Origin of the sequence: Parvibaculum sp. (assembly GCF_030694575.1) — a bacterium.
Lineage (GTDB): Bacteria > Pseudomonadota > Alphaproteobacteria > Parvibaculales > Parvibaculaceae > Parvibaculum.
Genome location: NZ_JAUYUS010000024.1, coordinates 1 through 57671 on the forward strand (window position 1 = coordinate 1; position 57671 = coordinate 57671).

The following is a 57671-nucleotide window of genomic DNA, read 5'->3' on the forward strand; positions in this document are numbered from 1 at the left end:
CAAGACAGAAGTCATAAAACAGCTGCGCCGGCGCCACCTGCGTTCCCATCATCGCTCTGCCCTCCGATAAGCACAGCACGATGGAATCACGCACCGAAGGCCCGTTCAACCGCCGACTTAATCAACACAATCCGCCAGAAGGGGACACTCAACGCTGATCGAAGAGCGGCACCCACACAGCGCACGCGGCAGCCTGCCACCCGCCACCCCTGCCCTTACTCGACGCTTCCGTGATGCGACGGGGCGGGAAGCTGAGCGTTCTCGATCTCCACGCCCACCCTGGTGCATCACCGAGCCCAACAGGCTCAAATGTTCAACAGACTCCGCTTTCCGCTGGGCAAAAGCTGGGACTCAGGGCGACGCTTCCGAGTCCGGTTCCGCGCTCCCTTGAATGGCTCTTTACCTCTCAGATCGGGCATGATACCCAATCTCGAAAAGTTCGGGTATGAGACTCAAACTTGGGCTCGAAGATGCGTCTGGTCACGACACGGGAAGCGTCCCGCCTTACGGGCCTCTCGACGAACAAGCTTCGCGAGTGGACCAGCAGACGCGCGCTCATTCCCGCCGACGTTCCCCCGAAGAGCCAAGGTTCGCCGGCCCGGTATTCTTGGCAAACGATTCTGCTGCTTCGGATTGCCGTCACGTTGCGCGACCGCTTCCACCTCGAACTGCAAGCCCATCGCCAGGTTCTTACCAGTCTGCACACGAGTCTGCGAACCACGTCCTTCGTGTCTCTCTGGGGTAAGTCGCTCGCCATCGATCCCGATCAATGCTGGTCGTGGATTGACGATGCGGATTTCGGCGCGGTTACGGGCGATGCGATCGTCGTTCGTCTATCGCCTCATCTCGACGCGCTCTCGCAGGATTTCGCCCTGCCCCGACCTTCGAGAATGCCGGGTCAACTCGATCTCTTCCCGGCACGGCCCGTTGCCGGACCGCCACCGCCTACGGCTGCTCCCGCCCCGCATCGGTCGCAAGCAACGCAAAAGCGCCGGAGGTCGGCGTGAGCAGCCCAGCATTTAAAAAGGTACTGGAGGCGACGGGCTATCTGACCCCAGCCGGAAAGTCGGTGCCGGGATTGGTCACCGCTGGCGACCCAGCGTCGGCGAACCTGAAGAAGGTCTTCGCCGATGACCGGGTCGGCTTGAACGCCGACGCCGTGTTCACCGCGCAGAGCTCCGCCACGAGCATCTTCAAGGATGCCGGAACGAACGAGCCGAGCGCCACCGATCTGAAGCGATGGCACGAAGCGGCATGGAATGTGGGAGTCGCACCGCTTCTGTGGATCATTACGCCCACGGAAGTGCGACTCTACGATTGCTACGCATCGCGCGCGGAGCGTCCGGACGACACCGCGCCGAGTCCCCTCGACAACTTCCCGCTCCAGTCCGAGGACCGACTGCGTCTCCTCGATTCGATGTGTGGCCGTTTGGCGACCGAGACCGGCGCTTTCTGGTCGAGTGCTATCGGGGCCAAGATCAATCGCCAGCATCGCGTGGATCGCGACCTGTTGGAGGAGATCAGCGCCCTTGAGGATCTGCTCACCGGCTCTGCATCGCCATCACGGCCCGGGGGGACCACGGGCGACATGCCGAGGGAGATCGCCCAGCGCTTCATCGGCCGGTGCATCTTTACGTGGTATCTGCTCGACCGCGGAATCGCGCAGCCGTTCCTGCCGAAATCGCTTCCTCCGGATTTGAGCAAGATCTTCGACTCCACGACCACCGCCTTTTCACTGTTCAAATGGCTGCGTAAGACGTTCAACGGCGATCTGTTCCCGATGGACGATCCGGGCGCCGAGCGCGAACATCTCACAGACCAACATCTCGCGCTGTTTCAGGATTTCATCGAAGGGCGCAGCCTCGTCGCCTCACGCCGAGGCCAGGGACGCCTCTTCAGGTTCCGGTTCGATGCAATCCCGGTCGACCTCATCAGCTCGATCTACCAGCAGTTTGCACGATCGGCGGCAGAGGACGAGGCCGCTTCCCAAGGACTGCACTATACGCCGATCGAACTCGTCCACCTGACCCTCGACCCCGTTTTCGAGCAGCTGCCGGCGAAAGCACGCATCATTGATCCCACCTGCGGCTCCGGCGCCTTTTTGGTGGAAGCGTTTCGCCGACTCGTTTGGCGTACGACGCAGGGACGCCCGGCCAGTCGAGAAGTCGTCCGGAATATTCTCTATACGCAGCTATTCGGAATCGACATCAATCGGTCGGCGCTCGGCATTGCCGCGTTCAGCCTCTATCTCGCCGCGCTCGAACTCGACGAGCAGCCGATCAACGATGTTCGCGATCTAAAGTTTGACCATCTCATCGACACGACCCTGTTCGAGGCGGACACGATCGGTGAGACGCTCCCGGCGAAGCTGACCGATAGCGCATTCGACGCCGTCGTCGGCAATCCGCCCTGGACCTTCGTTCGGCGCGCCGACGGATCCCGGCCGCGGCAGTCGGGTCAAACCAAGACGCTGCGTCCGCGGCGCAGCCCCGACCAAGCGTTCCTGAGCGTCGCCGCCGATCTGGCGGGTGAGAGCGGACGCATCGGCATGGTGATGAAGGCCACGCCGTTTTTTTCCAAAGACGTCCATGCCGTGGCGGCGCGCTCCGCTCTTCTAGAGCGCCTGGCGCCTGTCGCCCTGGTCAATCTCTCTTTTCTGCGAAAGGAGGGTCTCTTCCCCGATGCGACCGGGCCGGCACTGCTCTTCTTCGCACGCTGTGCCTTGGCATCGACACCCGATCAGATGCTCGTCGGCTCGATACCCTGGACGCCCGACTTCAAGCGCACTGGCGTTTTCCATTTCGGGCCGGCGGAAATACGGGCCGTGCCGTTGGCGCGCGTCCTCAGAACACCAACCGTTCTGAAAGCCGCAACCTTCGGCACCGTTCGCGATGGATGGTTGATCGACAAACTTGAGCAAGCCCTGCCGACGCTTGCAACCGTTTTGGACCATCTCGGTCGAACCGATGGCGAATTTCGGGGACAAGGTTTTCAGGTCCACGGCGACGCCAATGAGCCACCAAAGCACTATCGCTCGCTCAAGGTAATCTCACCTGACGTCTTTACGCCATTCAGGATTGCAGAGGCCACCCTTCCGACTTTCATTCACAAGGTGCTGCACCGGCCTCGCCGCGAATCCATCTTCCGCGGTCCGTTGCTACTCTGTCCAAAGGGGGGAAACAAATCTGGTGCGGAACGGGGGCGATACATTGCCGCCGTTCATCCAGAAGATGTCCTCTACACGGAGAGTTTCTTCGGTGTGTCCTTCCGGGGTGCTGACACCACCTTTGCCTATGTTCTTTCCGGCATCCTAAACTCGAGTATCACGGCCTTCCAGTTCGCCTTTGGCGGCCCGACTTGGGGATTAGAACGTCCCACGGTCGAACCACACGATCTGCTGTCACTGCGTATTCCCCCCCTGTCCTCCACTGACGGACGACTCCTCAATGCGGTAGTCGATGCCGAGAAACAAGCCGCGACCAATCCCGAGGACAAGGACAATCTCCACAAGCTAGATGAGGCTGTGTTCGATCTTTACGACCTTGAAGCCGACGAGCGCATCCTGGTCCGCGACAGCGTTGCGCGAGCGCGATACCTCATCTTCGAGAATCGGGCCGAGCGGATCGGCGTGATCAAACCGCCGACGTCCGATCTGTTGAAGGCATATGCCAAACAGGTCGCGTGTTCCGTAGATGCCTATCTGCGTACGCGGGGCGAACGTCACCTGGAAGCCATCGTTTACACGAAAGGGCTCACAAAAGGAGACCTGTCCACAGGCGTTCCCGGCATCACCGCCGTACGTTTCGTCATGGCCCCTGGAGCCCCGAAGCGAGGCGCCGTCGTTCGCGAGGGCGATCCGGCCGATCTTGAGAGGCTCGCTGGACTGTTGCGCGGCCGCTTCGATGCCGACGTTCCGCCTTATCTGAACGAAAGACGGCAACTGCGCCTATACGGTCCGGACGATCTGTTCATCCTGAAGCCGACGGAAGCCCGCTATTGGACCACCACCGTCGGGCTCAACGACGCCGACGTCATTCTCGCCGACCATTGGCTCAGAGGGCGAGATGCCGCTTCTTACGCCTGATATTCCTTTCGGCCAGCCCGCCTTCTCGCTTTCGTCGGATCAGATCGCCACGGTCATCGATCTCGTTTGCCGCGGCGCACAGGAAGCCCAGGAGGACATCACGTCTGGAATGCTCGAAGTCCCGACGACGATGATCGTCCGCAAAGCGATCCGGCGCGTGAAGAAGAGCCTGTCGCTCACCAACCTCGAAATCCGGGGCGAGCACGAACTGGAGGATATGGCGACCACGGATGCGTCCATTCTCGGGCGGATCGATATCACCCTCAAGTTCCTGCATCAGTTCGGAAACGAGGACGCCTATGTCGCCGTCGAATGCAAGCGGGTCGGCGCCGGGCTGTCAGCCCTCAATTCGAGCTACGTCTCCAACGGTGTGGACCGCTTCGTCACGGGTCAATATGCCGCCGGCCACGAATGGGGGTTCATGCTCGGATACGTGTTGGCCTTGCCCGTTGAGTCCGTGGTCCAAACGATCGACGATCACCTGAAAAAATCCTATGGCGCCCCCGCCAAGCTGACGCCGGAAACCGCCCACGCCTTGTCGCTCGCTATCCTCGAAGGTGTACTTATCCAGAAGGGCGGTCATGTAATTAGGATGAAGCACATCTTTGTGAACATGACGGTAGCCGCGTAGATGTTCTTCCCCAAGATTGGGAGCGGACACTTTGGAGCATTGCCGGTTGTCGATATGCAGATTTGAAGCGTTTGATTGAACTCTTAAGTGGTTGACCAGTCCCGGGAAACTGGACCGTTTTGAAGCTGCAAAATTCCAGTTTCGCATCGTCGTCTTGGCAGAGGACAAAACAATCAACCCATCAGTTCTGCTCTACTAAGGAGCCTGCGGGAACATGAAGATATCAACCCAGGGATAGCGGTCTGTTTCCCTCCCTATGACCGCTTCTGGCGCTTATGCGCCAAAAGCGAATGTGGAACTTGCTTCAAGTCCGAAAAGGTGAGCGGGCTTTAGATTATCGATCATGTGATGTCAGCGACGAGTTCCCAGAATTCGGCGCGCGACAACCCATTTGTGGACTTCCGTCGGGCCGTCATAGATCCGCATTGTGCGCAGTTTTGCGGCCATTAGATGCAAGGGTAGCTCTTTGGTAACGCCCATTGCGCCGAACGTCTGTATGGCGTGGTCGACAATGGTCCATGCGATCTCCGTCGCATATGCCTTGATCATGGATATTTCCACCCTCACATCACGGCCCGCATCAAGCTTCCAGGCGCAGTCATAGGTCATCAGCCGTGCGGCATGGATTTGCGTGGCCGCATCTGCGACCCACCATTGAATCGCTTGGCGCTCGGAGAGAGGCAGGCCAAACGTTTTCCGCTGCGGCGCATATTCAATAATCATGTCAAGCGCCCGCTGAGCCATGCCGATCGACCACGCCGCCATCTCGATGCGTCGTGTCCCCAGCCGCAATTGCATAGGCGCGAAGCCGTTGCCCTCGCGTCCCAGCAGTTTCCAGGACGGCACACGACAGTCATCCAAAGCGATCTCGTAGGTCGCCGCGCCGCCGATCATTGGAATCTTGCGGATCACGTTGAAGCCCGGTGAGTCATTGTCTACGAGGAAGGCGGAAATGCCGCCATGCGCACGCTTTTCTTTGTCGGTGACCGCCATCAGGATCGTGAAGTCTGCCTCGGCCGCGCGGCTGATCCAAATTTTCCGGCCATTGATGATCCAGTCGTCTCCGTCGCGCACTGCCGTCGTTGACATGGCTGCGGGATCTGCTCCGGCCCCCGGTTCGGAAATGCCTATGGCTGAAATGGTTTCACCTCGTACGTAGGGCTCGAGATAAGTCGTACGCTGACGGTCATTCACTGTGGCCATCATCATGCGCAGATTTGGGGAGTCGGGCGGGAGCGTATAAGGGGTTATAGTCCGCCCCAGTTCTTCGTTGACACCGACCATCGCGACGGCGGGAAGGTCGGAGCCTCCTATGTCGGTTGGAGCGTCCAGCCCCCAGAGCCCGAGCTCCCTCGAGACCTCATCCACCTCCTTCAGAACGGCCGGTTCGATGCCGAGACCTCGGCCCTCGGCTTCGCATTGCAACGTATTGCCCTCCAGCGGGATCAGTTGGTCGTCAACAAACCGGCGTACGAGATCCTTCAGCATCCGGTGCTCTTCGGCGAGTTCGAACTGCATATCCCTCCTCATGCGCTGCTGAAACCTTGCCGGATAGCGCCCGCATTGTGACGGCTGGAGCCTGAGACCGGCGCGTTGGCGAGACCAAGTGAAGCAAAATGAACATCAAGTCAATGACTGTTGACTCAGAAATCATTAGCACATAACATCCGCATCATTGAGGGAGATGGCGTAACGGTTTGGCCCCGATTTACCCGCTCGGAAGATCGGGAGATTCCGCGAGGTGGGTATGGCCCGATTCCACGGGCTGAATGAAATGACGGGCTGCCGCCAAGGCCGCTCAGTCAGGCATCCCGGGTAACCAGCCGCGATGCCGAGAGATGGCAGGCGCGAATCGCTGCAAAGGACGGAGCCATTCTGGGGCTGCGCAAAACAATGCGCCCCACGAAGGGCGCGACTGAGAAAGCGGCGTCGCCGCTCAAAAAGAAACGACGTGGAAGCGCGAAGGGGAGGGTAAAGACAATGGCGGCAGAGAACGCCACTCTGAGAGGGCGTGCGCAGGGATCGAAAGTCGGACTTCTCCGGCGAGGATTATCTGCCGTAAGCATCGTCTTTCCTGTTCTCGTTATCTCGGGACTCTTTTACGCGGCCTTCTTCGTGAAGCCCGTCGCGCGAATTGTCGTGACGCCGACGCCCGTCATCGAGACGCGCGACCTCTTCTACAGCACGGTCGCGGCGGGAGATGGTGTGCTCTGGGCGGCAGGCAGCCACGGCAAAATCATTCGCAGTGAAGATGCTGGCGCGTCGTGGCGGGCGCAGGCAAGCAATGTGAATGTTCATCTAAAGGGATTGGCCGCATGGGATGAGAAAATGGCCATCGCGGTCGGCAACGAATACACGATCGTACGCACAGTTGACGGAGGGCATACATGGGAGAAGGTGGCCCTTCCTGACAACATGCTCGACGTTAAACTCCTCAAGGCGCGGACGGGAAATAAGCCGGGCAATGGCGTCGCCATCGGCGAGTTCGGCACCGTTCTCGCGACGTCGGACTTCGGGCAGACATGGACCCTGGCGTCCACTGGCGCCGACGTCTCGTGGAACGACGCGGCGATGCTATCCGAAAGCAAATGGGTTCTCGTCGGAGAGTTCGGTCAAATTCTTCGTACGGAAAACGCGGGTGAAAGCTGGGAAAAGCTGGAAAGCCCCGTCGAGTCGAGCCTGAACGCGGTTTATTTCCGCGACACCGAAAACGGCGTCACTGTTGGAACCGAAGGCGTAATCCTCGTCACGAACGACAGTGGAAGAACATGGCGCGCTACGACAGGCGTAAACCGCACGCACATCTATGACGTGGCTTGGGACGGACGGCGATGGATCGCCGTCGGAGACAGGGGCCTGTTGCTGACCGCGGAAACGAGTGGTCTGCGCTGGAACGACAAGTCCATGGCGACTAGCGCCGGCTGGCGAAGCCACATCGCATTCGACGGTGGGCGCTACGTCCTTTCCGGGCGCGGCATCGAGCTCGCCGATATCCCCTCTGAAACGACGAATGTCGGAGCCAAGCGATAATGGATTCACTTCTTGAATGGAGCATCCGCCGCCGCAAGACGATCCTCGCCTTTCTGGCGCTCATAACTCTTGTGATGCTCTTCTTCGCACTGCGCGTCGAAGTCAAAACGGTGTTTGAGGATCTGTTGCCTACGGACCACGCCTATGTCCAGGTGAACGACAAGTTCAAGCAGGATTATGGCGGCTCGAACGTTGTCAGCATCATGGTCGAGGTGGATGAGGGCGACATTCTTCGTCCGGAAATCCTGAAGAAGATTAAATCGATCACCGAGCAGGCGGCCCTGATTCCGGGTGCCGACCCCTTCCAGGTGACATCGCTCGCCACCAAGAAGCTGAAATCCATTACAGCCTCAACATCCGGCATCGAAACCAAGCCGCTGATGTGGCCCGATCTTCCGGCCAATCAAAAAGAGATCGACGAGCTGCGGCAGAACATCGTCAACAGCCCGCTGACCTACGGCGCCTATGTGGCGCATGACTTCAAGTCAGCGCTCATCACCGTGGACTTCTTCGACAATCTTCTGGATTATCGCGTCTTCTTTGACCATATCACGAAGATCATAAATGAGCATAAGGAGCCGGGCTTCACAATCCGCGTGGTTGGCGAGCCAATGCTCTACGGCTGGGTGAGTTACCATCTCGCCGAAACAGGACTTCTATTCCTTGGCACCATCTTCGGACTTTTCGTTGCCCTGCTGCTCATTGCGCGCACATGGCACGGCACTATCATTCCGTTGATTTCGGCCGGTGTGAGCGCCATATGGGCGATGGGCTTCGCCGGAATGCTGGGTCTGACTCTTGATCCACTGGTCGTTGTCATTGCGTTGTTGATCTCGGCCGTCGCGGTCTCGAATTCGGTGCAGGTCATCCAGAAGTTCGACCGTGAGCAGATGACCGATCCCATCGGTCGCGACGGCAAGAACGCTGCCCTCCTTGCCCTGAAAGACCTTCTTCGTCCGGCGAGCCTTGGCATACTCATCGGTGGCGGCTGCATTCTGGTCGTCGCCAGGACGCCCATACCGCTTCTTGAAATGATCGCAATTGTTGGCGGTTTCTGGATCTTTTCCCAGATTGTGTGTGCCTTCCTTCTCCCCGGCCTTCTCGCCTCATGGACGAGGGGTGGTGTCAAGGCAGTGCACCCGCTCAATTTACATCCTGTTCTTCTCAGTGTGCTGGGTGTCTTCAGCTACCTCGCTATTTCAAAATGGCGCTATGGCGTCATTGGCATGGCTGCCGTCATTCTGATCGTGTCGGGATACTACGCCTTCGGACTTAAAGTCGGCGATGCAAATCCCGGGTCGCCGATCCTTCATGCCGAATCGTCCTTCAATCGCGACGCCGCACGCCTCAACGCCGTTTTCCAGGGTGCGGACCGCATGTTCGTCGTAATTGACGGAAAAGAGCGCGATGCGATCAAGCAACCCGAAATGCTCGACACCATGGAACGCTTCATGCGCTACATGGAGGCGCAGCCGGAAATAGGTGGCAGCACGTCCATTGTCGACATTCTGCCGAGCATCAATCGCGTGCTCCATGAGGGGAACCCGCGCTACGAGGAACTTGGCGCCGACGCCGTGGTGAATGGCGAATTGGCCTACCTCTTCATATCGGGCTCCGATCCCGGAGATCTGCAACGCTACGTCGCACCGGACTTCTCCAACGCATCCATCACGTTGTTCTTCCGCGACCATCAGGGAGACACGATTCGAAATGCCCTGGAGCGTGTGGAGCGCTTCATCGCGGAAAACCCGCTGCCAAACGGAGGCGAATACCTTCTGGCGGGTGGCTTGATCGGAGTGCTTGCGGCGGTGAACGACGTGATCCTTGCCGGCCAAATCCAGGCAATAGCGCTTGCGCTCCTCGTCGTTACCCTGCTCGGAACGGTCATCTATCGGTCATTCGTGGCTGGGACATTCCTGATGATCCCGATCATCATCTCGAACACCCTGACCTTCAGCTACATGGCCTATAACGACATCGGAATGACGATCAACACGCTGCCCATCGTCGCGCTCGGCATCGGTTGCGGCATTGACTACACGATCTTTGTGCTCGACGCGATTCGCCAGCAGATGCGCAAGTATGGCGATTTGAAACAGGCGATTGCCTATGCACTTGAGACCGCCGGTATGGCCGTTCTCATTACAGTGTTCACGCTGGTCGTGAGCGTCAGCCTGTGGTCGATTTCATCGTTGCGCCTTCAGTCCGAGATGGCGTTGCTGATCTCGATCTGGCTTTCAATATCTGCCTTCGCCGCATTGATCGTGATACCGGCGCTGGTCTACGTCATCAAACCAGCATTCATCGTTGGAAAGAAAGAGGAACCGGCAGCGGGCACGGTATTCGCCGCTGCCGAATGAGAGTGCTCGCGTGAGGAAAAGTTGAAGCTTGCGCCGTCCTAACTAATGTGGCGGCACTGGAAAAGGGGAGGTTTACAGAGTGATTTATCGCAGAAAGAAACTCGGGCGGCGCCTTGTGGCAGGTGCCATGATGACGGCGATGTCGATGCCGATCGCGGGGGCCGCGTTCGCCGACGACATCATCGATAATTTTCGAATGGGCGGCTATCTACGCACCTGGGCGTCCTTCAACCTGAATGATATTCCCGACACGCCGGAGAACGACAGGGGCGATCTTTCGATGCTCCGTGCGTCGCTGCTTGTCGACACGGATTTTTCTACGGGTCCGGTCGGCTGGAAGATGATTTTCCGCGCTGATCGCGAATACAAAACCGATTATGTGAAGCGTCTCGAGAACCTGACGCGTAATAAGTTCGGCGGCGCATTCGCAGGCGGCCCCGGCAGCGACGTCATGGAACAGTATGACCAGACGGAATTGCGTGAGTTCTACGCGGACTTCGACGTCGGCGGGCGCACAAAGCTGCGTCTCGGCAAGCAGCAAGTTGTCTGGGGTGAAACCGACTTCTTCCGCGCAATGGACGTGGTGCATGGTTACGACATGCGCTGGCGCTCGTTCCTTGAGCCTGAAAATGAGGAACTGCGGAAACCGCTTATCCTGGCCAACGCCACTATCCAGGTGCCCGAAGCGCAGGGCGCGCTACAGATCATTCTGCGTCCGGGCTGGGACAGAAAGCGCGATATAGGTAACTCATACGACATGTACGGCGGACGCTGGACGCCGCAAACATTTACCGGCGCCGACTTCCTCGCCGGCGGTATGACCATGGCCTACGACTACAATCATCCGGATGGCGACGAGAACGACGTAACCGGCGGTATCCGTTGGAAGGCGCAGGCAGGACCCATCACCTACTCACTTGCCTACCTAAAGACCTTCAACCCAGATCCAATCGTTAACTCCGCCTTTGCGCCCTACATGAAAGCGCCAAGCAATCCTTTCGGCGACTGGATTTATCCGGAGATCGATCTGGTCGGCGTCACGGCGAGCGGCTTTGTGGAGCCCATCGATTCAATTCTGAGTACGGAAATCGTGCTGTTTATGGATGCGCCATACAACGTTGGCCTTGATGTGCCGGGCAGCAAATTCAGCACCTGTCCAGGGGGCTGCCCGCTCGGAAGCCCGAATACGCTTCCCGGCTTCGGCGGTGTCATCAAGAAAGACACACTGCTGACTATGTTCCGTGTGGATAAGCCACTCAACCTGAGGTCGATGCTGAATACCAGCAGCGATTCGTTCCTGTCGTTTCAGGTCTTCGACAAGTGGATTCTTGACTACAAGAAGTCTGACGAGATCGTAGACTTGGCGGGATACAACGCGGCGAGAGACGAGCACACGACTGTCATTACAGGCATCCTCGCTATGAACTTCAAGAGTGACACGATCAATCCGACGCTCGCAGTCGGCGTTGATCCATGGAACGCCGGGGGCTTCGTCATTCCTTCCGTCGATGTCGTGCTTGGCGACAACTGGCGCCTGAGGGTCGAGGCCGACCTGTTCTTCTCCAAGGACAAGAGAACGCCGTCGGCTGCCTCTGTGAACGGTCTGTCCGAAGGCGACACCAGGCTTTTCGGCTACTTCAACAACCGCGACCAACTTCTGTTCCGCGTCACGAGACAGTTCTGATGCAGGGCGTCATGGTTAAACTTGGGAGGAAAAAAGTGAAGTATATCAAGAGAAAAGTGCCGGCAGTCTTGCTCGCATGTGCTTCGGTGCTAATGTTTTCACCGTCGCAGGCAGCCGAGCTCAATGCGGGTGACATCATCAGCGCCGCCAATATCGACCAGGTGATGAACGACACTTTCGAAGGCCACACCATCCGTGAACTCGTGACGGACAAGGTCGAGTACATGATCCGCAATCACGGATTGAAAATTCCGCTGAAGAACTCGGAAGTGATTGAGTTTCCGGAAATCGACCGTGAGAACACGCAGAAGTACGCCGGTGACGTGAAAATCGACCCCAACACGTTGGAGGTGACCGGCTACAAGTCGGGTACGCCTTTCCCGGAAATCGATGTGAACGATCCGCTCGGTGGTCACAAGGCGCTCTGGAACTATTATTACCAGAACACCTACGGCAACATGTTCGAGGGGAACTATACGTTCCTTTTCATAAACACGAACCGTGGCGTGGAACGCACCCAGCGCTGGTACACGCTTTCTCTGAAGATGAAGGGACGGCGTACCGGCGAGCCGGTTCTTGGCGATGGGAGCCTTGTGAAGAAGCAGCTTCTATATGCAACCGAACCCTACGATATCCGTGGCATCGGCATTTATACGCAGCGCTACGACAGCCCAAAGCTGGAAGACAATTGGGCCTATGTGAAATCGGTTCGCCGTACGCGTCAGCTTTCCGGCAGTTCCTGGATGGACAATCTCGCCGGTGGTGTGCAGCTCAACGACGAGTATGACGGGTTCAGCGGTCGTCCGAGCTGGTATCCGGAGTCGAAGATCGTGCGTAAGCGTTGGGTGCTTGCCGTTGCGCATCTCCCGGCTCCGCTTGTGGTGGAAGGCGCGTCGAACATTGACGAGCGTTATCCAACATTGGACCTTCAGAACGCGCCGTACGCCATGCCGACCACCAATGTGAAGTGGGAGCCGCGCGAGGTCTATGAGATCGAGCTGAAGATGCCGCCCGAGCATCCCTACAGCAAGCGCGTGATGTACATGGAAACGCAATTCCCGCGGATCTACAATGTGGAGCACTACGGCAAAGGCGGCGATTTCGCGAAGATCTCCTTCGTGTTTTCCAGGCCCATCATCGGCGGCGAGGGAACGCTTGGCATGTTGCCCGACCAGGGCATCTGCTTCGACATCAACCGCCAGGAAGCATTTGTCTATCTGGTTGAGGACGGTGTGACGGATCGTCCCAACGTCGGTCCTCAGGATGTGACGCTAGGCCAGCTCGAGGCCGCTGCACAATAAGTCTGACACGTCAAGACCTGTAACAGAGCAGGTGGGGGCGGACGTTGCACATATGCTGTCCCCACCAGTTTTCCCCAAGAACCCGGATACTGGCGAACCCGAAATGCAGATCGATATGACCGGTTGGAAAACAAGGCTGGATGCAGAAACCATCGCCCGTTTCACGCAAAGCGGTGAGTGGAGCAACATAACGCTTGCTCACAATGCGGCGGACAAGGCAATCCGTAAGGATAGGGACGTTGCGGTTGTCGATGGCGACCGAACACACACATTCGCCGAGATGGCCGAGGAAGCTTTCGCGCTCACAAACTGGCTCCGTTCTGAAGGGCTGAAGCCGGGCGATGTCATCAGCTTCCAGCTCCCTAACTGGTATGAAACAGCCACAATAAACTTGGCGGCCTGTATTGGGCGTTTCGTGGTAAACCCCATTATCCCGATCTATCGAGACGCGGAAGTTGGCTACATCCTGAAGAATTCAAAGAGCCGCGTCTTCTTCATTCCCGAGTCCTTCCGCAGCATCGACTATGTGGAAATGGTCGAGAAGCTGCGTCCCTCCCTTCCCAATCTGCAGCATGTGGTGACTGTGCGCGGCGAGAAGGTGAGAGAAGGATTCACGCGCTTCGGTGATTGGGATACGCCGAAGGCGCCTTCATCGGCGGATGAACTCGCCAAAGAGATCGATCAGATCGATCCGAACACCGTGAAAATGCTGCTCTACACTTCGGGCACGACGGGCAATCCGAAGGGCGTACTCCATAGTCACAACACGATTCAATCCGAAATTGACGCGGTGAAGAAGCTCTGGGGCCTGTCGCAGGACGACATCATTCTGATGCCCTCCCCGGTCACGCATATCACAGGCTACATTTACGGCATCGAGATGATGTTCGATCTCGGCAACAAGCTTGTCTATATGGACAAGTGGGATGCGGACCAGGCGGTCGATCTCGTTGCGAAGCATGGCGTCACATTCAGCATCGGTGCCACGCCGTTTCTTGTGGAGCTTGTGTCAGCGCTGGAAAAGCGCGGCGAGACGCTCCCCTCTCTCCGTCTTTTTGCCTGTGGTGGTGCGCCGGTTCCGCCCGAAATCATTCGCCGCGCGAAGACCGTGCTGCCGAACTGCCTTGCCTTCCGCGTCTATGGAAGCAGCGAGGCGCCCACCATCACGGCAGGCGTTGCGCCCGGCGACCCGGATGAACTCGGCGCCACCACGGATGGCTGCATCCTGAACCACGAGGTGAAGATCGTCGATCCGGAGACGGGCGCGGTGCTGCCGGACGGGCAAGAAGGCGAAATCCTGACGCGTGGCCCTGAACTCATGCTCGGATATACGGAATGGAAAGACACGCTCGACGCGTTTGACGATGAGGGTTACTTCCGCACCGGCGATCTCGGCTTCATCAGCCACGAACGCTACATAACGATCAGTGGACGGAAGAAAGACCTCATCATCCGTGGTGGCGAAAATATCAGCGCCAAGGAAGTCGAGGATATTCTCCACGCCCATCCCGCCATCGCCGAAGCCGCCGTCGTGGCCATGCCGCATGAACGAATGGGCGAAACGCCCGTCGCCTATGTGGTGTTCAAGGAAGGCAAGGCCGTCGATTTCGAAGGCATGAAGAGCTTCCTCGAGGAAGCGCGACTTGCACGGCAGAAGTTCCCGGAGCGGCTGTTCGTGCTCGAGCAAATGCCGAGAACGGCGTCGGGCAAGGTGCTGAAGCATGTGCTGAGAGCGCGTTGCCGCAGCGGATCAGACAATCCGGAGATTGCAGCATGAGGAACGCTGCCGTGATTTCCGTTTATGAGATTAGGCCGAACAAAGGCCTGATAGTGAACGCCGTAGTCCCCCCGACTTACACGGCGTCGCTGCCCTGAAAGGGCGTCCCCTCCCAACTCCCCGCTGATGCTCCCTTCGCATCAGCGGGGCTCTTTTGGGAAACAGAAATCGGGATCGCGCGGGAATTTCCCGACGCGGCCGGCGAAAACGGAGAGAAAAAATGACCGCCTATATCATATTTACGCGTGAACGAACGATCGATGAGAATGAGTTGGAGGTCTATCGTCCGAAAGCCCGCGCTTCAATGGAAGGCAGGCCTGTCACGAAGCTTGTCGCATATGGAAAACAGGAAATGCTGGAGGGCAAGCCGGTAGAGGGCGTTGTAGTCCTGTCGTTCCCGAGCTTCGAAGAAGCAAAGGACTGGTATCACAGCAAGGCCTACCAGGATGCTTGCGCACACCGGTTCAAGGGCGCTGAATATCGTGTTGTGATCGTCGAGGGTGCGTGACGGTCAAAGGTTTGCCGGATGGAGACATCCGGCGAAGCGGCGGTGCTGAGCAGTGCGGAAAAGCGCATAGCTGTATCCGCATGTGAACGTTCAGTCAGTGAGCAATTAGTCACAAATGAGGATGCGGACGGTGATCCGCATCAGAAATGGGAGGAAACAGAACATGGCCAGCATTCAGTCCGATGACATCATCGCCCTCTACAAGGGCTGGGTTAGTGAGATGACGAAGAACCCGGGGATGTCGGTGGAGGATCTTCGCAGGCTCTTCGATCATTGGGGAGACGTCACTCACGAGCCTGGCGAAGTCGACTACCTTGAAGTGGACGCCGGCGGTATTCCCGCCATGTGGGCCAATCCGAAGGGTGCGGCACAGGATCGCGTGCTTCTCTGCGCACACGGAGGTGGCTATGTGGTCGGCTCGATGTACAGCCATCGCAAGATGTTTGGGCATATCGCAAAGGCGACCGGCGTACGCGCGCTCATTGTGAACTACAAACGATCGCCGGAAAATCCACACCCCGGCCCCGTCAATGACATGGTTACGGCATATCAGTGGCTGCTCAAAAGCGAAAAGGTCAAGCCCGAACACATCGTCTTCACCGGAGACTCGGCCGGCGGTGCACTTGCCCTGACGGCGATAGCGGCCGCAAAGGAGAAGGGCCTGCCTCTCCCCGTGGCATCGATGCCCATGTCCCCGTGGGCCGGGATGGATACCAGCGGCACCACTTACGACACGAACAAGGACAAGGACGCGCTTGTGTCGCGAGAAACGACGACGGCGCTCGCTTCCTTATTTATCGGCGAGTGCGATCCGAAGCACCCGCTCGCGAACCCTCTTTACACTGACTACAGCGGATTTCCGCCTATCTACATCCAAGTGGGCGGTGACGAAAGCCTTCTCGATGACAGCCGGCGCATCGCTGACAGCGCCAAAGCAGCCGGATGCGAAGTGCGCATCGATATTTTTCCGGAAATGCAGCACGTCTTTCAGGCTCTGGCGGGTAATGCGCCCGAAGCGGATGATGCTGTTCAACGCATGGCGGAGTGGGCGCGTCCAAAGATCGGCCTCTAGAACGACGCAGCGTGCCTGGAAGCGATGCGACGTGGATCGCTTCCGTGGCAACGACCGAAGAGCACGCCTCCAGCTTGACGGAAACGAACAGAGGAAATGGATCGAAGCCTGTCGGCAGGGCAGGGGAGGAGGAGACCGATCCACCACATTCGAGCAGTCCGTTTCAACTGTTCCGGATGTGGGAAATGACAGACAAGGATAGCTGAAATGAAGCCGAAAAATGAAAGTAACGCCGATCTCGATGTCATAGTGGTGGGCGCCGGTTTCTCCGGAATGCACATCCTGCACGAGTTTCTGAAACGCGACTACAATGTGCACCTTTTCGACGATGGAGAAGGGGTTGGGGGCACATGGGATAAAAACAATTACCCCGGTGCGCGAGTGGATTCCGAAGTATGGATCTACCAGTTCACGGATCCGCAGATCTGGCAGAACTATACGTTCACAGAGAAGTTCCCGACCTGGCGCGAATTGAAGCCCTATTTCAATTTCGTGGCGGACCAATGGGGCTTGCGCCCGCATATGACGTTCAAGACCCGCCTCGAAGGGGCGTCCTTCGACGAGAACGAGTGCGTGTGGCACGCCAAATTCAATGACGGCGTGACCCGGCGCGCGCGCCATCTTGTCTTGGCTATGGGGTCGACAACGACGCCGGTCATGCCGAAGTTTGCCGGTATCGAAAGCTTCAAGGGCGAATCCTATCATAGCGCTCGCTGGCCAAAGCAGGAGGTCTCGTTCAGCGGCAAACGTGTGGCCGTGATTGGCACCGGTGCCTCGGGCGTTCAGGTCATTCAAGAAGCCTCCAAGACGGCAGACCATCTAACGGTTTATCAGCGTACCCCCAATCTAGCTCTGCCTATGGGGCAGGAGAGATATACTAGGGACGAATACGCCAAGATGAAGCCGCTGATCTACCCCGCAATGGCATATAGCCGGCAAACCTTTGGTGGCTTTCCCTACGATCTGATCAATCGCCGATGGAACGATCTGAACGAAAGCGAGAGAAACCAGATGATGCGTCAGAACTGGGAGCAGAAGGGCTTCCGTTTCTGGTTGGGAGCGCCGGCCGATCTCTTCTTCGACGAGGAATGCAATCGAGCGCACTACAATTTCTGGCGTGATGAGACCCGCAAGCGGATCAAGAAGGAGCACTTGATCGAAATCCTCGCGCCGACGGAACCACCGCACCCCTTTGGTGCAAAGCGCCCCTGCCTTGAGCAGTGGTATTTCGATCTCTACAACCAGGACAATGTGGATTTGATCGATACGAATACGAGCCAGATCGAGCGCATTACCGAGAACGGGATTGTTGCAGGCGCCGTCGAGCGAGAGTTTGATTGCATTGTCTATGCAACCGGTTTCGACAATTGCACCGGCGCGATTGGGGCTCTCGACATCAGGGATGGAACGGGACGGACCATTGGAGATGTCTGGGACGAGAAATACCTTACCTATCTGGGCAAGATGGTTCCGGGCTTTCCCAACCTTCTCTTCACCTATGCGCTACAGAGCCCGTCGGCATTTCTCAATGGCCCCACAGCCGCCGAACTTGAAGGCGACTGGGTGGTGAATGTCGTCGAGGACATGAGCGCAAAAGGGATCCGGCGCTACGATGCCAAGCCGGATGCTGCCCACAAATGGGCGGAGAGATGCAACGACGTGGCCAATATGAGCCTGCTGCCCAAGGCGAAATCATGGTACATGGGCGCGAACGTGCCGGGCAAGCGCCCGGAAATACAGCCGTTCATCGGCGGCCAGGTCGCATACAGGGCTGCGCTGAACGAGGAAATCGAAATGGGCTACCCGAATCTGGTGCTCGAGAGGGCCTCGTCAGCCACCGCTGCGGCCGAGTAGCAAGTCGGGTCAGGTCGGAGTTGTAACAAGGGCGTGTAACATCGTGAGGTAAGGGCTTTCACACGTGCGAGGCGGTGCCGGATTTGGATCACTCCGACGGCACCGCCTTCGGAAGTTTCGACGAGTCGAATGGTCCTTCTTCCGAATATAATCATTGACGTAAAGTGAAGTATTGGCGGCAATAGGTAAATGGAGAAGTCAAGCCGGAAGCGTGTAAATCCAGTGCAGGATGGCAAGACCTCGATTTACTGAAATGGGGATGTCTGAGAAGGGATAGCTTGGTGGGAAGAACAGCCAAAGCGACAGAAAAACTGCCTTCCAAAGGCACAATACGTCCGCGCAAGCGGCTCACACGAGAAGAGCGCTCCGCTGATGTCCGCGAAGCTATATTCCAGGCTGCCGCGAAAGTCGTCGGGGAGTATGGATATGCAAATGCGTCGATTTCCAAGATCACGGAATTGGCCGGCTTTGCTCAGGGCACCTTCTATCTCTACTTCGAGTCGAGGCAGGAACTTTTCGATGAGTTGCTGCCCCATGTGGGCGCCGACATGTTGAGATATATCCGCCCGCGTGTCGCTGGCGCCAAGGACATCTATGAGATGGAAGAGCGGGGCATCCGAGCTTTCTTCGATTATTTGAACGAGAATCCAGGTTTCATCCGTGTCCTGAACGAAGCCGAAACCGCCGCTCCGATCGCCCACAGGAAGCACTATCAGGTGCTGGCGACAAAATATGTCGCTGCGTTGGAAAGGGCGGCGCGTGCGGGCGAAATCAAGAACTTCGATCGGGAAGAGCTTGAAACGGTCTCTTATATGATGATGTCTGCCCGCAGCTACCTCTATATGCGCTACTTCAAGAACAGGGATCAGGCAAAAAAACAATCCGAGAAGGTGATCAAAGCCTACATGAAAGTCGTGAAAAGCGGACTCAACTAATCTTGCACGGGTGCCGATCGGCATGGGATGCGGCCCGATCCCCTTTTTTCCAGCTGACTGACTCTCTCTAGAGAACAAATATGTGCAGCGGAAAAGTTGCCTATCGACGCGCGCGAGTTTTTATGAATATATAGTCAGTGACTAATGAATCATCATTTATTGCCGGGCGGCGATTCTCGACATCGAGCCCCGATCCTTACGCTTCCTCCGGATCTCGCGCAGAAGACAACAAAAAGGAGTAATCATGCGATTTGCCAATTATCAGACCCTCGAATTCGCCTATAGGGGCCGAGTTCTTAACATCACGCTCAACCGCCCCGAGAAGCTGAATGCTGTGGATGCCGTCATGCACGAGGAACTGGCGCGGGTGTTCGTGGACGCGTCCAGCGACCCCGACAGCGACATCGTGGTGCTGACCGGCGCCGGACGCGCTTTTTCCTCAGGCGGCGACATTGGCTGGATGCAGGAAATGATCGACGATCCGGCGCGGTTCGAGAAAACGGCGCGGGAAGGTAAGCAGATCGTCTATACGCTCCTGGATTGCGAAAAGCCGGTGATTGCGAAGCTCAATGGGCACGCGACCGGCCTTGGTGCGACCATCGCGCTCTTTTGCGATGTGATCTTCGCGGCCGAGAACGCCAAGATCGGCGACCCGCATGTGAGTGTCGGGTTCGTGGCGGGCGATGGCGGTGCGGTGATCTGGCCGCAACTCATCGGCTTTGCGCGCGCAAAAGAATATCTCATGACGGGCGACCTCCTGTCCGCGTCGCGGGCTGCGGAGATCGGTCTCATCAACCACGCCGTGCCGGCGGATGATCTCGACGCGCGCGTCGATGCATTCGCAGACAAGCTCGCTGCGGGCGCAACCAAGGCGATCTTGTGGAGCAAGATGTCGGTGAATATAGCCCTGAAGAAACTCGCACACTCCATGATGGATGCCTCGCTTGCCTATGAGGCGCTTTCCAATATCAGTCCGGACCATCAGGAAGCCGTGAACGCGTTCCGCGAGAAGCGTCAACCTGTCTTCGGCGCGAAGCGAGGCTGAAATGGATTTCTCAGAACCGGAGCACCTACGCCACCTGCGCGACATGCTTCAGCGTTTCGTCGAAAAGGAAATGCCGCGAAGCGCCGCCCGCGAATGGGACAAGAACAACCATTTTCCGCGTGAGATATTCAAGAAGCTCGCAGACCTTGGTGTTATGGGGCTCACAGTTCCGGAGGAATATGGCGGCGCTGGTCGTGATATCCTTGCGACTATGGTTGTGGTCGAAGAGCTCTCCCGCCGCAGTCTCGCCGTGTCGGTGCCTTATCTGATGGCGACCTGCTACGCGGGGATGAATATCGAGGAGTGCGCCACGCCTGAGCAGAAGAAGAGACTTCTGCCGAGGGTAGTGGATGGATCGCTTATCTTTGCCTATGGCTGGACGGAGCCGGATACGGGTGCGGATCTCGCCAATGTGAAGACGCGGGCGGAGCGTCACGGCGATGTGGTGCGCATCAACGGTGCGAAGCGTTTCTGCTCCGGCGCGGAAATCGCCGACTATATCTATACCCTTGTCCGCACCGGTCCCGAGAACGAGCGCTATGGCAACCTTTCTCTCGTCATGGTTCCTCCGACTACACCGGGCGTATCGATTACCCGGATCGAAGGAATGGGCATGAAGGGAGCCGCCACCACCGACATCGCCTTCGATGACGTGCAGGTGCCCTTCGAGAATGTCATGGGCGGTGAGGAAGGCTGGAACAAGGGGTGGTCGATGATTGTCGGTTCCGGCCTCGATGTCGAAAAGCTGGAAGTGGCGGCGATTGCGGTCGGTGTCGCCCAGGCGGCGCTCGACGACGCATGGCTGTATACGCGCGAAAGAAGGCAGTTCGGCAAGGCAATCGGCGACTTCCAGTCGGTGCAGCACAAGCTTGCCGACATGAAGACGCAGCTACATGCCGCCCGCCTGATGCTCTACCACTCGTGCTGGCTTGCGAACAACAAGACGAGATGTGGTGTCGAAACCTCAATGACCAAGCTTTTCGCGACTGAGGTCGCCAAGAACGTGGCGATCGAGAGCCAAACGATTTTCGGTGCCTACGGTTATGTGAAGGACTTCGACACCGAGCGCTACGTACGCGACGCACTGCTTCTTCCGATCATTGGCGGATCGTCCGCTATCCAGCGAAACAACATATACAAATGGTCAAACAAGAACATTTGATATGAGCAAGCAACAGCATCAGAAGAAAAGAGTGCTGGTCACCGGAGGTGCAAGCGGAATTGGCGCCGCCGTGGTCAACTTTTTCGACGAGATTGGGGAAATTGTCTGCAGCGCAGACATCACACAGCCTTCGATGTCCACCAAGGCCGCCGGCATGCACCTTCAGGGGGACGTGTCTTCCAAGGAAGATGTGGCCCGCATCACCAGCATGGCGATAGACAAGATGGGAGGGATCGATGTTCTCGTGAACAGCGCGGGCATCGCTGATACGATCGCGCCAACAGCAGACCAAGACATCGAAACCTGGCGAAAAATCATCGAAATAAATCTTACCGGCACCTACCTTATGTGCCGAGAAGTTGGAATGCATATGCTGCAGGAAGGGAGGGGGAGCGTCGTGAATATCGCTTCAGTCGCCGGCATATCCGGTTTCCCGTGGCGCAATGCCTACAGCTCTTCCAAGGCGGCGGTCATCAATCTCACCCGTTCGCTGGCCTGCGAATGGGGGGACAGGGGAGTCCGCGTGAATTGCGTTGCACCCGGATATATCCGCACCCCGCTTGTGGACCAACTTGAGTCGGCCGGAAAGATCGACACTGGGCATATCAATGGGTGCACTCCGCTCGGCCGCCTCGGGCGCCCCTCGGAAATTGCCCATGCGGTTGCTTATCTGTCGTCGGAATGGTCGTCCTATGTCACGGGCGCAATCATTCCTATTGACGGAGGCTGGACCGCCTTTGGCGGTCGGGAGAGGTAACTAGCTTCTGACTACGGATTGATCGCGCAGGGCGCGGTGCGGTCCTGGCACCGATCTTCAGGCGAAGGTCAGATCGTCTGTTGCCTCCAAGCCTTTCTCGAATGCGGGCTGCTCACGCCACTTCCGGAGGGTTTGCATATCTTGTGACCGATGCCATGCACCAATGGCTGTGCAGGGAAAAAATTGAATTAGCCCGGCATTCTCGACGGCCGGGCGGGGAAAAATTTCGCGAGTGGGCGACGATATGAGGCGACAGACGAATGCGGAACGCATCTTTCGCGAGCACGCCGTAATCCGCATGGTCGATCCATGTGCAGCATTAACCCAGAAAGAAACGCATGACGCGGCGTGCAGACTCTGATGCAGGCTCGCAAAGACCTGACAATGGAGCTGCGATTCAGGGTGTAATCCATCGCGTAAGGTCACCGCAATCCTGAGGGGCGGGATTGTTTGCCAAGGATACCGTGTCGCCGAACCCTGCATCTGGGGAGGACTCAAACTTCTCATCCCGTCGCACCACGGAAGTGTCAAACATGGTTACAGATGGCGGGGGGGGGGCGGGCTGCCTAGAGGCCCCTTCTTTGACCAACATTGAGTGGCCGCTCCTGGCGTAGAGCAGCCCTTCGAAGGGAAGAGGGAACTTGTTCGTTTAGCTAGGGTTTCATCTTCAACTACTGAGGCTTGATTCCGTTGTGCATGCCATCATCCAAATCGGCCTGTATTCCGGCTTGCGTCAGAAGAACCTGCGCCAGCTCCTGATCTGTAACCGTAGCGAGGTTCCGCTATCGGAACGACGGCTCACGGAACTCAAGCGAGGTCAGCTGCGATGGAACGGCCGCATGTCAGGCTGGGAGCTGTTCATTCCATCGGCCGCTTTCAAGAACGCAAATTCTTCCTACTTCGGCAACAAGCCGTTTCAACTGGTGCTGCCGGATCTCGGCGGATTGTATGAAGCGATAGACGCCTATGTCCGTCGTGGCAGGCCGCGGCTTCTTCATGGTGCGCCGGATCCTGCCACATTCTTCGTCAAGACCGTGAAGGCCAGCTCGGCAATTGCTGCCTATGACCAGACGACCTTCTATGAGGCCTGGCGGCTCACGATACAGCGGCACGGCATCTACAATCCCTATACCCGTCGAGGGGCGATCGAAGGGTTGCTGCCGCATGGGCCCCATAATGTCCGCGACGTGCTCGCGACCCATATCCTGAAAAAGACCGGCTCCTATGAGCAGGCGAGCTACGCCATTCAGGACACGCCCGATATGGTCGCAAAGCACTACGGCCGGTTCCTGCCGCAGGACAAGGCGGCGCTCGCTGCACAAGTTCTCAACAAGGTCTGGGAGGCGTCATAGGCGAGCAGGCAGAGGCGGGATGCAGAAGTCCCGGTCCCTTCCGATATCAACTTGATCGGCAGTGCTGAAACCGCGAAGCTCCATATGCTGTGGGTTCTGCCTCCAATGGGAGATTGGCCATGACAGACCGGAACACGAAATCTGAAAAGCGGTCCTTTACCGGTGATATCGACGCGCAGGCGTCGGTCAAGGTGAAGAGGAATGACCGGTCTGTTGCGTTGAGGCTGACAAAGACCCTGATGAAGAAAATCGGGTTGCGCGGAAATCGGTTGTTCGCCGCCGCAGTCGAACTCGAGCCGGGGCATTCGATCCTTCTGATGATGGACGAGCAGACTGCGTCAGGGCATCTAAATGTACTGCGCACCGGAGAGGGCCGGCTTGAGCTTGTTCTCCAAAGCGAAGGTGAGGTCGAGGTCGACGATCTGACGGAAGCCTTTCTCACTATCAAACGTGCCCAGCTGGAGAAGGGTGACTTGCGTCTTTCGGGGCCGATGTCGGCCGATGATTGGGCGAGGCATGCGCAGCTTGCCTACAACACCGACGCAAAGACATAGCAAGCGCGGTCGATGCGTCGGGATAGCGGGGCTGCTTTCTGTCAGTTCGGCTGTGTAGGCCTGCGTGGCGAGAAACAGACGCTGGCTTGACTGCCCAGGCTGTTTGGACAGGGTTTCAGGGTTAAGTCGTTGATAGATAACGGTTTGCCCCTCAAACTGGTAAAAGCCGCATTTTCTGGGGCAAACACAACAGATTCAATGGGTTCGCAGTTTTCCGGCGTCCCGCCGCGGACGGCACCGGCAGTGATCGCTCGTGGTGAAGAGAAGCGCGGGTGGGTTGGTCTTTGTCAGGCCAAGACCCTGGCCACTTGGAACCTGCGCCCTCACCGCCTCCGTCTCGCGCCTGCTCTCAAAGGGAGCGTGTCACTGGGCACCCGGTGATCGGCACAACGACCGCGATTACATCGGACTTGCGTGCCTTTGCGCCTGATCTCGGCTAAGCGAGCCCAACCTCACGCTATTACAGACTCGAACGATCTGGCGATTTGTGATCGCAGATCATTTTCTGGGCGCCGGCCCGCCAGCTCCGATCATATTTACCAGAGCCGACGGGCTGTATTCAGCGCCGCCGTAAATCGAAAAACAACGCTGGAAAAAGGAAAACAAGGCTTTAAAATAGAAAAATAGGTGGATTCAAGTAATCGATTTTTCGGAAAAAGACATATTTTCGAATTTCTAGATGTTATCTCATTTGATACTATAGACACCCTAGCTTGTTTCGACGATGACTTGACAACAGCCCCGATTCTGCTTCACAAAAACAAAACCGCCCGGCAGCTGTAACTGCCAGGCGGCTTGACCCCTTCAAGGGTCAAACACGTGCGCTTCTACTACAAGCGACGTGACTGGGTGTGATTCTACCCAGTCCTGGATGCGCACGCAATTGGATTGCGCGCGCCCCGGAGGAGCCGGGGAACGCCTTGGGCGTCGGCTCCGCCGTGAGCGTTCGTTTTGAAAAGGAAACGAACGATGAAGCACAGGACTGTGGGAGATTTGCTGCCTCCCGAAATGCAGCGCTCGACCGGATATCAAGCGAGGTTTCAGTCGGACGAAGAGGCATCGGAAGGAGCCTCCTGTCTCGATCCTCGATGTGAGCCCGCCCTTGGCGGGTGCCGCGAGATAGCACATGAAAAAGCCCAAGCGCGAAACATTGGGTCTTATGAACCTTGGTCCATTTGGCCGGACGGAGGACATCTGACTGACGAACCGACCCCAGAGCTTATTGCACAGGTGAAGAAAATCGCTCCCGGTCGAGATGTCGTCAAAAAGCAAAGATGGGGGCGGGTTCGCATCGTTCCGAACATGAAGCCGGGAACGGAATTTGTGGCGGAATCGTCTCTGGAACGAAACTTCTATCTTCACATGCTGCTCGACAGAGATGTCGAAGAACTCGGAGGCCAACCGGAGACTTTGGAGTTCTGGGTGGATGACCGCAAGGTTCGCTACACGCCCGACTTCTGGGTCAGTCGTAGGGGCGTGCTTTTCTACATCGAAGTCAAGCCCGCCCACGCGCTCGCGAAGCGGGATATTTCGGTAAAGCTCGAGGCGGCTGCGAAACTTCTGAAAGCGCGCGGAATACGCTTCGAAATCATCACCGACAGGCGGATTCTCGAAGACGTTCCCCTCAGGAACGCGGACCTGGTCTATCGATACCGTCGGTGTCCCCTCGAGCATTACATCATTGATCGGATCGCCACTTGTCTCGGCGCCGGACGACATGTCTTCAAGGAAACTGAAAACGCACTCGGAGGGCCAAGCTTTCGACCATACATCATGCGATCCATTCTGGCCGGACACATTGGATATGCACCACGCATCCCGATCTCCGAACATTCTCTCATCTGGTGGCATAGGGAGAACAGACCATGACTGGAAAGCTCCTCGCTCCGAGTGAGAAGGTTGAGCTCCGCGGAAAAAGCTGGGTGGTCGTCGATGTAAACGAAGACGGAGACACGATTCTCCAATCGAGTGAGAATGGACGATACCTTGCAGTCTCTGAACTGGAGCTCAAGATTGCCTACAAGAACGGTGACTTGAAGCCGACGCCCGGCGGCCGGGGTTCGAACAAGAAAACTACGGACCTCCTCGATCTTCCGCAAAAATATCAGGAAGAGCTTCAGCGCCGGCGTGACTATCTACGCTTGTTGCAGGCTCGTACGAAGAACCCTGGTCGAGATGAACTCGAGCGCAACATCAAGATCGTTGGAAGTGTGTTGGGAGACCCCAAGTCGCCATCCGTTTCAACTATCTACAGGTGGAAAAAGGATGAGGCGACGGCGAAGTCGATGGGCGATCATCCGATTCCGGGATACCGCCGAAGAGGAAACAGAAACGTCAGAATCACCAAGAGCGTTCAGGATATCATCCGGACAAAGATCAACGAAGATTACATGAACGGCAGGCGCCTGTCGTTAAAAAGCACCTGGAAACACATCGTCCAGATCGTTGACAGCGAAAACAGTAAGTTGCCCAAGGAAGAGCAGCACACTCTCCCCGGGATAGGCGCAGTTCGGCGTGTTCTTCACAGAACATTCTCCCCATATGAGATCTGTCGAAAAAGAGAAGGCCCCATTGCTGCAGACCGGAAGTTTCGGATTTCGGGAAAGTCGCTCGAGCCAGACTATCCAATGCAGCTCGTGCAGATAGATCACACTGTGGCGGATCAGATTGGCTTAGACGAAGATCTGGTTGCCATACTAGGACGTCTCAATGTATCGGCAGCGAGTGACGTTTACTCCGGTATGATCGTCGGGCTGCAGGTCGGATTCGAGCCACCAAGCACAGCATCCCTTTTCAGCTTGATCAGAAACATGATCCTTCCGAAAGCCTATGTGCAGGAGCGATGGCCGGAAATTCAAACCATTTGGGAGTGCGATGGGCCAGCCGACATACTCACTATCGATCGGGGTAGAGAACTACTCAGCAAGGCGCACGTTGCCTTGTGTGGAGATTTTGAAATGGAGGTCGATATTTGCGGTGCAAGACGCCCGTACCAGAAGGGGGTGATCGAGAATTTCTTTGGACTTCTCTCCCACAATTTCTCCAGGAGAATTCCAGGGGCGACTTTTTCCAACCCTCGTGAGCGGGGAGAGTACGACTCAGTTAAGCAGGCGTGCCTTGCCTATACTGACATTGTCAGACTACTTCACCAGTGGGTCATCGAAGTACACGCAAATCAGCCACGGAATGAAGGTGAGGGGCGCACGAGGCGGGAGATATGGAACGAGGGAATGGCTAAGCGTCCTCATGTCCCGATCCGGCCAATTACAGACTTCGGAGTGTTCATGGCAGGACGTGCCGAGCCTATGCTCAACGGCAAAGGCGTACGAGTCTCCAATGAATTCTATAGGTCGCCTGATCTCGAGCTCTTGCGAAGACGGACAGGCGACAAGAAGGTCCGGGTCCGCTTCGATCCGGCAGACATGAGTGAGGTTCATGTCTTTGATGCGCAGTATGACCAGTGGTTGACAGCCTACAATGTCGATCCATTGCACCACGGCCAGTCGCTTTACCAACTCCGTTTGGAGCGCAAGGCGCGCCTTGGGCCCGAGTCTGCTGCGGAGCGCGCCCTAAGATCTGCAAAACACGAGGCCAGATTTCAAGAGGATCTGGACGCAGCAATAAAGCGCTCCAAGCGGCAGGGCGCCAAGCGTCCCAAGATCAATGCGCGTGCAAACGGTGTCGGCATTCAGGCCCATTCAAACATCGGCCAATTTGCAACGCACAAAAAATCGTCTCTCCCGATCGTTCAAAAGCGTGCTCAAGATTATGTCGGTGATGATGTCGATTTTGGAGAATTCCGCAATGACGACACCAAATGAAATCCGACAAGACAGATTCACTCGTATGCGCGACGAGGCAATTGAGGGCGCGGTTCGGCACAAGACCTTTACCAGGTGTCTTGATCGGTTGGCCCGATTCCACCAATCGTCACTCTCCGAGTCAAAGTGTCGCTGTGCGTTCGTTACCGGTGAGACTGGAGCTGGAAAGAGCACTCTCATTGAATACTACGCTTCGCAACATCCGAGAGTGTCGGGGCGGAACGTTGATTGTGCGCCGGTTGTATGCGTCCGAGCTCCAGGGCGGAGCACGGTCAAGGGTCTCGGCAGCGCAATTCTCATCAAGTTGGGAAGTCCGTCGCCCGCTTCATGGTCGGATTTCGAGATCACAAATCATGTCATCAAGCTGATCCGTGCAATGGATGTCCAGCTTCTGATCATCGATGAGGTCCAGGACCTACTCGAATGGAAACGGAATTCTTCTCTGTTCCCAACGCTGGTAGCTAACTTCGTTCAGTCGATAATCGATACTACGGCCACGGGTGTGGTGCTGGTTGGACTGCCAAACATAGAGACGATTGCTGACCAGGAAAGGCAGCTCGCTGGTAGGACTGGCGCCTATATCAGAATGACGGGACTGCGCCCGACGAGTCCCACTGAGAGAGCGGATTTTAAGCTGCTGATGGAAGCATTAGGGATGCGCTCTCATCTTCCGTTTTTTGCCCCCTTGGATTCGCCATTGATTGCGCTCCGGATTCAGATTGCCTCAGCAGGATATATCGGCGAGGCCAGACGACTGGTTCGATTTGCAGTCAATTGCGCAGAAGACGAAGGAAGTGCTCTGGTACGGCTGGAAGATTTCAGCGCCGCATTGAGGGACATGACGCCGGGGGATTCCGTCCGTGTCGATCCGTTCAAGATGTCAGATGTTGATTTGATGGCATGGATCGAGATTGATCCCAAGAAGGCGATAAAGGATGCGGGGCCAAAATGGATAGAATAGCTTCCATCGAGGGGCTTTATTTTCCGCTACGCCCGCCGCCTGAACCTGATGAAAGTTATTTGGGATATGTGCTGCGGCTTGTTGCAGAGAACGGGGTCAAGCTTCGGCGTGGCTACTCGGCGAGAATATTCGGTGCTGACTTGCCACGGCTCCCGATAGATCAGAAGTGCATTGCCGAAGCAGTGCGACTTAGCGGCACTCACGGTGCCTGGCTGAAGCAGGCGGCCTATCACGCCGGAAGACACAGCCGACCAGGAAAAGAGCTTGTGTCATTTCGAGGCCAATTTGTGAGGCGCAATTGGCTTGCGTTGGGAAATCCGAGAGTATGCCTCCAATGTTTGAGGGAGGGTGGCGAGCATCATCGATTCCTCTGGGATTTTCGCCTTTTCAGGCGGTGCCTCATTCATGGAGCCGTCCTCACAAGCAAATGCAGGAACTGTGGCGACGAGCTTACATGGTCAAGGTGGCTTGATCTGCAGACAGAGGATTTTCGATGTATTTGTGGATATCGACTTCTGGATCTGGATGGTGAGGTAAAGAGCAACCCTCTGTCGAGTGGGCGACATTGTAGGGCTGGAAGACTTCTCGCCAATCGTATTGCACCTGAGGTGTACCCTGCTTGGCATAGGGACCTACATCCGGATATCGCCCGGTTGCCGCTCGAAGCGATTGTGGAGCTCTGCCTCTATCTCGGCGCAATTGCCGATCAGGCGAGCGCCAGAAAGCGAGGCCGTTTTTCTCCAACCAGTGCGGGATACGTCGAGAACAGGGTCTCACTGGGTGTGAAAATTGTATCAGGGTGGCCGACGGCTTTTCACCGAACTCTTAGACAGCTGGTCGAGAAGAACATTCGCCGTGGACGGACGTCAGTGAAGACCGTTTTGGGATCCTGCGCGCAAGAGAACTTGCTGGAGGATTTGGGGGCCGCGGAACGACTTGTTCGAGCGGAGCTGGTGAAGTTCCAGGAATCGTCATTTTTTGTCGATGAGGTTCTGTGTCGGAAGCGCCCCGCAAGAGGAACTTATATTCGTCTCTCGGGAACTATCAGCTCTTCGCAGGCGCTTGACGTCCTGAAGCTAAGTCCATCCTCATTACGATGTCTCCTGCGAATAGCAAAGAGAGAGGGGGTGGAGCATAGCCTCCACGCGGGACAGTGGTGGTTCAATGCCGACCAGGTTCATGCTGTGGCAAAAACTTATAGTGTTCTTGTGGACTTAAAGCAGATTGGGGAGATAATCGGCGTCGGTCCTCATATGCTCTCAGAACTAAGGCGATCTTTTCACCTGCGCCTGGTAATGCGTTCAGTAAACGGCCGAAGAGCGCTGACCTGTGAGGCAGAAGAATTCGAGAGACTGATTGAAAAGGTTGGGTACATTTCACAGAACGTTGTAGCGCGTGGAGGTTACCTTCAGGGAAAAGAAGCGGCTCGCGTGTTTTCCAGGCGGGGCTTGTCGTGTGCGGATCTTGTCGATGCAATCATGGACGACATGTTGCCGGCGGTAAGGATTGTCGGTTCAGACCCGAATACGGGTCGGCTCTACTTCGAGAAAAGGGCAGTTCATGAGGTGGCCCGGCAACTCTCGGCGCGGTCAACTGACGAACCTAGGTGGGACGATAATGGCTATTAAATCGAGACTCCGACTTTCATGAGTTCGATACCACCGGGCGGTTGGCTTTATCAGCTGGGGAGCAGCCCGTGGTGGAGATAGTATGTATTGTGAGTGCGCGCTTCCACTTAGACACACAGACCTATACTGGTCGGCCAAGCTATTTGCCGCTGATGACGTATTCTCGCTTTTTGCGCGCACAAACGTTGTTATTCTCACGTTATAGCCATTGCGGGCATCATCGTACGCAGTAGCTTGAAAAGCTAACCCATTGATTTGATGACAGACGGAGTCCTACTTTATGCTATCCGTCGCACCGGGCCGCGAACCCTCCTCTTCCCTTGTGCCCGCCAAGACGCGGGCTAAGATCGATCAACAAGAAAATCGGGAGGATGGCGTCATGGCTCGTGAAGCGAGTGCGTCCGCGCAGGCGGATATGAAGGAATTCGATGCGGTGGTGGTCGGCGCCGGTTTCGCCGGAATGTACATGCTGCACCGGCTGCGGGGCCTCGGCCTCACCGCCCGCGTTTTCGAGGCGGGCGACGGCGTCGGCGGCACCTGGTACTGGAACCGCTATCCCGGCGCGCGCTGCGACGTCGAAAGCCTCGAATACCAATACGGCTTTTCCGACGAGATTCAGCGCGGCTGGACCTGGACGGAGCGATACGCCGCCCAGCCCGAAATCCTGCGCTACCAGAATTACGTCGCCGACCGGCTCGACCTGCGCCGCGACATCCAGTTCGAGACGCGCGTGACTGCCGCCACCTATGACGAGCGCGCGGGCCTGTGGACCGTCGAAACCGATCGGGGCGACCGCGTGACCGCGCGCTTCTGCGTCATGGCGACGGGCTGCCTCTCCGCCGCCCGCGTGCCGGACTTTCCGGGCCTCGGCGACTACGAGGGCGAGTGGTATCACACGGGCGACTGGCCGCATGCAGGCGTGGACTTCACCGGCAAGCGCGTCGGCGTCGTCGGCACCGGCTCGTCCGGCATCCAGAGCATTCCGCTGATCGCCGAACAGGCCTCTCATCTCACCGTCTTCCAGCGCACCGCGAATTTCACGCTGCCGGCCGGCAACCGGCCGCTGGCGCGCGAAGAGATCGAGAAGTCGAAGGAGACCTTGCTGGACGACCGCGCGCATGCCCGCACGACGCCCGGCGGCATCATCTGCTTCGAATACAACGAAACGCTGGCCGCCGACATGACGCCGGAGGAACGCTACCGCGAGCTCGATAAGCGGTGGCACCAGGGCGGCTTCGCTTTTCTGGGCGCCTTTGGCGATCTGATGGCGTCACCGGAAGCCAACGACGTCGCGGCAGATTATGCGCGCGCCGAAATGCGCAAGGTCATCAGGAACCCCGCCGTCGTCGATATTCTCCTGCCCGACGATCATCCGGTCGGCGTGAAGCGACTCTGCCTCGACACGCATTATCTTGAGACGTTCAACGAACCGCATGTCGACATCGTGGACGTCAGGGCGGCACCCATCGAACGGATCACGCCGAAGGGGATCGTCAGCGGCGGAAAGGAATATGAAGTCGACTGCATCGTCTTCGCGACCGGCTTCGACGCCATGACGGGCGCGCTGAACAGCATCGACATTACCGGCCGTAACGGCACGAAGCTTCGCGAAAAATGGGCGGCCGGACCGCGCACCTATCTCGGCCTCGGCTCGGCGGGCTTCCCGAACCTCTTCTTCATCACCGGCCCCGGCAGCCCCTCCGTTCTGAGCAACATGATCGTTTCCATCGAGCAGCATGTCGACTGGATCAGCGACTGCATCCGCAAGCTGACGGCGGGAAATATCCGCTCGATCGAGGCGCGGCCCGATGCCGAGGACCAGTGGGTCGAACATGTCAACGAACTGGCGAGCGCCACGCTCTACCCGCAGGCGAACTCCTGGTACATGGGCGCCAATATTCCCGGCAAGCCCCGCGTCTTCATGCCCTACACCGGCGGCGTAGGCGTCTATGGAGAGAAACTCGCGGAGGTGGCCGCTGCCGACTACGAGGGCTTCACGCTCGGGTCGTAGCGGCTGCAGGACAGAAAGGGCGGGCGATTGATCGACATCAATGCCCGCCGGACAAGTGCGACTAGCCTTCATGTACCGCGGCCCGTTGAAAACGGCGGTCGATGCGGTACTTCCCCTGGCGTCGAAAAGCCATGTGGACGAGGGTGGATATGGCCGACTACCGCACTGCGCATGAACACAGAAAATCGCATCAGCCGGCGCTGACCGGCATGCTGCGCGCACATGCGGAACCTTTGCCGCCGCCCCTGAAGGCAGAAGAATTCGGCGGATTCTTTGCGCGGTTTGCCGACGCTCGCGTCGTGTTGCTCGGCGAGGCCTCGCACGGCACCGCCGAGTTCTACAATGCGCGGGCCGCCATCACGCGCGAACTCATCCAGCATCATGGCTTCAACATCGTCGCCGTCGAGGCGGATTGGCCGGATGCGGCACATATAGACCGCTATGTGCGCCACCAGGCGGCGCGGCCGGGCCGGGGCGAAGCCTTTTCCCGCTTTCCGACATGGATGTGGCGCAACAGGGAAGTCGTGGCTTTCGCCGACTGGCTGCGCGCTCACAACGAAGCTCTGCCGCCTGCCGCGCGGGTTTCCTTCAATGGCCTCGACGTCTACAGCCTCGACGAATCCATCCACGCCGTTCTCACCTATCTCGACCGCGTCGATCCCGAAGCGGCGGGTCTTGCGCGGCGGCGGTATGGATGTCTGACCCCATGGCAGGAAGAGCCGGCGCAATATGGCCGCGCGGTTCTCTACCGGGGCAAGGAGACCTGTGAGGGGGAAGTCGTCAGGCAGCTCAACGACATGCTCGCGCGCCGGCTCGACTACATACGCGAAGACGGTGAAGACTGGTTCGATGCGGCGCAGAACGCACGCGTCGTGAGAGCGGCGGAACACTACTACCGGATCATGTATCGCGGCTCGACGGAATCCTGGAACCTGCGAGACCGGCATATGTTCGACACGTTGACGGCACTTCTCGCCGCGCGAGGTCCTGATGCCCGCGCCGTGGTATGGGCGCACAATTCGCATATCGGCAACGCGGCGGCGACCTCCATGGGCTGGCAGGGCGAGTTCAATATCGGAGAACTCTGCCGCACGACATTCGGAGACGGCGCGGTCGCGATCGGATTCGGAACGGATCGCGGAACCGTGGCTGCCGCCAGCGATTGGGGCGGCACGATGGAATTCAAATCGGTCCTCCCTGCGCGAGCCGACAGCTACGAGTATGCATTCCGGAAGACAGGCATCTCCCGTTCGCTGACGGATTGGCGTGGCCCCGCCCGCAGCGAGCTTGCCGAGGCCCTGCGCGAGTCGATGCTCGAGCGTGCGATCGGCGTCATCTACCGGCCGGAAACGGAATTCCTCAGCCATTATTTCGAAGCCGTGCTTGCCGATCAGTTCGATGCCTATGTCTGGTTCGAGGAAACGACGGCGGTGACGCCGCTTGCCGCCGGGCGTCCGCATGGCGCGCCCGACACTTATCCGTTTGGACTCTGAAAAATGGTCGTCATTCACGAACCCTTTGCCGTCGAGATAGGCCCGCAGAAACTCCAGGCATATCTCGCCCTGCCGGACGACCCGAAAGGTCTCGTGATCTTCGCGCATGGCAGCGGCAGCGGCCGCATGAGCCCGCGCAACAACTATGTCGCCGCCGCCTTGCGAAAGGCGGGGTTCGCGACATTGCTTCTCGATCTGCTTACGCCGCTTGAAGAGAAAGACAGAAGCAATGTCTTCGATATCGCGCTGCTGGCGAGTCGGCTTTCGCTCGCAACATCGTGGGCGGCGGAGCGCGCCGACACCGGCAGCTTGAATGTCGGCTATTTCGGTGCCAGCACAGGTGGGGGCGCGGCACTGATGGCGGCAGCGGAGCCGGATGCCCGGGTCGCGGCAGTTGTGTCGCGTGGCGGACGACCGGATCTTGCGGGTCCGGCACTCGCCCGCGTGCACGCACCGGTGCTGCTCATCGTCGGCGGCCTGGACGGTCCGGTCATCGGCATGAACCGCGACGCTTTCGCGCAACTGCGTGGGGAGAAAGAACTCGTCATCATTCCCGGCGCGGGGCATCTGTTCGAAGAACCGGGCACGCTCGACCAGGTCGTGCATCACGCGGTCCGGTGGTTCCTGGCCCACCTGCCGAAACCCGGGGAATGCTGACATGGCGAAGACGCAAACGGGCTCCACAGACCGCATGTTTCTGGACCGCCACGATGCGGGGCGGCAGCTTGCCGCCGCCTTGCGTGGATATACAAAGGACAATCCCGTTATCCTTGCGCTGCCGCGCGGCGGCGTGCCGGTCGCCTTCGAGGTCGCGAAGGCGTTGGGCGCGGAACTCGATCTCCTGTTCGTGCGCAAGATCGGTGCGCCGGGCCATGACGAACTCGGCATTGGCGCGGTGGTGGACGGGCTGCATCCGCAGCTCGTGCTGAACGAGAATCTGGCGCGCCGCACCGGCGCCGGAAGGGATTATGTAGAAGCAAGAATGGCGCGCGAACTGGACGAAATAGAGCGGAGACGCGAAGCCTACAAGAAGGGTGAACCGCCGGTCGATCTCGGCGGACGCGTCGTCATCCTGGTCGATGACGGTATCGCGACAGGCGGCACCGTGAAGGCGGCGCTTCGCGGCATAAGCCGCAACAGTCCCGCGCGGCTCGTACTCGCCGTACCGGTCGCGCCCGAGGAAGCGATAGAGGAAATGAACGCGCTGGCCGACGAGGTGATCTGTCTTGCGACGCCTGAGCCCTTCCAGGCGGTCGGCCTTCACTACAGGGATTTTACCCAGACATCGGACGGCGAGGTGGTGCTCCTGCTGGAACTGGCGAAGGCGTGGCGCTCGCCTTCATGATGGCTAAACCCGCGCGATGGCGCAGAGCAGCATGCTGATTTCGCCTTCGCCCCAAAGCGGCAGGACGAGACGCGCATAGTCCTTTGCCTTGTAGTAGGTCGGCGCGCGGCCCTCGACGGTTGCGCTCGCTTGCGCGCGGAAAAAATCGAGCGGCGGTTTCACGTCGACCTCATCGACGAAGCGGCCGGCAAGTCCCCCATTGTGGGAAGCGGAGATATCCTTGCCCACGATCTCGAAGCGAAAGCGCTCCGGTTTGGTGAAAGCCGCGACCAGCATCAGCCGGTCGGCAAGCGCCGGAAGCGCCGAGAGATTCACATCGTCCCAGTAAGGCATGTCGCTCGCCTTGCCGCGTATCAGGCCACGCCAATAGGCATGAACCGTTGCGAGATCGGCTTCGAGCGTTGGCGGCAGGGCGTAGGGTGTCGGGAAATCTGTCATTTGAATTCGCGGCTTTCCGTCTTTCGGCGTCGCAAGGAAGGCCGCCAAAGTTACTCCGCCTCGCTTTTAGCGACAACTTCTTTGGCCGCGGCGAAGCCGGCCTCCGATGAACTGCCTGCAAAAAATTCGAATATGACCTGAATCAAGGAAATCTCCTGCAGCGTTCGGCAAACTAAATAAATTGGATGGCCATGGTGCCTCCGAAGCACAGGAGGATCGACATGAACGCGCGCTTGACCGCTTTTCTTCCCGCCTCTGCCTTCGGCAGCGTCACGGGTTTCGCCTCCCGAGAAAATTCTCATGCAACGGCTGAGCGCAAGTCGGGAGAGGCTGCGCCGCCGGTTCTGGTTCCCTTGTGGGTTGCCATGGGTATCGCCGGCGCGGCGGCGTTGCTGCCGTTCTACGGCGCCGCCTTGTGGGCGCTGCCGGCACTTGCTTTCCTGGTGGCCTGTCCACTGCTTGTTGCCGGCGTGGTTTTGATGGAGGGCAGCGCGCCCGCCGACTAGTCGCGACGCGGTTGCGGAGAGACGAAGATGCTCACCATCAACCCCGAGAAAGTCTGCCACGTCGTCGTCAAAGCGCGGGTGCTCGACGCGAAGGAGAGTGTCAGCGATCCGTCGTCGGGCTCCAATCCCACGGACGATGGCGGCACCGACATTCTGGAGGATTTCGCAGACGATCCGACGCGCCAGGAACTCATCGAGTTTATTCGAGCCCTGGACGAGGACGAACAGGTCGAACTCGTGGCGCTCTCATGGCTCGGACGCGGCACTTATGAATTCGACGAATGGGAGGAGGCGCTTGAGGAAGCACACGCCGCGCATAATGAGCGCACGGCTGAATATCTGACCGGACTGCCGTTGCTTGGCGACTACCTGGAGGAAGGACTCGCCGCATTCGGCGAGAGTTGCGAGGACTTCGAGAAAAACAGGTTGTGATCGCGCTGCGGAGACAGTTGCTTTTCGGTGCGCGGAATTCACCGCTCACCAAAATCAGGGAGACCGGACATGAAAGTCAAAGACATCATGCACAGCAAGGTGACCTGGGTGGGCCCCGACGAGACCCTTTCCCGGATTGCCACGAAAATGCGCGACGACGATATCGGTGCGATACCGGTGGGCGAGAACGATCGTCTGGTCGGCATGGTCACCGACCGGGACATCACCTGCCGTGCGGTCGCCGGGAGCGGCGACATGAAAAAACTGAAGGCACGCGACGTGATGACGAAGAATGTCGTCTGGTGTCACGATACCGACGATATCGCGGAAGCGGCTCATCTGATGGAAAGCAAGAAGATCCGCCGCCTTCCCGTCATCGACCGAAACAAGCGGATGGTCGGCATGTTGAGCCTCGGCGACTTCGCGGGCCGCGCGCCGAAGAGTCTTTCCGGCGAAATCGTTGCGGCGGTCGCTGCCCATCACGGTTGACGTGCCGGCAGAGCCGGGATCGAAACAGTCCAATACAGGAGAATGACCCTCGAAGGGTGTTCCGAAGGTCGAGGTGCCGAAACTGGCCAAAGCGAAGAAAGCCAGCGGGAAAATCGAAGTCAAAAGTGCCTGAGTCCCGCGAGATAGCGCGGGCAAACGGGAAGCCCGGGTGCCCGCGCATCATTCAACAAAATTTCTCGTGATTTTGGGTGGCCGCCCCGCGAGCCGCAGGGTATCTTGAAAGTTGGCTTTCACTATCCGGGTGGCGGGGATGGGTACCGGCGCGAACACGCCGTTCAAGGACGCGGAAAACGCGGCGCTCTTTCGTATGCTTGTTGCGACAGCGGTGGACGGCATCATCGTCATCGATGCCCTGGGAACCGTGCGGCTCTACAATAGTGCATGCGAAAGTCTCTTCGGCTATGGGCCGGAGGAGGTGTTGGGCCGCAATATCAGGATGCTGATGCCCGCGCCTTATCGCGAAGAGCATGACGGTTACATCGATGCCTATCACAGGACCGGTGAGCGCAAGATCATCGGCATCGGCCGCGAGGTGTTCGGTCAGAACAAGGATGGCTCGACCTTTCCGATGTATCTGTCCGTCGGCGAGGGCATGTTCGAGAACGAGCGGGTCTTCGTGGGCATCATTCACGATACCACGGAACGGCATGTTGCAGCCGCGCGCCTGCGGGAAGTGCAGGGGGAGCTTGTCCATGTTTCGCGGATGAACGAAATGGGCCAGATGACCTCGGCCCTCGCGCATGAACTGAACCAGCCGCTCACAGCGATCATGAATTATATCCGCGCGGCGCAGCGGACCATTGCCGCGCTCGACGATCCGGCGGTCGTCCGCGCGAGGGACCTGATGGAGAAGGCTGCCGACCAGACGGGCCGGGCGGGGCAGATCATCAAACGGTTGCGGGATTTCGTCGAAAAGCGGGAGGCGATCCGCGCCGAGGAGGATCTGAACAGGACGATCGAGGAAGCGATAGCGCTTGCACTTGTCGGCGCCTCGGATACGAACGTCAAGGTCGTCGTCGATTTCGACCGGGGCATCCCGCCTGTCGTCATGGACCGGATACAGATACAGCAGGTGATCCTCAATCTGGTGCGGAACGCGGTCGAGGCCTTGCAGGACGTAGCCCGGCGAGAGCTGACAATCGCAACGAGGTCCGACGAACCGGACTACGTCCACGCGTCTTTTGCCGATACCGGGCCGGGACTGCCGGACGAAGTATCGAGCCGGTTGTTCCAACCCTTCGTCACGACCAAGGAGAAGGGCATGGGCATAGGTCTCTCGATTTGCCAATCCATTGTCGAAGCTCACGGAGGCAGACTCTGGGCGGTGCCGAATGAGGGTGGCGGCACCGTCTTTCATTTTCGCTTGCCCATAGCGGGTCTGTAGAAACGATGAGGACCGAAGAGACAGTTTTCATCGTCGACGATGATACGGCGGTTCGCGAGTCGCTCCGCGCCCTGCTGGAATCGGCGGCGCTCAATGTGGATGACTTTTCTTCCGCGGCCGCCTTTCTGGGCTCTTATGTACCGCACCGGCCGGGCTGCCTTGTCGTCGATATCCGGATGCCGGACATGGATGGGCTGGAACTTCAGGAGGAGCTCGTTCGCCGCAGCATTGAATTGCCGGTCATCGTCGTCACCGGCCATGCGGATGTTCCCCTCGCCGTGCGGGCGATGAAAGCCGGCGCTGTGGACTTCATCGAGAAGCCCTTTGACGACAATTTGCTGCTCGACGGGATCGGCCGCGCTCTTGAGGCGGGCCGGCAGCGGCGGAGCCATGCCGATTTCTCGCAAGCCGCCAGGACCCGCATCGCCGGCCTCACCCAGCGCGAAAGAGAAGTGCTGGAGCACCTGGTTTCCGGCCAGTCCAACAAGGTGATCGCCTACGAACTCGACATATCCCCCAGGACCGTCGAGGTGCATCGCGCGAACCTGATGGAGAAGATGCGGGCTCGTACACTCTCCGATCTCGTGCGCATGGCGCTGGAAGCGGGCGTCGGCCACGGAGACAAAACCTAGTTAAACTACGTATATAGCGCCACGTGCCGCCGCTCTATTGTCCACAATGGGCAGGGTTGGTCGTTTGGAGGCGGCAGTGAAGTATACGAGTACCTCGACAATCTACATCGTGGACGACGACGATGCTGTGCGCGATTCGATGCGCGCGCTCCTCGAGTCGCATGGCCTGACGGTCCGCGAGTACTCATCCGCGCATCGTTTTCTCGACGATGAAGAGCCTCATGGGCGCGATGGATTCCCCCGGTGTTTGCTGCTCGATCTGCATATGCCGGGCATGGGCGGCGCCGAACTTCTGGAACGGCTGAAAGAAAAAGGCAGCTTCATACCCGTCATCGTCCTTACCGGGCGGGCCGATGTCCCATTGCGGGAACGGGTAGTTCGCGCGGGTGCCCGCGTATTGCTCGAGAAGCCGGTCGACCACGACGATCTGATGCGGGAGATAACACTCTCGCTCGCAGACAAAGCTGCCGACTGACTGCGACTACGGGTATCTACGGATTTTTCCTCCTCTCCCTGCGTGACATGGTTGTTCCGCTGCAGAAGCTAAAAAGCCGCAGCGCTTGAACGCGATGTAAGAGGGGTCTCCGAATGTCCGCCACGCTCGATGCAACCCATTCAATCCGTCCGCGCTACATTCCTGGCTATGCCATCCGCGACGACGTTTCGGCCGAGAGCCGCAGGAAGGGCTTCGCCGACGTTGAGGGCTGGGGCAATGTTTCGGTGCTGCAAAATGCCGGGACGACGCTGAAGGTCGAGCGGGGCAAGACGATTTTTCGCGATGGCGATCTTGCGGAATTTTCCTACCGGGTCATTGGTGGTGCAGTGCGGCTGTGCAAACTGTTTCCTGACGGCCGCCGGCAAATTGTGGATTTCTGTCTTCCCGGAGATTTTTTCGGCTTCGGATCGCCCGACGAATATGCGCTGACCGCCGAAGCGGTAAGCGACGCGACCGTCATCCGTTATTCGCGGAAGCATATCGAACACCTCGGACGAGTGTCGCCGGACTTTCGCGATCATCTGATGGCGCTTCTCCACCGCGGCCTCTCTTCCGCCCAAAACCATCTCTTCATGCTCGGCCGCCAGACGGTCAAGGAACGCGTGACATCGTTTCTGCTGATGATGCTGGATCGTCAGGGACGTGCGGGCGAGAACGGCGACCGGCTGGACCTCCCGATGGGACGCCAGGACATAGCCGACTATCTCGGCCTCACGATCGAGACTGTATGCCGCGCGCTCAGCGACCTGAAGCGCAACGGTGCCATCAAGGCACCCGGTACGAGAGAAATTGTCGTGACGAATGCCACGCTGCTACGGGCGACCGCCGAAGGCGACGCATAGGAATCCGAACCGGACGGCATCTCGATCGCCGCTGCCTTCCCCACCCCCGGCCCTCAGCGGTGATGGAGGGGAGTTCCGCGCAACCGGAACTCCCCTCACATTTTTTGGCCGCGTACTCTCAGCCCGGCTCGCCGGTCGGCAGATCGTCAACCGGTCCGATTGCCGACCGGTCGCGACGGAACAGCGGCTTCGATTGCATGTAAAGCACGAGCAGGCGCGCGAGGGCTTCCAGCGAGTCGAGATGAACCCGTTCATATCCGTGCGACGCATCCAGACCGAAGCAGAGCAGGGCGGTGCGGATGTCGTTGCCGGCTTCCAGCGCTGCCGCGGCGTCGCTGCGATAGTAGCGGAACACGTCGCGCGAATGCTCGATATCGTGCTCCGCGCAAAGGTCGAGAAGGCTCCGCGTTCTCGCCGCGCATTTTTTTAACGCGCGGCAATCCGTAAAGTTCCATACATCGAGGGAGGCTTCAGATTTAGTCGGCGCTGGCCGCTGCGTCTTGCACTTGCAGCTCATACAGCGTCTTGTAGACGCCGCCCTTGGCGATCAGCTCGTCATGGCTGCCGATCTCGCGCACTTCGCCGCCGGCAAGCACGACGATGCGGTCCGCCTCGCGGATCGTCTGCAGCCGGTGCGCGATGATGATGGAGGTGCGCCCCTGCGTGACTTTGGTAAGCGCGTCCTGGATGACGAGTTCGGTTTCCGTGTCGATGCTCGCCGTCGCCTCGTCGAGGATCAGCACTTCCGGGTTCATCGCCAGTACACGGGCGAAGGCCAGAAGTTGCCGCTGACCGTGGCTGAGATTGCGCCCCCGCTCGGTCAGCACCGTGTCGTAACCCTGCGGCAGCGTGCGGATGAAGGGATCGGCATGGACGAGCTTTGCCGCCTCGCGCGCCTTCTCCCGCGTGATGGCGGGATTTCCGAGCGCGATATTGTCGTAAACCGTACCGGAGAAAATGTGGAAGTCCTGCAGCACCACGCCGACACGCCTCCGGATTTCGGAAGGCTCCACATCCATGATGTCGATGCCGTCGATCAGGATCGAGTTCGCGGGCACGTCGTAGAAGCGGCAAAGCAGGCGGATGAGGCTCGTCTTGCCGGAGCCCGTCGGCCCGACGATCGCGATACGTTCGCCCGGCGCGATGTCGAAGCTCACATCGTTGAGGATCGTCGTCCCCGGCGTATAGCCGAAGGTGAGATGGTTGAAGGTGACGCGGCCTGTCAGGTCCTTCGGCAAGGACTTCGGTTCCGCCGGTTCCTGCAGGGCCTCATCCCAATCGAGCGCCTGGAAGATGCGTTCGCAACTCGCCATCGCGCGGAAAACGACGTTCCACTGCTCGCCCATTGCGACGATGGGCCGAAACATCATGTCCGCAAACTGCGCGAACAGAATGACGCTGCCGAGTGTGGCCGCCCCGGCGAACACATGCTGCCCGCCGAACCAGACGATGGCCGCCATGGCGAGAAACGCCATGCTGTCCATCGCCGGGCCGTAATAGCTCTCGATCCGGACCGCGAGATTTTCCTGCGCCCGGTTCTCTTCATTAATGCCGGTATAGCGCTCGAAGTTGATCTGCTCGCGGCCGTAAAGCTGCACCACTTCTATCCCCGACAGGTTCTCCTGCAGGTTCTCGTTGAGTCGCGACATGGTGGAGCGGATACCGCGATAGACCTGCCGCGAAACGATGCGGAAAACCCAGGTCGCCAGCGCGGCAACAGGCAGGAGCAGCATCAGCTCGAATGTAAGCGTCGGATTGAGCGCCAGCATGATCGAGACGGCGACGAAGAAGGGGACGAATTCGCCGAGCAGCACCCCGAAGCCGGCAAGCAGTTCGAACAGCGTCTCGATGTCGTTCGTGAGGCGCGTCATGACGCGGCCGACGGCGACGCGGTCGTAGAAGCTCGACGGCCGCGTTTCGAGATGCGCGAAGAGATCGCGGCGGAGGTCGCGCAGCCCGTTGAGAACCGTGCGCGCCAGCATGACGCGGAAGCCGTGGCCGAATGCCGCCCAGAGCACTGTCCACAATCCGTAAAGAATGCAGGCCGCGACGATCGGATGAAGCGCGAGGAGATCGGCAAGAAATCCGTTGAGCGCCTTCTGACCGAAATCCGGCGCGCCGATATCGGCTGTCGGCAGCAGGATGCCGTCCACGACCACACGGCTGACGACGACCGGCGCGAGCACGGCGGCGCTCGCCGCAAGCAGAACGAAAACGAGGGCAATGATGCCTTGCCGGCGGTAGGGCCGCATCCAGTGCATCAGCCGGACGATGAGGCCGAAATCGAAGCCGCGCGTCTCCATCTCCGCGTCGAAGACGGAATGGTCGCGGGCTTTCGGTTCTGTGGGCGGCAAATCGCTCATGCCTCGCCTCCCGCATTCTCCGCCAGCGTCTGCGCGAGTTCCTCGCGGCGTCCCTGCTGGCGCTCCAGCGTGGCGTAAAGCCCGCCCTTGGCGATCAGCTCCTTGTGGGTGCCGATCTCCGCCACCCGTCCTTCGTCCAGCACGACGATACGGTCGGCATGGCGCGCCGTCGAAACGCGGTGCGAGACCATGACGGTGGTGCGCCCCTGCCGCAGCGTCTTGAGCCGCGACAGGATGAATTCCTCCGTCTCCGTGTCCACGGAAGAGAAGCAGTCGTCGAGCAGCAGCACCGGCGTTTCGCGTATGAGACCGCGCGCGAGGCTCGCACGCTGCTTCTGTCCGCCGGAAAGCGTGACGCCGCGTTCCCCCACCATGGTTTCGAGCCGGTCGGGAAAGCGCCGGATCGTCGCCTCGAGATCCGCGCTCTCCGCCGCGCGCCAGACTTCATCCGTCGCGCGATCCGGATTGTCATAGGAAATATTCTGCGCGATATGCGTCGCGAACAGGAACGGGTCCTGCGGCACCAGCGCCACCTCGCTGCGCACCTGGGCGAGCGGCAGCATGCGGATGTCGCGCCCGTCGAGATAGACGGTGCCGGGCGGCGGATCGAGCAGCCGCACGATGAGCCGCAGCAAGGTCGACTTGCCGGAGCCGACGCGGCCGAGCAGCGCGATCATCTCGCCCTTGCCGATTTCGAGGGACACGTCGTTGAGCGCCGGCCAGCCGCCTTCGCCGCTGCTCGCCGGATGCACATATGAAAGATGATTGAGCGTGATCGATCCGCCGATTTCGTCGAGCGGTGCCGCATCCGGCGCGTCGCCGATCTCCGGCTCGTGGTCGAGGATTTCGAATATGCGCGCCGCCGCCGAGCCGCCGCGCTGGAACAGCGTTACCATCACGCCGCCTTCCTTGATCGGCGCCAGCATCATGTTGAGATAGAAAATGAAGGCCGTGAACGTGCCGAGTGTGATCGCGCCCTCGACGACCTGCATGCCGCCATAGCCGACCACGATCAACGTGGTGAAGCCCGTCGCCACGAGCATCGCGGAGGTGAGGCCCGAATTGAGGAACATCAGCTTGTAGTAGCTGCCCGCATACTGATCGGATGCCGCCTCGAAGCGCGCCACTTCGCGGTCCTCCTGGGCATGAGTCTGGATCGTGCGGATACCGTTGAGGTTTTCCTGCACCTGCGCGGAAAGCGAGGAGAAGCCCTCCTGAACCTGCGTCGACTGCATGAAGATTTTCTTCGCCAGCACCCAACCGATCACCGCGAAGACGGGCAGCGCAGGAAGCAGCAGCAGCGTCAGCGACGGCGACTGGTGAAACATGAAGATGAAGGCGATGATGCCCGAAAAGCCGAGCACGAACAGAAGCCGCGTGCCCATGCCGATCAACTGGCGGATGAGCATGATGTCGTTGATCGCCCGCGCCATCAGGTCGCCGGTCGTATAGCGCGCGAAAAAACGCGGGCCCTGCAACTCCAGATGCCAATAGAGCCGCTGGCGCAGATCGAAAGCCGCGTCGACGCCGACCTCGCGCACATAGCGCCGTCCGAGGTTGAACGCCCAGTAACGGAAGACCATCAGGCCGAGAATTGCGAGGGCGGGAAGTGCGAGCCGCATGTCGCCGGCCGCGATCCGGTCGATGCCCATCTTGAGATAAAGCGGCATGAAAGCTTCGAGCAGGCGCCCGGCATTGATGAGCGACATGCCGCCCCAGAAGCGCCATTTGTGGCGCTGGACGAGGGGCACCAGGCGCCACAAGGGGCTGGCACGGGAGGTGCTGTCCGTCGGCAACGTGCGCGCGCGCGATTCCACGGCTGAAAGTCCGGGGCTTGGCGCGGCTGCGGCCGCGCCGTCATGGGCTGATATCGCCCGGCCTCATGTCCCGGGCAAAGCCGCCGGGGCGGGGCAGGGAGACGATGTTTCCTGGGGTTTTAGCGATCTTGCTCCGACTATACGCCTCTCCATCCGATTCGGAAGCGGCCTTGTCACGCCCCAGTCACACGGGCTTCACACAATCCCTGTAGCAGCACTTCAAGCGGCAGGCCTCCGCCAAGGCGGAAGCCCTCGCGATTCGCGAACGGAGAATAGAGACCTTGTCCGACACCGCAGCCGACGTCCCTTCCGATGCCGTCATCGACAGCGTGATCCCCGCGAGTGGCCGGCACCATGTCCGCCGCCGCCTCGCCGCCGCGGTCCATCGCCACAAGCCGGTGTCGAAGGAGGGCCTCACCGAACGCCTCTTCACCTGGCTCTTCACCGGCCTCGTCTATCCGCAGATATGGGAGGACCCGGCCGTCGACATCGAAGCCATGGCGCTGACCGCGGACACGGCCCCGGACACGCGCATCGTGGCCATCGCCTCCGGCGGCTGCAACGCACTGTCCTACGCCACCGTCTCGCCCGCGCGCATCACGGCACTCGATCTCAACCCGGCTCACGTAGCCCTGGTCAGGCTGAAACTCGCCGGTGCGGCCCATATGCCCGGCTACGATCATTTCTTCCGCTTTTTCGGCCGCGCCGACACGCGCGAGAATCTGGACATCTACAAGCGCTTCCTGAAGGACCGCCTCGACGAGACGACGCGGGCATATTGGGACAAGCGCCCCTTCCACTTCCGCCGCCGTATCGCGCTCTTCGCGCGCGGCTTCTACCGCCACGGGCTGCTCGGCCATTTCATCGGTGCGGCGCATCTGGCCGCGAGGCTCTATGGCGTCTCCTTCCGCGCCCTGCTCGCCGCGCCGACGCTGGAAAGCCAGCGCCGCTTCTTCGACGAAAAGCTTGCGCCTCTCTTCGAGCGCAAGACCATTGCCTGGTTGACGGACAAACCCTCGACTCTTTACGGCCTCGGTATTCCGCCGGCGCAGTATGAAGCGCTCGCGGGCGGCCGCGAAATGCGGCTCGTGCTGCGGGAGCGGCTCGAACGTCTCACCTGCGGCTTTCCCCTGAGCGAAAACTATTTCGCCTGGCAGGCTTTCGCCCGCGCCTATGCGCCGGATGGCAACGGCCCGTTGCCGCCCTACCTGCAACGCGAGAATTTCGCGGCGCTTCAGGCCCATGCCGGCCGCGTGGAGGTGCTGAACGCTTCCTTCGCCGACTATTTGCGCGACGAGGACGAGGCGAGCGCCGACCGCTACGTCCTTCTCGACGCACAGGACTGGATGACCGACGAACAGTTGAACGACCTCTGGTCGCAAATCACCCGCACGGCGCGGCCGGGCGCCCGCGTCATCTTCCGCACCGCCGCCGAACCGTCGCTGCTGCCGGGCCGCGTGGACGAGGCAATTCTCGCGCGCTGGGAATACCGTGCCGAAGAGTCGCTCGCCTTCACCGCCCGTGACCGCTCCTCGATCTATGGCGGCTTCCATCTCTATGTATTGAAGGATTGAGCGGCATGAGCGCCGTCGGACATGGCGAACAGGATCACGGCCGGTTGATGGACCGGGTCTACCGCCGGCAGCGCCATTTCTACGATCTGACGCGCCGCTACTATCTGCTCGGCCGCGACCGCCTGATTGCCGGCCTCGCGCCCTCGCCCGGCGGCACCGTGCTTGAAGTCGGCTGTGGCACGGGGCGCAACCTCGTCCAGGCGGCGAGGCTCCATCCGCAGGCCGAACTTTACGGCATGGATATTTCGCACGAGATGCTCGCCAGCGCCCACCGCGCCGCGACGCGGGCGAACGCCTCCGCCGTTATCCGCCTCGCTTGGGGCGACGCCACGCGCTTCAATCCCTACGCATCCTTCGGTGTCAGCCGCTTCGACCGCATCTACATGTCCTACACGCTGTCGATGATCCCGGATTGGCAGGCGACGCTGGCACAGGCGATCTGCAATCTCGCACCGGGCGGCAGTCTTCATATCGTGGATTTCGGCCAGCAGGAGCGACTGCCGCGCTGGTTCCGGGCGGTCCTCCGCGCATGGCTCGCGAAATTTCATGTCAGCCCGCGCGGCGAACTCGACCGCGTCCTCCACGCTCTCGCGCAGAAGCTCGGCGCGGAACTGGATTTCCGCCCCCTCTACCGGGGCTACGCCTGGTACGCGGTGCTGAAACTGCCCGGCGCCTGATCGCCTGCGGCGACGATGCCTCTCGCCATCCCTGCTCCTTCCGATTACATCTGGAAAAGATGAGGGCTCCGCGCCCGTCGTCGGAAGGTGAGGCGTCGTGACCAATCGGCAAGGCAGGCAGGGAGGACAGTGGCTTGCGATGATCGCGGGCGGATTGCTCGCCGTCTTGGCCGCTTTGGCGCCGGGCCGCGCGGAAGCCCGATGCGAAGACCCGCTCGCGCGCCTTGAGAGTGTTGGGCCTCTCCTTGACGGCATTGGCGACATCGCGGGTTTGAAAGAATTGTACGGCCTGTGGGGGCCGGAATGCGCATGGAATGCCGAGGCGGCATCGGTGCTGACCGCTATTTTGCGCCGCGTGGACGAACACGGTCTTCCGCCCTCCGCTTTTCTCATGGACCGGCTGGAGCGCGGGCAGCGCACAGACGACGTAGAGCGCGACCTGCTGCTCACCGCCGCCGCCTTGCGCTATGCCCAGGTCATGCGCTCGGGCCGCATCGACCTTGCGCGTCTCTATGGCGACGTCGCCATTCATCGCTGGAGCGTCGGCGGGGCGCCGGAACTGGCGGCGGCATTGCGAAGCGGCAACCTGCGGCACTGGCTGGAAGCTCTGCCGCCCGCGCAGCCGGAATACGGAGGGCTGGTGCAAGGCCTGGCATCCTATCGCGCCCTCGCGGCGCGCGGCGGCTGGCCCATGCTGAGCTTGCCGGACGGCAAGAGATCGCTGAAGCCGGACGAAACAAGCCCGCTCGTGCCGGAATTGCGCGCCCGGCTGCTTATCGCCGGCGATATCGAATCCGCCGATGGGACCGAGACGTTCGACGCTGACACTGTGGCCGCAGTTCGCCGCTTCCAGGCGCGCCACGGGCTGCTTGTCGACGGTATTGTCGGCCGCGACACGCTGGCGGCGTTGAATGTATCCGCCGCCGTCCGCGCGGAACAGATCGCGCTCAACATGGAGCGCTGGCGCTTCATGTCTCATGCCATGCCGCCCACGCGGATTGAAGTCAACAGCGCGGCTGCGGATGCGGTCGTGATGAGGGACGGTGAGGTTCTCTTCCGCATGAAGACGATCGTCGGCACGAAGGTCACGCCGACGCCGATGCTCGCCAGCGCCATCATGCGTGTCATCGTCAATCCGCCCTGGGTCGTGCCCCATTCGATCTATCGCGGCGAGATTGCGCCCGCCATCGCGCGCGATCCGGATTATCTCCGCAAGCACGACATGGCCTGGCAGGGCGCTCATGTTGTGCAGGCGCCAGGACCGGGAAATGCGCTGGGCCGGCTGAAATTCGAATTCCCGAGTCCCTTTGCGGTCTACCTGCACGACACAAACGCACCATCGCTCTTTGCCACCGAAAACCGCTTCCGCAGCCATGGCTGCATCAGGGTCGAGAGGCCGACGGAGCTTGCACTTCATCTGCTCGCGCCCTCCGGCTGGTCGCGCGAAAGACTCGAGACGCTGATCGCGGCGGAAGAGACGGTCGCTGTGCCTGTTGGACCGCCGATGCCGGTCGTCGTCGCCTATTGGACGGCCTTCGTCCAGCCCGACGGTACGGTCGAGTTCCGCGACGACATCTACGGCCGGGACGCGGCGTTAAAGGCGGCACTGGAGAGCGCGGCCCCGCGGCCTCCTGTTTTCGAAGCTTCGGGTGACTGTGGAGCGTGATCCGCTCTTTCCATAATAGTTCATGAAGATCAATAACTTGACCTTCTTCGCATGATCCTCAGAATGCCGGAGTTCTACAGTTTTCAAGAGGGGAATTATGGTATCTCAAGTAACGCGGCGCGGCCTGCTTGGGCTCGGCGTCGCCGCGGCGGCTGCCGCCTTGGCCGAGCCTGTCCTCGCGTCGCCGCGCCTGCCGCTCCTGCGGCCAGATCCGGCGAAAGCCGTATCCGGCGTGCAGCTTCGCGGCGGCGCCCGTGAACTCCGCCTCGTCAATACGCATACGGATGAAAGCCTGAAGATCGTCTACTGGGCGGATGGCCGCTTCGAGCCCGAAGCGCTGAAGGAAATAAGCCGGCTGATGCGCGACCATCGCTCGGGGGAAGCGCATGAGATCGACGCCGCGCTGCTCGACACGCTTTACGCCTTGCGGTTGAAGCTCGATACGAACGAGAACTTCCAGATTATTTCGGGCTATCGCTCGCCCGCGACCAACGCAAGCATGCGCGAGGCGAACGCCGGTGTCGCGAAGAAGAGCTATCACATGCGCGGCATGGCGGTAGATATCCGCGTGCCGGGCCGCGAACTGCCGCGGTTGCGCAATGCCGCGCTCGACATCGGTCATGGCGGCGTCGGGTATTATCCGCGCTCGGATTTCATTCACATCGACGTGGGCCCTGTCCGCCAGTGGGGGACGCGCAGCGCCTGAATCCATTGCGGATGAAGGTGCAAATGAGTAGCGGCGCGTCTGCGACAAGATGCAGGATGGCCACGTCTCATGCGGGACGAGCATATTCGAACCGGGGTTCGAATATGGTTGGTTTCAAATGTCGGTGTTTCACAGGATTCGGCTCTATCACGCTGCGCTCGCCATTCTCGTCGCCGCGGCTTATCTCACGGGCGACGAACTTGACGACCTGCATATCTGGCTCGGATATGCCGTCGCCGCCGTCATCCTGTTTCGGGTTCTCTGGGCGGCAATCGGTCCGCGGCAGCTCGGCATCTCCCGGCTCTTTCCCGATCTGACGGAGCTTGCGAAAGTCCGGCGCCTCAATCATCCGATGATAAGCCGGACGCTTCTCGCCGGTATCGTCATCAATCTTCTGCTGGCGACTGGAACGGGGCTCCTGATGGAACCGTCGCCAATCGGACAACTTGCGGCTGAGATGTCGATCGCACCGGCCTTCGCGGATGACGACCGGGAGCGCGAGCACGACCGGGACGGCAAGAAGAACGAAGCGCTCGAGGAAGTTCACGAGACGACAGCGAACCTTCTGGTTCTCTTCGTCGCCTTGCACGTGGCTTATCTTCTCGCCTTCAAGCGGCCCATGGCGCTGTTCATGCTCTTCCTGCGCGAGGCAGGCGCACCCGTCGCTCAGAAGAAAGCCTGAATGCCCGTCTGCTCGCGGCCGAGGATCAGCGCATGGACATCATGCGTGCCCTCATAGGTGTTCACCGCTTCGAGGTTCATGACGTGGCGGATGACGTGATACTCGTCCGAAACGCCATTGCCGCCATGCATGTCGCGAGCGACGCGGGCGATGTCCAGCGCCTTGCCGCAATTGTTGCGCTTCATCAGGGAGATGGAGGCGGGCGCTGCCGTCCCGGCGTCGAACATCCGGCCGAGTTGCAGGCAACCCTGCAGCCCGAGCGTGATTTCCGTCTGCATGTCGGCGAGCTTCTTCTGGACGAGCTGGTTCGCGGCGAGCGGCCGGCCGAATTGCTTGCGGTCGAGCGTATATTGCCTGGCCGCATGCCAGCAGAATTCCGCCGCGCCCATCGCGCCCCAGGCGATGCCGTAGCGCGCCCGGTTGAGGCAGCCGAAGGGACCGGCAAGCCCGCGCACATTCGGCAGCAGGTTCTCGTCCGGCACGAAGACATCCTGCAATGAAATCTCGCCGGTGATCGACGCGCGCAAGCTGAACTTGCCCTCGATCTTCGGCGTCTCGAAACCCTTGAAGCCGCGCTCGACCACAAAGCCTCGGATCACATCGTCTTCCGTCTTCGCCCAGACGACCGCGAGATCGGAAATCGGAGCATTGGTGATCCACATCTTTGCGCCGTTCAGCACATAGCCGCCATCGACCTTCTTCGCCCGCGTCTTCATGGAGCCCGGATCGGAGCCGTGATCGGGCTCGGTCAGGCCGAAACAGCCGACCCATTCGCCGGTCGCGAGCTTCGGCAGATATTTTTCGCGCTGCGCTTCGGTGCCATAGGCATAGATCGGGTGCATGACGAGCGAGGATTGCACGCTCATCGCCGAGCGATAGCCGCTGTCGACGCGCTCCACCTCTCGCGCGGCGAGCCCGTAGCAGACATAGGAGAGCCCCGCGCAACCGTATTTCTCCGGCAGCGTCAGCCCGAGCATGCCCTGCGCGCCCATCTCGTTCATGATCTCGCGATGGAAAATCTCGTGCCGGTTCGCTTCCTTCACCCGCGTGAAAAGCTTCTCCTCGCAATAGGCGCGCGCGCTGTCGCGCACCATGCGTTCTTCCTCGGTGAGCTGTTCGTCCAGCAGCAACGGGTCCTGCCAGTTGAAGGAGGCGAGCGGCGGATTGGGCTTCTCGCCGGATTTCGCGGGGCTGGCTTCGGCGGCTTTGCTCATGGGGAAGTCCTCGGGACGCAAGGGAAGGCTGGTTCGCGATTGATATAGCAGGGCAGGGCCCGGCGGGCGATAGCCTACTTGGCCGCCGCTTTTTTCGCGGGTTCCCGCATGCCGTGCCGGACATAGGCGCTCATTTCCTCGGCCAGATGGTCGAACATCAGCCGCATCCGCCGGCTCGTCTTCAAATCCTCATGCATGGCGATCCAGACATCGAGCTCGAACTCGATCGCCCCCGGCAGCACCGGTACGAGATCGGGATAGCGGAGCGCGAGCGGGTACTGGCACATGCCGAAACCCACCCCGGCCCTGAGCGCCGCAAACTGCCCGACATCGCTGTCGCAGCGGAACGCGAACAGCTCGCGGCTGAGCGGAAAGCCGCCGAGGTCCTTCAGCCGCCGGATCGAGGATTCCCGGTCGAAACCGATGATCGGGTATTGCGTGAGGTCCTCGACCGATTGGGGCATGCCGAAGCGCTGGATCAGGTTCCTGTGGGCATGGAGACCGAGCCCGATCGTGCCGCATTTCCGCGCCACGAGGGAGGATTGCGTCGGCCGGATCATGCGAATGGCGATGTCGGCGTCGCGGCGGATGAGGTCGTCCGTCCGGTTCGACAGCACGAGCTCGATGGCGATGCGCGGATGCTTCTCGCAAAAGGCGGCGAGGATCGGCGGCAGCACCTCGGTGCCGATCATCTCGCTTGCGGTGATGCGGACCGTCCCCCGGTCTTCCTCCGCCTGGCCGGAAGCCGCCCGCTGCAGCGCCTCCGCCGCCATCGACATGGCCTCGGCATGAGGCACCAGCGACAGGGCCGCTTCCGTCGGCGCGAGGCCGCCCTGCGAGCGGGTGAAGAGGCCGACGCCGAGCGCCTCTTCCAGCGCATCCACATGCCGCCCCACGGTCGGCTGCGTCAGGCCAAGCTGCCGCGCCGCGCCCGAAAGGCTCCCCTCCCGCACGACCGCAAGGAAGGACCGGTAAAGCTCCCAGCCGGGTTGTTCGTTGTTCATACAAAAACGTATATCAGATAGGAATATTTAGGCAATTCATATTCATACGTGAATACACCATTCTCCAGCCAACGAAACGGCGAACCGGAGAAAGACAATGACCTCCACGGCCCTCATCCTCGGCGCGACAGGCGGCTTCGGCGGCGAAACGGCGCTGGCGCTCCACCGCCACGGCTGGCAGATCCGCGCCCTTCACCGCAATCCGAAAGCCGCCGCCCGCGCCCTGTCCGACATGCCCTTCATCGACTGGGTGAAGGGTGACGCCATGAACGCCGGAGACGTCCGCGCCGCCGCCGTGAATGTTGATGTGATCGTCCATGCCGTGAACCCGCCCGGCTACCGCAACTGGGGCGGTACCGTCCTCCCCATGATCGGCAACACGATCGCCGCTGCGAAAGAAGCGGGCGCCCGCATCGTCTTCCCCGGCACCGTCTATAATTTCGGGCCGGATGTCTTCCCGCTTCTCGCCGAAACCTCGCCGCAAAATCCGAAGACGCGCAAAGGCGCCCTCCGCGTCGAGATGGAACGCCGCCTTCGCGCCGCCTCGGAAGAGGGCGTGCCCGTGCTGATCCTGCGCGGCGGCGATTTCTTCGGCGGCCGCAATGCCGCCAACAACTGGTTCGCGCAGGGCCTCGTGACGCCCGGCAAGCGGCTGCGTTCCGTCACCTATCCGGGCCCGCATCGTGTCGGCCACAACTGGGCTTATCTGCCGGACATGGCGGAGACGGTGGCGCGGCTGCTGTTGTGCGCGGATGAGCTGAAACCCTTCGAGGTCTTCCACTTCGGCGGCCATTGGCTTGAGCAAGGCATCGAGATGGCGGACGCCGTCCGCTTCGCCGCCCGCAAGCCGGACCTCCCCGTGAAGCGTCTCCCCTGGTTCGCGCTCACGCTTCTCTCGCCCTTCGTCGAGACGTTCCGCGAGATGCGCGAGATGCGTTACCTCTGGAAAAAATCCGTGAAGCTCGATAATGCGAAACTCGTCGCCTTTCTCGGCCACGAGCCCCACACGCCTCTCGACATCGCCGTCCGCGCGACGCTCGCCGGCCTCGGCTGCATCGATATGGCGGACCCCTCCTCCCGTCCCGCAACCCTCTCCCTCACAGAAGGAACGATCCGATGACCCGCATGAACCGCATCGAACGCATGTTCAACGTCCTCGTCCTCACCACTCTCGCGCTCTACGTCATGAGCTTCCTGCACGAGACGGCCGGGCAATACCTGGTCTGAGGCTATTGGAAGTAGCGTGCCAGATCGTCGGGGATCGGCATGGGTTTCACGGGGCTCACATTCGCACGGCCTGTATTGCCGAGCGGCACGGCACCCACCAGAGATCCCGCCGAACCGGCGATCCTGACGATCTGGCCTCTGACTTCCTTCCGGTCGCCCTTGCGCCAGCCCGCCTTCAGCATCCAGTAGTGGCTGACGACATGCGGAATATAGTTGCGCTGCCCGAGTATATGCGCGCGTTCGAGGCGCGAGAGGCAGCCGTCATAATCGCCCGCCCGATAGAGACGCTTCGCCGCCGCCATTTCGGTCTCGTAAGCCGCGCGCAGTTCCTTCCGCATATCGTGCCCTTTCCGGTTGCGGATGAAACCTAGGCGCCGCCGCCTTTCGGTACTTGAACAAACCGGCTGTGGCGGACGACGGCGAAGGGATTGATGCCGAACATTTTCTGACAGGTCCGGCTGAGATGGGCGGAATCGGAAAAGCCCGCCGCATGGGCCGCCTCGGTGAGCGTCGCGCCTGCCATCGCCCTGTCCATCGCATCGTTGAGCCGCAGCCACAGCAGATAACGCCGGATCGGCACGCCGGTCTGCTCCTTGAAGATATGCGTCAGACGGCTGTCCGAAAGCCCCACCTCCTTCGCCAGTTCGCGGAGCGTCACCCGCTTTTCCGGCAATGCGCGCAGGTGGTCGAGAAGCGCCGCGATCCGCACGTCCATCGGTGGCAAAGGCTCCATGTCCGGCACGAGCTCCCGCGCGAGATCGCCCAGGATCGAGGCTGGTTCATCAGGGGCGGGCCGGGCAAGCAGCGCCCTTGCGGCGCCGGCAATATGCGGGGGCAGGGTGACGAAAGCGCTGTTCTCCAGCCAGCGCATCCCGATCCGTCGCGCGTGGACCTCTTCGGGTTCGAGAAGAAGCACGGCCACTTCCATGCCTCTGCTGTCCAGCCGGTGGAGAATATCGGATCCCGCCACAACGCCTTCCGCCCGAACGGATCGCCCGTCGCATTCGAAATCGAAAGCGCCGTCGAGCCCGATGGAAATTTGAAGCGCGTGGTGGCGATGCGGCGCAACGTCGATCGTCTCGCCCCGAATGAGGATCGACATGTCCCGTCTGGACACACGCAGTCCGGAAATCGCGCGGCGTTCACCCATGCCTTATTGATCGCGATGGGGAGTGAAATGGCAAGGCTGTGAAAACGGCGGCGGAATCCGTTCCGCCGCCGTCCTGTGCCGAAAAGCCGGAGCTTTACTCTGCTGCCGCCCTCGAAGCCGTCAGCGCTTCCGCCGGCATCCGCTCCGCGAATTCGCGGCAGGCCTGCACATATTCGCGCTTCAGCCGGTCCACGAGTTCCTGCACGGGCGGCGCGTCGACGATCTGGCCGATGCCCTGGCCGGAGCCCCAGATGTCCTTCCACGCCTTCTGCTTCATGTTGCCGCCCGAGCCGAAATTCATCTTCGACTTGTCGGCTTCCGGCAAATTGTGGGGATCGAGCCCCGCCGCCGCGACGGACGGCGCGAGATAATTGCCGTGCACGCCGGTAAAGAGGTTCGTGTAGACGATATCCTCTGCCGCATACTGGACAAGATGATCCTTGTACGCCTGATCGGCGTTCGCCTCGGCCGTGGCCACGAACCGCGTGCCCATATAGGCGAGGTCGGCACCCATCGCGAGCGCGCCCGCGATGCCCCAGCCGTCGCTGAGTGCGCCGGACAGGATCACGGTTCCCTTGAACCACTGCTTCACCTCGCGCACCAGCGCGAAGGGCGACAGCGTGCCCGCATGTCCGCCCGCACCCGCGCAGACGAGGATCAGCCCGTCCACGCCCTGTTCCGCCGCCTTCTTCGCATGCTTCACATTGATGACGTCGTGGAAGACCTTGCCGCCATAGGTATGCGCCGCGTCGATCACCTCGGCCGGCGGGCGGAGCGACGTGATGATGATCGGCACTTCGAGCTTCGTGCAGACGTCGATGTCATGTGCCAGCCGGTCGTTCGAGGCATGGCAGATCTGGTTGACCGCGAAAGGCGCAACCTTCTTCTCGGGATGCTTCGCCTGGTATTCGCCAAGCTCGCCCTTGATCCGCGTGATCCACTCTTCCAGTACATGTGCCGGCCGCGCATTGAGCGCCGGGAACGAGCCGACGATGCCCGCCTTGCACTGCGCGATCACCAGCTCCGGGCCGGAAACGATGAAGAGCGGAGACCCGATGACGGGTATCTCCAGGCTGTTTTTCAGAATGTCGGGTAGCGCCATGTCGGTGTCCTCCGCAAATTCACTGTGCTCAATATGGACCGGATCACGCTGTTATGCCTGTTCAGCGCTGAATGCCGGGGTGTTCGGATACGTTCAGGTAATATTGCGTCCCGCCAGCCGGTCGCGGTCCACCTTCGCCTTCTCGCCGAGGAAATCGATGACGGCGCGCACGGGCGCGGTATCGCGCAGGTCGGGATGCGCGAGCAGCCACATCTCCGTGCCGTTGGCGAGCTTCTGCGGCGCGATGCGGATGAGGTCGTCATAATGGTCGCCGGTCAGGCAGACCAGCGTCGAGATGCCGACACCCGCCCTGACCGCTTGTACGAGATCGGCGTCCGAGAAACAGCGCAGCGCCACCCGCGCGCCCTGCGTCACATGCGCGAGCCAGTCGGCGAGTTCCACTTCCGCCGCCCGTCCGCCGAAGCCGATGATCCGGTGCTCTTTCCATTCCTCGCGCTTCGAGGGCAGGCCAAAGCGTTCCGCATAGGAGCGCGACGCATAGAAGCCGACGCCGATGCGGCCGATCTTGCGGCCCACCACGTTCTCGCGCCCCGGCCCATAGGGCCGGATCACGATGTCGGCGTCGCGCCGCTTCACCGAAACCTGCGTCACCTCGTTCACGATCTCGATTTCGATGCCGGGGTGCCGCGCCGCGAATTCGTCGAGATAGGGCATGAACCAGTAGGAAGCGATGCTGTGCGGAATGGCGACGCGCACCAGCCCCTGCGCCTGGCCGTCCTCGCTCGATGCCGCATGCAGCGCGCGCTCGGCGGCAAGCGACATCGGCTCCACTTCCGCGCGCAATCGCTCGCCCGCGCCCGTCAGCGCATAGCCGGTCGGCTCCCGCACGAAAAGCTTGGTACCGAGCCGCTTCTCCAGCGTCGCGATGTGGCGGCCGACGGTGGCGTGGCTGAGCTTCAGCCGCCGGCCCGCGCCGGAAAGGCTCTGCGTATCCACCACCGCGAGGAAAATGCGATAGGCGTCCCAATTGGCGTCGTTGTTCATGGCTGAACAATCCATTGTCCGATCTTGTCGCGGCAGACTGCGCCGGTTTTTCGCTCTTTTCAAGAACTTGCGAAGCCTTGGGAGACGCTGCGGCAACGTGTTTTTGCCGTCGTCCCCGCCGATTCCCGGCGTGCAATGCCGATCCGCCTTCTGCTAAAACAGCGCCATACAAGGAATTAGGGAGGTCCGGCACCGAACGCCCGGACCGGCAGAGGGAGAGACGACGTGCTCAAAACCAGATTCACGGAAATGTTCGGGGTCGATCACCCCATCGTGCAGGGCGGCATGCAGTGGGTGGGCCGCGCCGAACTCGTCGCGGCGGTCGCGAATGCCGGCGCGCTCGGTTTCATCACCGCGCTGACGCAGCCGACGCCGGAAGACCTCGTGAAGGAAATCGCGAAGTGCAAGGGCCTCACCGACCGGCCCTTCGGCGTCAATCTCACCATCCTGCCGGCGCTGAAGCCGCCGCCCTATGCCGAATACCGCCAGGCGATCATCGAGTCCGGCGTGAAGATCGTGGAAACCGCGGGCTACAAGCCGCAGGAACACGTCAATCACTTCAAGGAACACGGCATCAAGGTCATCCACAAATGCACAGCCGTCCGCCACGCGCTCTCTGCCGAGCGCATGGGCGTCGATGCTATTTCGATCGACGGCTTCGAATGCGCCGGCCATCCGGGCGAGGATGACATTCCGGGCCTGATCCTCATTCCCGCCGCCGCCGACAAGGTGAAAATCCCGATGATCGCGTCGGGCGGTTTCGGCGATGCGCGCGGCCTCGTCGCCGCGCTCGCGCTCGGCGCCGAAGGCGTCAACATGGGCACGCGCTTCATGTGCACCAAGGAAAGCGCCATCCACCAGAAGGTGAAGGAACAGATC

General features: G+C 60.0%; 49 protein-coding genes and 2 pseudogenes (1 of these 51 running past the window's edge). 40 read left to right on the forward strand and 11 right to left on the reverse strand.

The window, feature by feature from the left end; all coding sequences use genetic code 11:
- Nucleotides 1-458: 458 nt before the first annotated feature.
- From Q8S60_RS04410 to Q8S60_RS04420, 3 genes are read left to right on the forward strand one after another with little or no spacing between them, the layout of a single operon-like run.
- Entirely contained in the window at nucleotides 459-1007 is a 549-nt protein-coding gene (locus Q8S60_RS04410) for a MerR family transcriptional regulator (RefSeq protein ID WP_305325502.1), read from the forward strand.
- The gene (locus Q8S60_RS04415; protein ID WP_305276935.1) at nucleotides 1004-4084 is read left to right on the forward strand and encodes a class I SAM-dependent DNA methyltransferase; all 3081 of its coding nucleotides are present in this window, start codon (nucleotides 1004-1006) and stop codon (nucleotides 4082-4084) included. The genes Q8S60_RS04410 and Q8S60_RS04415 overlap by 4 nt, the downstream gene beginning before the upstream one ends.
- A complete protein-coding gene (locus Q8S60_RS04420) occupies nucleotides 4065-4715 on the forward strand; it encodes a hypothetical protein (protein WP_305276937.1) in 651 nt (216 codons plus the stop codon). Before Q8S60_RS04415 ends, Q8S60_RS04420 begins: the two co-directional genes overlap by 20 nt.
- Nucleotides 4716-5066: 351 nt before the next feature.
- Here the strand turns inward: Q8S60_RS04420 and Q8S60_RS04425 are convergent, their stop codons facing one another.
- On the reverse strand, nucleotides 5067-6233 hold the full coding sequence (locus Q8S60_RS04425) for an acyl-CoA dehydrogenase family protein (RefSeq protein WP_305276939.1): 1167 nt from the start codon (nucleotides 6231-6233) through the stop codon (nucleotides 5067-5069).
- Between the two features lie 462 nt (nucleotides 6234-6695).
- Between Q8S60_RS04425 and Q8S60_RS04430 the strand changes: the two genes are divergently transcribed.
- The 23 genes and pseudogenes from Q8S60_RS04430 to Q8S60_RS04535 all read left to right on the forward strand — a co-directional run bounded on the left by Q8S60_RS04430 (nucleotide 6696) and on the right by Q8S60_RS04535 (nucleotide 35365).
- Nucleotides 6696-7745 (forward strand): YCF48-related protein, encoded by a 1050-nt coding sequence (locus Q8S60_RS04430; protein ID WP_305276940.1) that lies wholly within the window; start codon nucleotides 6696-6698, stop codon nucleotides 7743-7745.
- Entirely contained in the window at nucleotides 7745-10105 is a 2361-nt protein-coding gene (locus Q8S60_RS04435) for an RND family transporter (RefSeq protein WP_305276942.1), read from the forward strand. Before Q8S60_RS04430 ends, Q8S60_RS04435 begins: the two co-directional genes overlap by 1 nt.
- A gap of 79 nt (nucleotides 10106-10184) precedes the next feature.
- Nucleotides 10185-11789 carry a DUF1302 family protein gene (locus Q8S60_RS04440; RefSeq protein WP_305276943.1) on the forward strand — a complete coding sequence of 535 codons (1605 nt, stop codon included), beginning with the start codon at nucleotides 10185-10187 and terminating at the stop codon, nucleotides 11787-11789.
- Nucleotides 11789-13090, forward strand: coding sequence for a DUF1329 domain-containing protein (locus Q8S60_RS04445; protein ID WP_305276945.1), 1302 nt, complete (start codon nucleotides 11789-11791; stop codon nucleotides 13088-13090). The genes Q8S60_RS04440 and Q8S60_RS04445 overlap by 1 nt, the downstream gene beginning before the upstream one ends.
- A gap of 115 nt (nucleotides 13091-13205) precedes the next feature.
- Nucleotides 13206-14867, forward strand: coding sequence for an AMP-binding protein (locus tag Q8S60_RS04450; protein ID WP_305276947.1), 1662 nt, complete (start codon nucleotides 13206-13208; stop codon nucleotides 14865-14867).
- A gap of 220 nt (nucleotides 14868-15087) precedes the next feature.
- Nucleotides 15088-15375 carry a DUF1330 domain-containing protein gene (locus Q8S60_RS04455; RefSeq protein ID WP_305276949.1) on the forward strand — a complete coding sequence of 96 codons (288 nt, stop codon included), beginning with the start codon at nucleotides 15088-15090 and terminating at the stop codon, nucleotides 15373-15375.
- A gap of 163 nt (nucleotides 15376-15538) precedes the next feature.
- On the forward strand, nucleotides 15539-16447 hold the full coding sequence (locus Q8S60_RS04460; RefSeq protein WP_305276950.1) for an alpha/beta hydrolase: 909 nt from the start codon (nucleotides 15539-15541) through the stop codon (nucleotides 16445-16447).
- Nucleotides 16448-16654: 207 nt separating this feature from the next.
- Nucleotides 16655-18301, forward strand: a complete 1647-nt coding sequence (locus Q8S60_RS04465; RefSeq protein WP_305276952.1) for an NAD(P)/FAD-dependent oxidoreductase — start codon at nucleotides 16655-16657, stop codon at nucleotides 18299-18301.
- Between the two features lie 281 nt (nucleotides 18302-18582).
- Nucleotides 18583-19236 (forward strand): TetR/AcrR family transcriptional regulator, encoded by a 654-nt coding sequence (locus Q8S60_RS04470; protein ID WP_305276954.1) that lies wholly within the window; start codon nucleotides 18583-18585, stop codon nucleotides 19234-19236.
- Between the two features lie 244 nt (nucleotides 19237-19480).
- Nucleotides 19481-20281 carry an enoyl-CoA hydratase/isomerase family protein gene (locus Q8S60_RS04475; RefSeq protein ID WP_305276955.1) on the forward strand — a complete coding sequence of 267 codons (801 nt, stop codon included), beginning with the start codon at nucleotides 19481-19483 and terminating at the stop codon, nucleotides 20279-20281.
- A 1-nt stretch (nucleotide 20282) separates the two neighbouring features.
- Nucleotides 20283-21443 carry an acyl-CoA dehydrogenase family protein gene (locus Q8S60_RS04480; protein WP_305276956.1) on the forward strand — a complete coding sequence of 387 codons (1161 nt, stop codon included), beginning with the start codon at nucleotides 20283-20285 and terminating at the stop codon, nucleotides 21441-21443.
- 1 nt (nucleotide 21444) lies between these two features.
- Complete coding sequence (locus Q8S60_RS04485; protein ID WP_305276957.1) at nucleotides 21445-22200, forward strand: SDR family NAD(P)-dependent oxidoreductase; 756 nt, start codon at nucleotides 21445-21447, stop codon at nucleotides 22198-22200.
- 713 nt (nucleotides 22201-22913) lie between these two features.
- A pseudogene (locus Q8S60_RS04490) lies at nucleotides 22914-23552 on the forward strand (hypothetical protein); the annotation flags it as partial.
- A 119-nt stretch (nucleotides 23553-23671) separates the two neighbouring features.
- Entirely contained in the window at nucleotides 23672-24106 is a 435-nt protein-coding gene (locus Q8S60_RS04495; RefSeq protein WP_305276958.1) for a hypothetical protein, read from the forward strand.
- A gap of 969 nt (nucleotides 24107-25075) precedes the next feature.
- Nucleotides 25076-25975 carry a Tn7 transposase TnsA N-terminal domain-containing protein gene (locus Q8S60_RS04500; RefSeq protein ID WP_305276960.1) on the forward strand — a complete coding sequence of 300 codons (900 nt, stop codon included), beginning with the start codon at nucleotides 25076-25078 and terminating at the stop codon, nucleotides 25973-25975.
- A complete protein-coding gene (locus tag Q8S60_RS04505) occupies nucleotides 25972-27927 on the forward strand; it encodes a Mu transposase C-terminal domain-containing protein (RefSeq protein ID WP_305276961.1) in 1956 nt (651 codons plus the stop codon). The genes Q8S60_RS04500 and Q8S60_RS04505 overlap by 4 nt, the downstream gene beginning before the upstream one ends.
- A gap of 25 nt (nucleotides 27928-27952) precedes the next feature.
- Complete coding sequence (locus Q8S60_RS04510; protein WP_305278262.1) at nucleotides 27953-28888, forward strand: TniB family NTP-binding protein; 936 nt, start codon at nucleotides 27953-27955, stop codon at nucleotides 28886-28888.
- A pseudogene (locus Q8S60_RS18950) lies at nucleotides 28876-29295 on the forward strand (TniQ family protein); the annotation flags it as partial. The gene Q8S60_RS04510 and the pseudogene Q8S60_RS18950, both read left to right, overlap by 13 nt.
- 246 nt (nucleotides 29296-29541) lie before the next feature.
- Complete coding sequence (locus Q8S60_RS04515; RefSeq protein WP_305276963.1) at nucleotides 29542-30516, forward strand: hypothetical protein; 975 nt, start codon at nucleotides 29542-29544, stop codon at nucleotides 30514-30516.
- A gap of 379 nt (nucleotides 30517-30895) precedes the next feature.
- Nucleotides 30896-32527 (forward strand): NAD(P)/FAD-dependent oxidoreductase, encoded by a 1632-nt coding sequence (locus tag Q8S60_RS04520; RefSeq protein WP_305276965.1) that lies wholly within the window; start codon nucleotides 30896-30898, stop codon nucleotides 32525-32527.
- Nucleotides 32528-32676: 149 nt separating this feature from the next.
- A complete protein-coding gene (locus Q8S60_RS04525; protein ID WP_305276967.1) occupies nucleotides 32677-34020 on the forward strand; it encodes an erythromycin esterase family protein in 1344 nt (447 codons plus the stop codon).
- A gap of 3 nt (nucleotides 34021-34023) precedes the next feature.
- Nucleotides 34024-34677, forward strand: a complete 654-nt coding sequence (locus Q8S60_RS04530) for a dienelactone hydrolase family protein (protein ID WP_305276969.1) — start codon at nucleotides 34024-34026, stop codon at nucleotides 34675-34677.
- 1 nt (nucleotide 34678) lies between these two features.
- Nucleotides 34679-35365 carry a phosphoribosyltransferase gene (locus tag Q8S60_RS04535; protein WP_305276970.1) on the forward strand — a complete coding sequence of 229 codons (687 nt, stop codon included), beginning with the start codon at nucleotides 34679-34681 and terminating at the stop codon, nucleotides 35363-35365.
- 3 nt (nucleotides 35366-35368) lie between these two features.
- Here the strand turns inward: Q8S60_RS04535 and Q8S60_RS04540 are convergent, their stop codons facing one another.
- A complete protein-coding gene (locus Q8S60_RS04540; RefSeq protein ID WP_305276971.1) occupies nucleotides 35369-35803 on the reverse strand; it encodes a hypothetical protein in 435 nt (144 codons plus the stop codon).
- A gap of 221 nt (nucleotides 35804-36024) precedes the next feature.
- Here Q8S60_RS04540 and Q8S60_RS04545 point away from each other — a divergent pair, with 221 nt between their 5' ends.
- The 7 genes from Q8S60_RS04545 to Q8S60_RS04575 all read left to right on the forward strand — a co-directional run bounded on the left by Q8S60_RS04545 (nucleotide 36025) and on the right by Q8S60_RS04575 (nucleotide 40605).
- Complete coding sequence (locus Q8S60_RS04545; RefSeq protein ID WP_305276972.1) at nucleotides 36025-36309, forward strand: hypothetical protein; 285 nt, start codon at nucleotides 36025-36027, stop codon at nucleotides 36307-36309.
- Between the two features lie 27 nt (nucleotides 36310-36336).
- Nucleotides 36337-36741 (forward strand): DUF3775 domain-containing protein, encoded by a 405-nt coding sequence (locus tag Q8S60_RS04550; RefSeq protein WP_305276974.1) that lies wholly within the window; start codon nucleotides 36337-36339, stop codon nucleotides 36739-36741.
- 69 nt (nucleotides 36742-36810) lie between these two features.
- On the forward strand, nucleotides 36811-37230 hold the full coding sequence (locus Q8S60_RS04555) for a CBS domain-containing protein (protein WP_305276975.1): 420 nt from the start codon (nucleotides 36811-36813) through the stop codon (nucleotides 37228-37230).
- A 271-nt stretch (nucleotides 37231-37501) separates the two neighbouring features.
- A complete protein-coding gene (locus tag Q8S60_RS04560; protein ID WP_305276978.1) occupies nucleotides 37502-38635 on the forward strand; it encodes a sensor histidine kinase in 1134 nt (377 codons plus the stop codon).
- A 5-nt stretch (nucleotides 38636-38640) separates the two neighbouring features.
- A complete protein-coding gene (gene fixJ, locus Q8S60_RS04565) occupies nucleotides 38641-39267 on the forward strand; it encodes a response regulator FixJ (protein ID WP_305276979.1) in 627 nt (208 codons plus the stop codon).
- A 109-nt stretch (nucleotides 39268-39376) separates the two neighbouring features.
- Entirely contained in the window at nucleotides 39377-39742 is a 366-nt protein-coding gene (locus Q8S60_RS04570) for a response regulator transcription factor (protein WP_305276981.1), read from the forward strand.
- A gap of 113 nt (nucleotides 39743-39855) precedes the next feature.
- Nucleotides 39856-40605 (forward strand): helix-turn-helix domain-containing protein, encoded by a 750-nt coding sequence (locus Q8S60_RS04575; RefSeq protein WP_305276983.1) that lies wholly within the window; start codon nucleotides 39856-39858, stop codon nucleotides 40603-40605.
- A 118-nt stretch (nucleotides 40606-40723) separates the two neighbouring features.
- Here the strand turns inward: Q8S60_RS04575 and Q8S60_RS04580 are convergent, their stop codons facing one another.
- The 3 genes from Q8S60_RS04580 to Q8S60_RS04590 all read right to left on the reverse strand — a co-directional run bounded on the left by Q8S60_RS04580 (nucleotide 40724) and on the right by Q8S60_RS04590 (nucleotide 44785).
- Nucleotides 40724-40960: a hypothetical protein gene (locus Q8S60_RS04580; protein ID WP_370867282.1), complete on the reverse strand. Its 237-nt coding sequence runs from the start codon at nucleotides 40958-40960 to the stop codon at nucleotides 40724-40726.
- Between the two features lie 121 nt (nucleotides 40961-41081).
- Nucleotides 41082-42968 (reverse strand): ABC transporter ATP-binding protein, encoded by a 1887-nt coding sequence (locus Q8S60_RS04585; RefSeq protein ID WP_305276985.1) that lies wholly within the window; start codon nucleotides 42966-42968, stop codon nucleotides 41082-41084.
- Nucleotides 42965-44785, reverse strand: a complete 1821-nt coding sequence (locus Q8S60_RS04590; RefSeq protein ID WP_305668391.1) for an ABC transporter ATP-binding protein — start codon at nucleotides 44783-44785, stop codon at nucleotides 42965-42967. Before Q8S60_RS04590 ends, Q8S60_RS04585 begins: the two co-directional genes overlap by 4 nt.
- A 332-nt stretch (nucleotides 44786-45117) precedes the next feature.
- Between Q8S60_RS04590 and Q8S60_RS04595 the strand changes: the two genes are divergently transcribed.
- The 5 genes from Q8S60_RS04595 (at nucleotide 45118) to Q8S60_RS04615 (ending at nucleotide 50090) form a co-directional block, all read left to right on the forward strand.
- On the forward strand, nucleotides 45118-46359 hold the full coding sequence (locus tag Q8S60_RS04595; RefSeq protein WP_370867303.1) for a DUF3419 family protein: 1242 nt from the start codon (nucleotides 45118-45120) through the stop codon (nucleotides 46357-46359).
- A 5-nt stretch (nucleotides 46360-46364) separates the two neighbouring features.
- Entirely contained in the window at nucleotides 46365-47036 is a 672-nt protein-coding gene (locus Q8S60_RS04600; RefSeq protein WP_305276990.1) for a class I SAM-dependent methyltransferase, read from the forward strand.
- Nucleotides 47037-47133: 97 nt separating this feature from the next.
- On the forward strand, nucleotides 47134-48702 hold the full coding sequence (locus tag Q8S60_RS04605; RefSeq protein ID WP_305276992.1) for a murein L,D-transpeptidase: 1569 nt from the start codon (nucleotides 47134-47136) through the stop codon (nucleotides 48700-48702).
- A gap of 97 nt (nucleotides 48703-48799) precedes the next feature.
- Nucleotides 48800-49408 carry a DUF882 domain-containing protein gene (locus Q8S60_RS04610; RefSeq protein WP_305276994.1) on the forward strand — a complete coding sequence of 203 codons (609 nt, stop codon included), beginning with the start codon at nucleotides 48800-48802 and terminating at the stop codon, nucleotides 49406-49408.
- 118 nt (nucleotides 49409-49526) lie between these two features.
- Nucleotides 49527-50090, forward strand: a complete 564-nt coding sequence (locus Q8S60_RS04615; protein ID WP_305668392.1) for a cytochrome b/b6 domain-containing protein — start codon at nucleotides 49527-49529, stop codon at nucleotides 50088-50090.
- Here Q8S60_RS04615 and Q8S60_RS04620 read toward each other — a convergent pair.
- Nucleotides 50075-51304, reverse strand: a complete 1230-nt coding sequence (locus Q8S60_RS04620) for an acyl-CoA dehydrogenase (protein WP_305276997.1) — start codon at nucleotides 51302-51304, stop codon at nucleotides 50075-50077. The two genes, Q8S60_RS04615 and Q8S60_RS04620, sit on opposite strands and share 16 nt — an antisense overlap.
- A gap of 74 nt (nucleotides 51305-51378) precedes the next feature.
- Nucleotides 51379-52308 (reverse strand): LysR family transcriptional regulator, encoded by a 930-nt coding sequence (locus tag Q8S60_RS04625; RefSeq protein WP_305276999.1) that lies wholly within the window; start codon nucleotides 52306-52308, stop codon nucleotides 51379-51381.
- A gap of 97 nt (nucleotides 52309-52405) precedes the next feature.
- Here Q8S60_RS04625 and Q8S60_RS04630 point away from each other — a divergent pair, with 97 nt between their 5' ends.
- The gene (locus Q8S60_RS04630; RefSeq protein ID WP_305277000.1) at nucleotides 52406-53428 is read left to right on the forward strand and encodes an NAD-dependent epimerase/dehydratase family protein; all 1023 of its coding nucleotides are present in this window, start codon (nucleotides 52406-52408) and stop codon (nucleotides 53426-53428) included.
- Between the two features lie 109 nt (nucleotides 53429-53537).
- Here the strand turns inward: Q8S60_RS04630 and Q8S60_RS04635 are convergent, their stop codons facing one another.
- The 4 genes from Q8S60_RS04635 to Q8S60_RS04650 all read right to left on the reverse strand — a co-directional run bounded on the left by Q8S60_RS04635 (nucleotide 53538) and on the right by Q8S60_RS04650 (nucleotide 56792).
- Nucleotides 53538-53873, reverse strand: coding sequence for a DUF3703 domain-containing protein (locus tag Q8S60_RS04635; RefSeq protein WP_305277002.1), 336 nt, complete (start codon nucleotides 53871-53873; stop codon nucleotides 53538-53540).
- 29 nt (nucleotides 53874-53902) lie between these two features.
- Nucleotides 53903-54637: an AraC family transcriptional regulator gene (locus Q8S60_RS04640; protein WP_305277003.1), complete on the reverse strand. Its 735-nt coding sequence runs from the start codon at nucleotides 54635-54637 to the stop codon at nucleotides 53903-53905.
- Nucleotides 54638-54779: 142 nt separating this feature from the next.
- On the reverse strand, nucleotides 54780-55787 hold the full coding sequence (locus Q8S60_RS04645; protein WP_305277005.1) for a nitronate monooxygenase family protein: 1008 nt from the start codon (nucleotides 55785-55787) through the stop codon (nucleotides 54780-54782).
- Nucleotides 55788-55880: 93 nt separating this feature from the next.
- The gene (locus tag Q8S60_RS04650) at nucleotides 55881-56792 is read right to left on the reverse strand and encodes a LysR family transcriptional regulator (protein ID WP_305277007.1); all 912 of its coding nucleotides are present in this window, start codon (nucleotides 56790-56792) and stop codon (nucleotides 55881-55883) included.
- Nucleotides 56793-57017: 225 nt separating this feature from the next.
- Here Q8S60_RS04650 and Q8S60_RS04655 point away from each other — a divergent pair, with 225 nt between their 5' ends.
- A protein-coding gene (locus Q8S60_RS04655) for a nitronate monooxygenase family protein (protein WP_305277009.1) crosses the window boundary here: on the forward strand, nucleotides 57018-57671 show its 5' portion. It continues 345 nt past the right edge of the window; only the first 654 of its 999 coding nucleotides appear in the window; the start codon lies at nucleotides 57018-57020; its stop codon lies beyond the right edge, outside the window.

What these genes read in the sequence shown, in the direction of transcription:
- Q8S60_RS04465 (WP_305276952.1), top strand. Translation starts at nt 16,655, where the DNA reads ATGAAGCCGAAAAATGAAAGTAACGCCGATCTCGATGTCATAGTGGTG.
- Q8S60_RS04505 (WP_305276961.1), top strand. Translation starts at nt 25,972, where the DNA reads ATGACTGGAAAGCTCCTCGCTCCGAGTGAGAAGGTTGAGCTCCGCGGA.
- Q8S60_RS04525 (WP_305276967.1), top strand. Translation starts at nt 32,677, where the DNA reads ATGGCCGACTACCGCACTGCGCATGAACACAGAAAATCGCATCAGCCG.
- Q8S60_RS04635 (WP_305277002.1), bottom strand. Translation starts at nt 53,873, where the DNA reads ATGCGGAAGGAACTGCGCGCGGCTTACGAGACCGAAATGGCGGCGGCG.
- Q8S60_RS04430 (WP_305276940.1), top strand. Translation starts at nt 6,696, where the DNA reads ATGGCGGCAGAGAACGCCACTCTGAGAGGGCGTGCGCAGGGATCGAAA.
- Q8S60_RS04460 (WP_305276950.1), top strand. Translation starts at nt 15,539, where the DNA reads ATGGCCAGCATTCAGTCCGATGACATCATCGCCCTCTACAAGGGCTGG.
- Q8S60_RS04540 (WP_305276971.1), bottom strand. Translation starts at nt 35,803, where the DNA reads ATGACAGATTTCCCGACACCCTACGCCCTGCCGCCAACGCTCGAAGCC.
- Q8S60_RS04495 (WP_305276958.1), top strand. Translation starts at nt 23,672, where the DNA reads ATGACAGACCGGAACACGAAATCTGAAAAGCGGTCCTTTACCGGTGAT.
- Q8S60_RS04550 (WP_305276974.1), top strand. Translation starts at nt 36,337, where the DNA reads ATGCTCACCATCAACCCCGAGAAAGTCTGCCACGTCGTCGTCAAAGCG.
- Q8S60_RS04575 (WP_305276983.1), top strand. Translation starts at nt 39,856, where the DNA reads ATGTCCGCCACGCTCGATGCAACCCATTCAATCCGTCCGCGCTACATT.
- Q8S60_RS04530 (WP_305276969.1), top strand. Translation starts at nt 34,024, where the DNA reads ATGGTCGTCATTCACGAACCCTTTGCCGTCGAGATAGGCCCGCAGAAA.
- Q8S60_RS04585 (WP_305276985.1), bottom strand. Translation starts at nt 42,968, where the DNA reads ATGAGCGATTTGCCGCCCACAGAACCGAAAGCCCGCGACCATTCCGTC.
- Q8S60_RS04535 (WP_305276970.1), top strand. Translation starts at nt 34,679, where the DNA reads ATGGCGAAGACGCAAACGGGCTCCACAGACCGCATGTTTCTGGACCGC.
- Q8S60_RS04500 (WP_305276960.1), top strand. Translation starts at nt 25,076, where the DNA reads ATGAAGCACAGGACTGTGGGAGATTTGCTGCCTCCCGAAATGCAGCGC.
- Q8S60_RS04545 (WP_305276972.1), top strand. Translation starts at nt 36,025, where the DNA reads ATGAACGCGCGCTTGACCGCTTTTCTTCCCGCCTCTGCCTTCGGCAGC.
- Q8S60_RS04630 (WP_305277000.1), top strand. Translation starts at nt 52,406, where the DNA reads ATGACCTCCACGGCCCTCATCCTCGGCGCGACAGGCGGCTTCGGCGGC.
- Q8S60_RS04450 (WP_305276947.1), top strand. Translation starts at nt 13,206, where the DNA reads ATGACCGGTTGGAAAACAAGGCTGGATGCAGAAACCATCGCCCGTTTC.
- Q8S60_RS04645 (WP_305277005.1), bottom strand. Translation starts at nt 55,787, where the DNA reads ATGGCGCTACCCGACATTCTGAAAAACAGCCTGGAGATACCCGTCATC.
- Q8S60_RS04510 (WP_305278262.1), top strand. Translation starts at nt 27,953, where the DNA reads ATGCGCGACGAGGCAATTGAGGGCGCGGTTCGGCACAAGACCTTTACC.
- Q8S60_RS04445 (WP_305276945.1), top strand. Translation starts at nt 11,789, where the DNA reads ATGCAGGGCGTCATGGTTAAACTTGGGAGGAAAAAAGTGAAGTATATC.
- Q8S60_RS04455 (WP_305276949.1), top strand. Translation starts at nt 15,088, where the DNA reads ATGACCGCCTATATCATATTTACGCGTGAACGAACGATCGATGAGAAT.
- Q8S60_RS04610 (WP_305276994.1), top strand. Translation starts at nt 48,800, where the DNA reads ATGGTATCTCAAGTAACGCGGCGCGGCCTGCTTGGGCTCGGCGTCGCC.
- Q8S60_RS04615 (WP_305668392.1), top strand. Translation starts at nt 49,527, where the DNA reads ATGTCGGTGTTTCACAGGATTCGGCTCTATCACGCTGCGCTCGCCATT.
- Q8S60_RS04425 (WP_305276939.1), bottom strand. Translation starts at nt 6,233, where the DNA reads ATGCAGTTCGAACTCGCCGAAGAGCACCGGATGCTGAAGGATCTCGTA.
- Q8S60_RS04475 (WP_305276955.1), top strand. Translation starts at nt 19,481, where the DNA reads ATGCGATTTGCCAATTATCAGACCCTCGAATTCGCCTATAGGGGCCGA.
- Q8S60_RS04625 (WP_305276999.1), bottom strand. Translation starts at nt 52,308, where the DNA reads ATGAACAACGAACAACCCGGCTGGGAGCTTTACCGGTCCTTCCTTGCG.
- Q8S60_RS04520 (WP_305276965.1), top strand. Translation starts at nt 30,896, where the DNA reads ATGGCTCGTGAAGCGAGTGCGTCCGCGCAGGCGGATATGAAGGAATTC.
- Q8S60_RS04650 (WP_305277007.1), bottom strand. Translation starts at nt 56,792, where the DNA reads ATGAACAACGACGCCAATTGGGACGCCTATCGCATTTTCCTCGCGGTG.
- Q8S60_RS04620 (WP_305276997.1), bottom strand. Translation starts at nt 51,304, where the DNA reads ATGAGCAAAGCCGCCGAAGCCAGCCCCGCGAAATCCGGCGAGAAGCCC.
- Q8S60_RS04560 (WP_305276978.1), top strand. Translation starts at nt 37,502, where the DNA reads ATGGGTACCGGCGCGAACACGCCGTTCAAGGACGCGGAAAACGCGGCG.
- Q8S60_RS04485 (WP_305276957.1), top strand. Translation starts at nt 21,445, where the DNA reads ATGAGCAAGCAACAGCATCAGAAGAAAAGAGTGCTGGTCACCGGAGGT.
- Q8S60_RS04480 (WP_305276956.1), top strand. Translation starts at nt 20,283, where the DNA reads ATGGATTTCTCAGAACCGGAGCACCTACGCCACCTGCGCGACATGCTT.
- Q8S60_RS04640 (WP_305277003.1), bottom strand. Translation starts at nt 54,637, where the DNA reads ATGTCGATCCTCATTCGGGGCGAGACGATCGACGTTGCGCCGCATCGC.
- Q8S60_RS04420 (WP_305276937.1), top strand. Translation starts at nt 4,065, where the DNA reads ATGCCGCTTCTTACGCCTGATATTCCTTTCGGCCAGCCCGCCTTCTCG.
- fixJ (WP_305276979.1), top strand. Translation starts at nt 38,641, where the DNA reads ATGAGGACCGAAGAGACAGTTTTCATCGTCGACGATGATACGGCGGTT.
- Q8S60_RS04555 (WP_305276975.1), top strand. Translation starts at nt 36,811, where the DNA reads ATGAAAGTCAAAGACATCATGCACAGCAAGGTGACCTGGGTGGGCCCC.
- Q8S60_RS04435 (WP_305276942.1), top strand. Translation starts at nt 7,745, where the DNA reads ATGGATTCACTTCTTGAATGGAGCATCCGCCGCCGCAAGACGATCCTC.
- Q8S60_RS04600 (WP_305276990.1), top strand. Translation starts at nt 46,365, where the DNA reads ATGAGCGCCGTCGGACATGGCGAACAGGATCACGGCCGGTTGATGGAC.